Below are 55,966 nucleotides of genomic sequence, written 5' to 3' on the forward strand. Positions count from 1 at the left end.
CGGTGACGCCCCCGCAAGCGACGTGCTCGCCCGCACCGACCCCGCCCGCACCGACCCCGCCCGCGACGACCTCGCCCACGACCTCGCCCGCGGCGACGAGCCTGCTCGCGACGACGCCACGCGGGACGCTGCCGACGATGACCCTGCCCGCGACCGGACCCCTGCCCGCGACCGGAACCCGGCCCACGACGAGGTCCCGGCGACCCGCTCCCCGCGGTTCCCGACCGGGGACGCCCTCGGGGATCGGACCGGCACCGAGATGCCCGCGGCGGGTTCCTCGCCCGGTGCCACCTCCGCGCCGAACCGGCCCGACGTCGTCCGCCCGAACCTCGCCGCCGCCGTCGCGGATGCGCTGCGGGAGTCGTTGGCCAACGGCACCTTCCACGCCGGGGAACGGATCCCCGAAGCACCGCTTGCCGCCCGGCTCGGTGTCTCGCGCGGCCCGATCCGCGACGCCCTGCACGTCCTGGCGGAGGACGGACTGATCGAATTGCGTCCCCACCGCGGTGCCTGCGTCCCGATCCCGACGCGCCGCGACGTCTTCGATACGTACTCCGGGCGCGGCCCGCTCGGCGCGCTGCTGCTGCGCCGACTGGCCGCCCGGCGCGATCGGGATCTGACCGAGGTCCGCGCGGGGCATGCGATCGTGCTGCACCTGGCCGCGGCCGGCGACGTCGGCCGCACATCGGAGGCCGATATCCGTTGGCAGGACACCATGGCGCGGGCGGCCGGGATGCCCCGGGTCGAGAAGATGTTCACCCGACTGTCGTTGCAGCTGCGCATGTTCATCTCGATCATGGGCCTCGACTACGGCTACTCGGTGGACGACATCGTCACCGACAACGAGGCGATCCTGCGGGCGCTCGACGCGCGTGACGCCGATCTGGTCACCGAGCTCTGGCGCCGCAAGATCGAGGCCGCGGTGCGCTATATGTCCTCCCAGCTGGGTGGCGACGGCCCCGGTGCAGCACCCGCCTCGTGAGGTTAAGGCAGTCGTAGCCAATCCTGCGTCGAGTCATAAATACGTGATGCTTCCTCGTTCGTCCCTGTGACCGTGCCGAGCGGGGAAGGATGCCACTGAGACTCAATCGTGTACGTGGCGATCGTGTAATCGGGTCGGATCGCGCCGGTCGTCGACGCATCGACGAGGAGTGCTTTGCAGGTTCTTTCCACTCGACAGTGGGTTCGAGGCGGCAAAACCCGATAAGCATTGTCGACCCTCCGGCGCCGGTCGCACACTGGGCGGGACGTCACTGACCGACGTGCGGTCGCAGCCCTCGGCGGTGAACACGGCCCGTTCACCCGCCGACACCGATCGCAGGTCGCTGTCGCGAAGGGAAACAGGATGTCCACCGACGCCGCGCATGCCGGTACCCACCACGATTCCGGGCGCACCGACCCGCTGATGAGCCCGTTCACCCTCAAAGGGGTGACGTTGCGCAACCGCATCGTCAGCACCTCCCACGAGCCCGCCTACGGCGAGAACGGTCTGCCCGGCGATCGATACCGCGAGTATCACGTCGAAAAGGCCAAGGGCGGAGTCGGTTTGACGATGATCGGCGGCAGCGCCCTGGTCAGTCCCGACAGCACGCCCGCCTTCGGCAACCTCCAGCTGTGGAAGGACGAGGCGGTCCCGTTGCTGCGGCGACTGTCCGACGAGGTGCACGAACACGGCGCCGCGGTCATGTCGCAGATCACCCATCTCGGTCACCGGACCAGCAACTACACCCACGATTGGGTGCCGGCGCTGTCGGTCAGCGCCGTCCGCGAGTCCGCCCACCGCGCCTTCACCCGCGCGGCGGAACGGCACGACATCGACCGCATCGTGCGCGATTACGCCGACACCGCCGAGCGCTGCAAGGAAGGAGGCCTCGACGGCGTCGAACTCATGGCCTACGGGCATCTGCTCGACGCGTTCTGGACCCCGACCCGCAATCGTCGGGAGGACGACTACAACGGGTCCTTCGAGAATCGGATGCGCTTCCCGCTGCGGGTGATTCGCGCGATCCGCGAGAAGGTGGGCGACGACTTCATCCTCGGTATCCGGATGACCTTCGACGAGCAGCGCCCCGACGGGCTGACCCCCGAGGAGGCGGTGCGCATCGCTCGTGCGGTCACCGCCGCCGGAGTCGATGTCATCTGTGTCATCAAGGGCTATATGGATACCGACGCCGAACTGGCCCGGCAGATCCCGCCGATGGGTACCCCGTCGGCGCCGCATCTCGAGATGGCCGGCTGGGTCAAGCAGAACGTCGACGTGCCGGTGATGCACGCCGGGAAGATCGCCGACGTCGCGACCGCCCGGCACGCGATCTCCGAGGGTCTGCTCGACCTGGTCGGCATGACTCGGGCGCAGATCGCCGATCCGCACCTGGCCAACAAGGTGGCTTCGGGTCGGGCCGATCGGATCCGCCCTTGCGTCGGCGCCGGTATGTGTATCGACGGCATCTACGCCTCCGGTAGTTCGATCTGCGTACACAACGCGTCGACCGGTCGCGAACTGACACTGCCGCACCAGGTCTCGCCCGCGCCGACGGCCCAGCGCGCCGCGGTGATCGGTGGCGGCCCCGCGGGCCTCGAGGCGGCCCGGACGCTGGCCGAACGCGGCCACTCCGTCGTGCTCTTCGAGGCGAGTCCGTCGCTCGGTGGGCAGGTCGCTCTCGCGGCTCGCAGCCCCCGGCGCCGCGATCTGATCGGCATCATCGATTGGCGGGTCGAGGAGTGCAAGCGCCTCGGCGTCGACCTGGAGTTGAACCACTACGTCGAGGCGGACGAGCTCGTTGCCGCCGGATTCGACACGATCGTCGTCGCCACCGGCGGTATGCCGGACAGCGATATCGTCCCCGGCGCCGCCGCGGCCGTCGACACCTGGGACATCATCTCCGGCGCGGTCACCCCGCGCGGAGCGGTCCTGGTCTACGACGACCACGGCGGCCACCAGGCGCTCGACGCGGTCGAGGCGGTCATTCCGACCGCGACGTCGATCGAGCTGGTCACCCCCGAGCGGACGCTGTCCCCGGACGTCGGCGCGCTCGCGGTGGCGGGTTACCTGCAGACGATGTCCGAGAACGGGGTCACCACGACCGCCGCTCATCGGCTCGAACGCATCGACCGGGTGAACGGCCGGCTCGAGGTCACCCTGCGGGTCGACTGCGCCCGCACGACGGTCAGTCGCACCGTCAACACCGTGGTGATCGAGCACGGCACCGTCGCGGTGACCGACCTCTACGACGACCTGGTGGCCGGATCGATCAACCACGGCGAGGTCGACCTGCGCGATCTGCTGGCCCTGCGCCCGCAGACCGCAGTCCATAACCCCGACGGCCGCTACCGGCTCTTCCGAATCGGTGACGCGATGAGCAGCAGGAATATCCACGCCGCGATCCTGGACGCCTTCCGGCTCTGCTCCGCGCTCTGAGACGGTTCGACGATCCGGCCCGGGCACCCCGGAGTCGGGTGTCGGGGACCAGTGGTTGACTGCTCCGGTGGTTGCTCGTGACACCGACCCGTTGGACAACCCGGCGTACGCCGCCCTGACCGGACCGCATCGGCGGTTCGCGGAGGCGATCGGAGCCGGCGTACTGCGCTATCCCGCCGAGGTCTGTCCCTTCTTCGGGGTGCCCTACCCGATTCCGGATTGGCGCGATCCGGAGTTGGCGTCGGCGATCCGGGGCCGCGCGGTCACGATGATCGGCCGGACCGCGGAATCGGATATGCCGTCCGACTGGACACCGGTCTTCGAGGGCGCGGGCGTGCAGATGGTGCTCGACGACGCCGCGTCGACCACCGTCGTCCCGCCCGCCGCCGCTCGCTTCGCCGAGGATCACCCTGCCGCCGAGGTCGTCCGCCTCGGTCACGACGATGTGCCCGACATGCTCGACCTCGTCGCGCGCACCCAGCCCGGGCCGTTCGAATCGCGCACCATCGACATGGGGTTCTATCTGGGCGTGCGCGACGAGGGGAAGCTGGTCGCGATGGCAGGGGAGCGGCTGCGGCCGCCGGGGTGGACCGAGATCAGCGCGGTATGCACCGACCCCGCCTACCGCGGGCGAGGGCTGGCCGCGATGCTCGTCCTGCAGGTGGCGCAGCAGATCCGGGAGCGCGGCGACGGTCCCTTCCTGCACTCCGCGGCGGCCAACGCCAACGCGATCGGCCTCTACGAGCACCTCGGCTTCCGGCTGCGCCGCCACTTCTGGTTCCGCAGCGCCCGAGTCCCGGACTCCTTCGGGGCCTGACCGTCGACGGTGCGGACCGCATGATCGGTGCCGGCGGCAAAGTGGAGCCGAATACGGGGTGCGTAACGCTACGGTGCGACTCGCGGATACACCTGCTGCACGGAGGTTCTTGCGGGACAGCGCCATTGCATGGTCGCTGCGAATCGTGATGCGTCCGTGCGTCCGATCGGCGCCAGGGACATCGGGGGTCCGGGCGTGCGGTCGGAGGCCGCCGGGATCCCTTTCGGTGGACCGCACCAGCCGAGAGGACACGCCGTCGTGCACGACGCACCCACACCCCCGAATCCGTCTCCGCCCGTACCCGGACGCCTCCTCGGGAAGATCCGCACCGTCGCCGGCTGGGCGGTCTTCATCTTCGGTGGTCTCGGCCTGCTGACCGCCCTCTTCGGGCCCAGCGGACTCGGCGGTGTTCTGATCGCGGCGGCATTTCTGGCCATCGGCACGGCGCTGATCTGGCGAATCGGCAGCTGGAAATCGATGACGCCCATTGCCCTCGGCCTCTTCGTCCTCGGCGGCATCACCACCCCTGATCAACCCGTCGATACCGCCGAGACCGCAGTGGTTGCGGAAGCGGTCGCGACCTCCTCGGCCACCGCGACCACGACCCCGGCATCGACGACGACTGCGGCGTCATCGACGACAACTCCGCCGGTGATCAGCTCCGAGTCTGCCGTCGTCACCACGGTGCCCGCCGTCACCGAGACGGTTGTTGTCGCTGCGGAGCCGGTGATTGAAACCGAGGTCATTTACAGCACGGTGTACGTGCCGGAGCCGGTCCCGACCCAGACTCCGCAGTACCTGCCGCCCGCCCAATTGGCGGCCCCGCCCGCCGAGTCCGCCCCCGCGGCGGCGGCGTACTACAAGAACTGTGCAGCCGCCCGTGCCGCCGGCGCGGCACCGGTCCACGTCGGCGAACCCGGCTACGGAACCCACCTCGACCGGGACGGAGACGGGATCGGCTGCGAGCGGTGATCCGCGCGACCCGCGCCGACCGCCTCGACCTGGACCGGGATACGGCGGCGGTGGTCGGTTTCGCGACGGGCTGGTACAACGGCTGCAAGGGCGGAAGCCGTCGTTTCGATCGGCGGAATCCACCCGAATCTCATGAACGACATGCACGTCGGGGCACATGCACGTTCGACACCAGCCGAGCCGGCGACAGGCGGCGGAGCGCCATGCCGAGAGGTAGCCACGTGCATCGACCGCCGACCCCCGAGCGATCGCCGAACCGGGCACGCACTGTCGCGGGCTGGGCAGCCCTCGTCTTCGGGTGCCTCGTATTGGTGACCGGACTCTTCCGGACCGGGTGGCTCAGCGCCACCCTCCTGGGGGTGGCGTGCATCGCGATCGGACTGCTGCTGGTGTGGCGGATAGGTTCGTGGCGAACGGTCACCCCCGCGGCGCTGGTCCTGCTCGCGCTGTCCGGCGTCACCGCACCGCAGTCGCCGGTCGAGGAGACCGCCGAAGCCGCCGCGGCGTCGACCACCACATCCGTCGTCACCACATCGCTCGCTACGACGACCGCAACAACAACGACGACCACCACGCCTGCCGCGACCTCGACGACCACCTCGATGCTCACGACGACCCCGACGACGATCGCGCCCGTGGTGATGCAGACCGCCGACCCGATCCCGACGGTGTCGACCACCCGAGTGGTCATCCCGGCGACCACCGTCGCATCGACGACGGTGTACACCCCCGCCTTCACGCCGCCGCCGGTGTCGATCGAGACGACGCCGCCGTCGGCGACGCCAACCGGGCCGTCGTACGTTCCGGCTCCGGAGCCGACCCCGCCGCCCGGCGATCCGGTCTACTACGAGGACTGCGCGGCGGCCACCGCGGCCGGAGCCGCTCCGGTGCGGATCGGCGAGCCCGGCTACGGTCCGCACCTCGACGCCAACAACGACGGTGTCGGCTGCGAGAACTGATCGCCGGCGCGTCCGCCCGAGGGCCCCGGGACGCCTGCTGTTAACCGTGGATTAACGCTCGTAAACCCCTCGCTTCCGGACTGCGGTGGCGCACGTCATCCCACATGATCGACATGTCCCGCCATATCGGCGCCGGGTCGGATTGCCCGGCGTCGCCGTCAGGGTCGACGGGCAGGGATCGGATCGCCGGGTCATCGTGACCCCGGGCACTGTGGAAAGAGTGGTAATCCGATGGCCGACAGCGAAACCGTGCGCGTCGTGAGCCCCAAAGTCCATCCGGTCGACCAGGTGCCCCCGGTACCGAAGATGTTGACCTACGGCTTCCAGCACGTCGCCGCGTTCTACGCCGGCGCGGTGATCGTCCCGCTGATCATCGGCGGAGCGCTCGGGCTGGGCACCGAGGACATGATCAAACTGATCCAGGCGGACCTGCTGACCTGCGGTATCGCCTCGATCATCCAGGCGGTGGGATTCCGCATCGGACCCCTGCAGATCGGTGTGCGACTACCGCTGCTGCAGGGTGTCGCGTTCGCGGGCGTCGCCCCGATCATCGCGATCGGCATGGGGGTCGGTGGGGGTGTCGAAGCGCTACCCCTGATCTTCGGCACCGTGATCGTCGGTGGCCTGATCTTCTTCTTCATCGCCCCGCTGATCGCCAAAGCGGTCCGCTTCTTCCCACCGGTGGTCACCGGCTCGGTGCTGACGATCATCGGTGTCACCCTGCTACCGGTTGCCGCCGCGGATGCGATCGGCGGCCAGCTCGGCCTCCCCGGCTTCGACTGGTCCTACTCGGTCGCCGGCGCATCGCCCGGTGGCGAGGGTGAGCCGACCAGCGCGGTCAACTTCGGATTCGCGATGGGCACCATCATCTTCGTGCTGCTGCTGCAGCGTTTCTTCCGTGGCTTCATGTCAACGATCGCGGTGCTGTTGGGCCTGATCGGCGGCTCGATCGTCTGGTTCATCGCCTTCCCCACCGATTTCTCCTCGGTCAGCGACGCGTCCTGGTTCTGGTTCGCCACCCCGTTCCACTTCGGCGCCCCGCAGTTCGCGATCATGCCGATCATCACGATCCTGCTGGTCATGATGATCACCGCGGTCGAGACCGTCGGCAGCCTCTACGCGACCGGTGAGATCGTCGGCAAGCGCATCAAGAAGACCGACATCAGCTCCGCCCTGCGCGCCGACGGCGTCTCGACGGTGCTCGGCGGTTCGATGGGCTCGTTCCCGTACACCTGCTTCGCCGAGAACATCGGCCTCGTCCGCGTCACCGGCGTCAAGAGCCGCTGGATCGTCGCGATGGCCGGTGTCTTCATGATTATCCTGGGCCTGTTCCCGAAGGCGGCCGCGGTGGTCGGCCTCATCCCGCACCCGGTCCTCGGCGGTGTGGCGATGCTGCTGTTCGCGGCGGTGGCGGTCGTCGGTATCCAGACCCTCTCGACGGTCGACTTCAACGATCACCGCAACCTGGCGGTCGCCGGAACCTCGCTGGCGATCGGCCTGTACGTGATGGCCTTCCCGGCGGTCAAGGAAGCGGCGCCGAACTGGTTGGAGTGGTACTTCTCCGGCGGCATCTCCGCCGGCGCCTTCACCGCGCTGCTGCTCAACATCGTGTTCTTCCACATCAACCCGCGCGGGCTGGCGGTCACCACCGACAGCAAGGGGCATCTGATCGGCCTCGACGAGATCAACAAGATGAGCTACGAGGACTTCGCCGCGACGTTCTCGCATGTGGTGCAGGGCAACGATTGGGCCCTCGAGGCGACGTACGCGCTGCGGCCGTTCGACTCCGCCTCCGCGCTCGGGGAGGCCTTCCAGGATGCGCTGCTGACCGCGACTCGGCCGCAGCAGGACGAACTGCTCGCCTCGTTCCCCGACCTCGGTTCGGAGGACACCGCGGGCAACGCTCTGGCCGTCGACCATGCGCTCAGCGCGCTGGGCAACCTCGGCGAGGACGAGCACAACAACATCGTCGAGCTGGCCACCGATTACCACAGCAAGTTCGGCTTCCCGCTGATCGTCTGTGCCCGTGATTACGAGCGCTACGACCAGTTGCTCCACCACGGGTGGACCCGGATGGACAACTCGGCGCGCACCGAGCGGGCCGCCGCGCTGATCGAGGTCTCCAAGATCGTCAACACCCGGTTCGAGGAGTTGGTGGCCGACGCGAACCCGATCTCGAGCGCACGCTTCGGGCGGTTCGCCGACCTGGGCGCCTAGGGCACGTAGGTAACGATCCAATCGGGGCGGTGGGTGCGGGCATTGCGCACCCACCGCCTCGTCGGTTAGGCCACCAGTGCCGGCTGGTCGACCACCCATCGCCAGGTTCCGTCGGCTCGGCGGCGCGCGATCCCGACCGTGAGGTCACCGTTGGTCTGGGTGGCGACGGTGAGCGCGAGGTCGCCGCAGATCAGCGGCGGATGCAGGGTGCCGCGCGTCAGCGGTGGGGCGAAGGACACGAACTGCTCGTAGACGGCGCGGATCTGTGCGTGTCCCGTCGACGCCGCGCCCGGTGGGAACGCCAGGACCGCGTCCGGTTCGTACAACGCCACCAGGGCGTCGACGTCGCCCGCGTTGGCGTGCTCGATGAAGTGGATGGCCAGGTCGTTCGGCTCGATCGCCGCTGTGATGGTCACGGGGACAAGGTTCGCGAAGTATCACGACATCTCCTGTCGTGTATTCCGCTAGGGTTTTTTCGTGCGTGCGGACCGGCTCGTGGCGCTGGTGCTGCTGTTGCGCCGGCGCGGGAAGCTGTCCGCTGCGACGCTCGCTCGTGAGCTCGAGGTCTCCACCCGCACGGTGCTGCGCGATATCGACGCACTCTCGGCCGCCGGGGTTCCGGTCTACGCCGAACGTGGTCGACACGGTGGTTTCGCCCTGCTGCCCGGCTTCCGCACCGAGCTCACCGGACTGGGGCACGACGAGGCCCTCGCCCTACTGGTCGCCGGATCACGTCGTGGTGCACAGGCATTCGGCCTGGGTTCGGCGCTGGCATCCGCGATGCTCAAGGTCGTCGACGCGCTGCCCGACGGCCCTCGCGACACCGCGAACGACGCGATCGGGCGACTGTTGATCGACCCTGAGATCGACCTGTTGGCGCGGCGTCCGGAGGTCGAGGAGGTGCCCGACGCCGTCTGCGCCGCGGTGCGGCGCGCGGTCCTCGACGGGCGCAGGCTGCGCATCGACTACGCCGCCGCGGACGGGCCCGCCGCATGGCGCACGATCGACCCGATCGGCCTGGTCACCGCCGGCGCGCAGGGCTATCTGCTCGCCACCCGCGAGGGTTCGGATCGCACCTACCGGCTGTCGCGCATCCGGGGTGCCGAGGTCCTCTGGGAGCCTGCGGAGCGGCCGAGCGACGTCGACCTGCCACGGCTCTGGCAGGAGCGCAGCACCCGATTCCGCGCGGGCGGCGACGGCGTGACGGTCCTGCTTCTGCTCGATCCCGCCGGTCGGGACGAGCTGCTGAGCACGGTGCTGGTGGTGGCCTCCGAGAAGCCGACGCCGGATGGTCGGCTGCGCATGGAGGTGGCCTTCCAGGACGCGAGGCACGCCGAATGGGCGCTCTGGCAGTTGGGCGCTCGCGTGGAAACCCTCGAGCCGCAGGGGTTGCGGACCGCCCTGCGCGACCGAGCCGCCGCCATCACGCGCATCTACGACTAACCCCCTCCCACCCCCACCCCCAACCCCGCCAATCCGCCGCGAGAGTGACGGTTTCTACGGCAGAACCGTAGAAACCGTCACTTCGGCGGCTGCTTCGGGCGGGCGGCTGCTTCGGGCGGGCGGTTGCGCCGGGCGGGCGGGGCGTGGGATTTCCGCCGATCAGGATCCGATGAGCGCGATGTCGGCGATCAGGCCGTGGTGGTCGGCGTTCGGAATCGTCACCCGCTCGAGCGAGGTGGCCGTCGCTCCCCGCGTCAGGATGTGGTCGATGCCGATCAGTGCGGGGATTCGCTTGTCGGTGGGATAAGTCGGCACCAGTCCGGCCCCGGTCGAGTCGGCGGCCTCGGCGTACCCGGCGTCGAGCAGGTCGCGGAAACGTCGGTGTGATCGCGTGGCGTTGAAGTCTCCGGACACCACGACGGCGCCGGAGTTCTCCGGGGACTCGAGGACGCGGCGCAGGGTGACCAGGTCCGCGGCCCACAACCGCGCCGGGGCAAGGAATCCGGGCAGCGGATGCACCGCGTAGAGCGTCAACGGTGTCCCGGTTCCGGTGTCGACATCGGCGCGCAGGTTCGACAGGGTCATCCCTTCGATCGGGCCGCCCGAGGTCAACGGGAGCCGACTGTAGATGCCGGAGCCGCCACCGCCGGTGGGGTACGGGTCGAGCAGTCGATGCTCGAATTGTTCCTCGAACCCGGCCTCCCGCAACGCGATCACCGCGTCGTCGGTCAACTCCTGCACGGTGGCGATGTCGATATTCCGGTCGCGGGCCAGCGCGGTCAGGGCCACCGGATCGGCGCCGCCGACCGTGATGTTCGTCTGCAGCAGCCGGATGGTCGGGGCATCGGCCCGATCGGCGGGCAGGGGACTCGCGCGGAAGAGCGGAAGGTAGGTCCACGTCCCGGCCGCGACGACCAGCACGCACAGCAACGCGAGCACCCGTCGACGGGTCAGGAGGGCCAGCGCCGCGGCCACCGCGCCGGCGGCGAGCAGGAACGGCGCCGCGGCCGCCGCGATCACGACGACGTCGTGGTCGAACCGGCTGTGGATCGCCACCAGCCCGCATGCGGCCGCCACCAGCCCGAGAACGGCGAGCGCTGTTGCGCCATTCCGCAGAAGTCGACCGATATGCCCGGTACGGTTCGGCGTCATGGGCCCCCGTTCGGATGATGGACGCGCCTCGAACCTACCGTTGCGCAGCCGAGTCGTTCCCGGGCCCCGGCAGGGCGCCGACGTCGGTGACACCCAGCGCGGCGAGCGCCATCGCGCGCAGGGTCTGCCGGGTGCTCGTCGCCCCCCGACGGTTGCTGTGCGGGGTCGAGTTGAGCAGACCGAAGACCGCGTGCGCGCGGGTGTGGGGGTCCGAGCCGCCGATCCGGTCGGCCCACAGGTCGATGTACTCGAGCTGGGTGCGGGCCACCCGGGCGCGATCCTGATCCGGCAGGTGGGCCATATCCCGGTCCTGGATGCGGATCAGTTCCGGTTCGCCCATCGAGAAGTCGAGGTGGCGGTCGATCAGTTCGGCGAGGGTGCGGTCGCGCGGCAGATCGGCGTCGATCACCTCCTGGCCGCGGGCGAGGAGCTGGTCGCTGATGCCGACCAACAGCTCGACCAGCACGCCCTCCTTGTTGGGGAAGTAGCGGTAGACCGCCGGACCGCTGATTCCCGCGGCCGCGCCGAGATCGTCGAGCCGCATGCCGGTATAGCCGTCGCGCGCCATGATCACGGCCGCCGCCCGCAACAGCTCGGCGCGGCGGGCGGCCTTGCGTCCGCTGCGGCTGCTGCGATCGGGGCCGGAATCGGCTCTGGTGTTTTCGGTCATCGACCGATAGTGTATTCAGTTAGTGGCGGTTAACTGAAATCGGAGGCCTGATGGATAACCGCGGGCGGCATACCAAGCTCGTTGCGGAGTTGCGGGACAAGCTCGACGCGGTCGCGCTCGGCGGCGGCGAGCGAGCCCGGCAACGTCATATCGACCGGGGCAAATTGCTCCCTCGCGACCGGGTCGACCGGTTGCTTGACCCCGGTTCCCCCTTCCTCGAATTCTCGGCCCTGGCGGCCGGCGACATGTACGACGACGCCAGCCCCGGCGCCGGCATGATCGCCGGTATCGGCCGGGTCTCCGGACGGCTGTGCGTGATCGTCGCCAACGATGCGACGGTCAAGGGCGGCACCTACTACCCGATGACGGTCAAGAAGCATCTGCGGGCCCAGGAGATCGCGCTGGAGAACCGGCTGCCCTGCCTCTATCTTGTCGACTCCGGCGGCGCCTTTCTTCCGGAGCAGGACAACGTCTTTCCCGACCGCGATCACTTCGGCCGCATCTTCTACAACCAGGCGCAGCTCAGCGCCCGCGGGATTCCGCAGATCGCCGCGGTGCTCGGCTCCTGTACCGCGGGCGGCGCCTACGTCCCGGCGATGAGCGACGAGACGGTGATCGTGCGCAACCAGGGCACGATCTTCCTCGGTGGTCCGCCGCTGGTGAAGGCGGCCACCGGTGAGGTCGTCAGCGCCGAGGACCTCGGCGGCGGTGACGTGCACGCCCGCAAGTCCGGCGTGGTCGACCATCTCGCCGAGGACGACGTCGACGCGCTGCGGATCGTGCGCGATATCGTCGCGACCTTCCCACCGCCGGAACGCTCACCGTGGGAGATCATCCCGGCGGTCGACACCCCGCGCCCGGTCGACGGCATCTACGACGTCGTCCCGGTCGACGCCAAGGTGCCGTACGACGTGCACGACATCCTCGACTACCTCGTCGACGGTGGGAAGTACCACGAGTTCAAGGCCAACTACGGCACCACGCTGGTCACCGCGTTTGCGCATATCCACGGCCACCCGGTGGGCATCATCGCCAACAACGGCGTGCTCTTCGGTGAATCCGCGGTCAAGGGAGCACATTTCATCGAACTGTGTGACAAGCGGAAGATCCCGCTGCTGTTCCTGCAGAACATCACCGGCTTCATGGTCGGCCGCGAGTACGAGTCCGGCGGCATCGCCAAGCACGGCGCCAAGATGGTCACCGCCGTCGCCTGCGCCCGGGTGCCGAAGCTGACGGTGGTGATCGGCGGCTCGCACGGCGCGGGCAACTACTCGATGTGTGGTCGTGCGTATTCGCCGCGCTTCCTGTGGATGTGGCCGAACGCGAAGATCTCCGTCATGGGCGGCGAGCAGGCGGCTTCGGTGCTCGCCACCGTCAACGCCCGCGCCGGCGAGTGGTCGCCGGCCGAGGAGGAGGCGTTCAAGGAACCGATCCGCCAACAGTTCGACCACCAGGGCAGCGCCTACTACTCGTCGGCGCGCCTGTGGGACGACGGCGTGATCGATCCGGCCGACACCCGCCGGGTGGTCGGCATGGCTCTGGAGGCCTGCTCGCAGGCACCGCTCGAGCCGGTTTCCTACGGCGTCTTCAGGATGTGACCGAAATGCACACCGTGCTGATCGCCAACCGTGGCGAAATCACCGTCCGCATCGCCCGTTCGGTGCGCGCCCTGGGCCTGCAGTCGGTCGCGGTCTACACCGACGCCGACGCCTCCGCGTTGCACCGCCGGGTCACCGACAAGGCCGTCCGGGTGGACAGCTACCTCGACATCGAGGCGATCCTCGAGGCCGCCCGGCGTACCGGCGCCGACGCGATCCATCCCGGCTACGGCTTCCTGGCCGAGAACGCCGCTTTCGCCCGGGCCTGCGCCGAGGCCGGCGTCACCTTCATCGGCCCACCGGTCGAGGCGATCGAGGTGATGGGCGACAAGATCACCGCCAAGACCGCCGTCGGCGAACGCGGGGTGCCGTTGGTGCCCGGCCTCGCCCGGCCCGGCCTGACCGACGACGAGATCGTCGCCGCCGCCGATGATGTCGGCTTCCCGGTGCTGATCAAACCGTCCGCCGGCGGTGGCGGCAAGGGGATGCACGTCGTCGAGAAGGCCGCCGATATGGCGGCCGCGGTGGCCGCCGCCCGGCGCGAGGCCGCGTCCTCCTTCGGCGACGACACCCTCTTCCTCGAGCGGTATGTCACCTCGCCGCGGCATATCGAGGTGCAAGTGCTCGCCGACACCCACGGCAATGTCATCCACCTCGGTGAGCGCGAATGCTCGCTGCAGCGCCGCCACCAGAAGGTGATCGAGGAAGCTCCGTCGCCGCTGCTCGACGCCGCCGCCCGCGAACGCATCGGCGAGGCGGCCTGCGAGACGGCCCGCTCGGTCGGGTACGTCGGCGCCGGCACCGTCGAATTCCTCGTCGCCGGGGACACCGGCCCGGACGAGTTCTTCTTCATGGAGATGAATACCCGTCTGCAGGTGGAACATCCGGTCACCGAACTGGTCACCGGCGTCGACCTGGTCGAATGGCAACTGCGCATCGCGCGCGGCGAGGTACTCGACATCGGCGAGATCGCGTTGACCGGTCACGCGATCGAGGCCCGCGTCTACGCGGAGGATCCGGGACGCGGCTTCCTACCCACCGGCGGCACCGTGCTGGCGCTGCGCGATTCCGCGCAGGCCCGCGTCGACTCCGGTATCGCGGTCGGCAGCGTCATCGGCTCCGACTACGACCCGATGCTCGCCAAGGTGATCGTGCACGGCGCGGATCGGGCCGAGGCACTCGAACGGCTCGACGCCGCCCTCGCCGATACCGCCATCCTGGGCGTCGGCACCAATATCGCCTTCCTGCGCACCCTGCTGGCGGACGATGATGTGCGCGCCGGCGACCTCGACACCGGCCTGGTCGACCGCTTCATCGCCGATTACGCCTCGCCGACGCTGCCCGCTTCGGTCCCGGCGATCGCCGCGGTCACCCGACGCGCGGAGGCGGTGGTCGGCAGCGGTCCCTGGGAGGCCTCGGACGGCTGGCGCATCGGCCGCACCGCTCCCTTCCTCGCCCGCTTCGCCGGCCATGAGGTGTCGCTGGCCGGCCGCCTGGCCGCGGTGACGCGGACCGACTCCGAGGAGCGCCCCTCGGTGGTCGAGATCGTCGCGGAGAACGGTGCCGTGGTGATCGACGGCACCCGCCGCGAGGTGCTGACCGCCGAAGCCCCCGGCGGCGGCATCTGGGTGGCGGTCGACGGGGCCACCTGGTTCCTCGGCCCCGCCCCCGCGACCCACCTGCGCGGCGACGACGCCGGCGACCGGTCGGCGACGATCGTCTCGCCGATGCCCGGCACGGTGATCGCGGTGCTCGTCGAGGAGGGCGCCACCGTCGAGGAGGGCACTCGCGTGGTGGTCGTCGAGGCGATGAAGATGGAGCACTCGTTGACCGCCCCGCTGACCGGCACCGTGCACCTGCAGGCGCGGGTGGGTGACCGGGTCGCCGTCGACGCCCCGCTCGCCTCGGTTGTCCCCGACGCGGTGGAGGACGAGTCCACCGAAACCGACCAGACCCCAACAGATGCGGCCACGGCCGAGGAGGCTAGCGAAGCATGACCGAGTACCTGTCGACGACGACGCTGCCCGAGGACTACCGCGATCTGCGCGATACCGTCCGCGACTTCGCCCAGTCGGTGGTGGCACCCGTTGCCGCCCAACATGATCGCGACCACACGTTCCCCTACGAGGTCGTCGCCAAGATGGGTGAGATGGGCCTGTTCGGGCTGCCCTTCCCCGAGGAGTACGGCGGCATGGGCGGCGATTACTTCGCGCTCTGTCTCGCCCTCGAGGAGCTCGGCAAGGTCGACCAGTCGGTGGCGATCACCCTCGAGGCGGGAGTCTCGCTGGGCGCCATGCCGATCTACCACTTCGGCACCGAGGAGCAGAAGAAGGCGCTGCTGCCGGACCTGACCGCCGGCCGCGCTCTCGCCGGTTTCGGCCTGACCGAACCGGAGGCGGGCAGCGACGCCGGCGGCACCCGCACCGTCGCCAAGCAGGACGGCGACGATTGGGTGATCAGCGGGTCGAAGCAGTTCATCACCAACTCCGGTACCGACATCACCAAGTTCGTCACGGTGACCGCGCGCACCGGCGAGAACGAGATCTCGACGATCATCGTGCCGTCGGGCACCGAGGGGTTCATCGTCGAACCGGGTTACAACAAGGTCGGCTGGAACGCCTCGGACACCCACGCGCTGACCTTCGACGGCGCCCGGGTGCCGCTGGACAACCTGCTCGGTGAGCGCGGCCGCGGCTACGCGAACTTCCTGCGCATCCTCGACGAGGGCCGCATCGCGATCGCCGCGCTGGCCACCGGCGCCGCTCAGGGTTGCGTCGACGAGTCGGTCGCCTACGCCAAGGGGCGGCACGCCTTCGGCAAGCCGATCGGCAAGTACCAGGCGATCGCCTTCAAGATCGCCCGCATGCAGGCCCGCGCGCAGATGGCCCGCGCCGCCTACTACGACGCGGCGATGGCGATGCTGCAGGGCAAGCCGTTCAAGGAGCAGGCGTCGATCGCCAAGCTGGTCGCCTCCGAGGCGGCCATGGACAACGCCCGCGACGCCACTCAGGTCTTCGGCGGTTCGGGCTTCATGAACGAGTACCCGGTCGCCCGGCACTACCGGGACAGCAAGATCCTCGAGATCGGTGAGGGCACCACCGAGGTGCAGCTGATGCTGATCTCGCGGGGGCTGGGGCTGTGACGACGGGGGAGCAGACGGCTTCGGCGACCACCGGCAAACGGATCGAGCAACGCGGCCTGTGGTTCGAGGAGTACGAGATCGGGGCGACCTATCTGCACCGCCCCGGCCGCACCCTGACCGAGGCCGACAATGTGCTGTTCACGACGTTGACGATGAACACCCAGCCGTTGCACCTGGATGCCGCCTACGCCGAGGGCACGGCTTTCGGTGAGCGCCTGGTCAATTCGATGCTCACCCTGTCGACGGTGGTCGGGCTGTCGGTCGCCCAGCTGACCCTGGGGACCATCGTGGCGAACCTCGGCTTCTCCGAGGTGAGTTTCCCGGCGCCGGTGCGGCACGGCGACACGCTGTACGCCGAGACCGAGATCGTCGACAAGCGGCTGTCGAAGTCGCGTCCCGGTGAAGGGGTCGTGACGTTGCGGCATATCGGCCGCAATCAGCGCGACGAGGTGGTAGCGGTGGTGGTGCGCAAGACCCTGGTTCGCACCCGACCGGAGGAGCAGCAGTGACGTTCGTGAATCCGGGGCCCGCCTGGCTGTTCTGCCCGGCGGACCGCCCCGACCGCTACGAGAAGGCGGCGAAGGCCGCCGACGTGGCGATCATCGACCTCGAGGACGCCGTCGCTCCGGACGACCGTCCCGGCGCGCGCAAGGCGCTCGCGAACAGCGACCTCGATCCGGCCACGACGGTGGTGCGGATCAACCCGTTCGGCACCGACGATCACGAACGCGATCTCGGCGCCCTGGCCGCCACCGCCTATACGACGGTGATGGTGCCGAAGGCCGAACACCCGGATCGGCTGCTCGCCGGCGGCGATTACGACGTGATCGCCCTGCTGGAGACGCCGGCGGGCGTCATGCGCGCACTCGACATCGCCTCCGCCGATCCGGTGGTCGGGGTGATGTGGGGAGCCGAGGATCTGGTCGCCGCGATCGGCGGTGCGTCCTCGCGGCGCGACGACGGCAGCTACCGGGACGTCGCCCGGCACGCGCGTTCGGTGTCGTTGCTGGCCGCCGCGGCGGCGGGCCGGTTCGCGCTCGACACCGTGCACCTCGACATCCCGGACGTCGACGGCCTGCGCGACGAGGCCGTCGACGCCGCCGCGGTCGGCTTTGCCGCCACGGTGGCGATCCATCCGAGCCAGATCGCGGTGATCCGGGCGGCCTACCGCCCGGACGGGGACGAACTGGAATGGGCCCGCGCGGTGGTCGACGAGGCGTCCCGACAGCCCGGTGTGTTCTCCTTTCGCGGCACCATGGTGGATGCGCCGGTGCTCACCCGGGCGCGGAACCTACTCACGAGGGCGGGAGCATGACCGACACACAGTCGACGACCGAAACCGAGCCGGTGGCCCAGTGGACTCCGGGTGATGTCTCCGGAACGCGGCTGGCCGACTTCGCCCGTTCGGTCGGCCACGGCGACGATTCGTGGTCCGACCTTTTACGCTGGTCGATCGAGGATATCGACGGATTCTGGACGGCGATCTGGGAGTACTTCGGCTTCCCGGCCGGCACTCGCGCGCTGCCCGGCGAGCCGCCGACCGAAGCGATGGTCGACTCCGCCCGCTGGTTCCCCGGCGCGACGGTCAACTATGCGGCCTCCGCGCTGAACGCCGGCGGCAGCATCGTCGCCCTCGACGAGGACGGCTCGCGCCGGGTCCTCTCGGCCGACGACATCCGGGAGTCGGTGGCCGCGTTGGCCGCTCGCCTGCTCGACCTCGGCGTCGGCCCCGGTGATCGGGTGGTCGGCTATCTGCCGAATATCCCCGAGGCGGCGATCGCGCTGCTGGCGACCGCGAGCATCGGCGCGATCTGGGCCGGCTGCGGACAGGACTACGCCCCCGCCGCGGCGATCGACCGGCTCGGTCAACTCGAACCGGTGGTGTTGATCGCCGCCGACGGATACCGCTACGGCGGCAAGCAGCACGACAAGCGGTCCGACCTCGGGGTATTGCGGGCCGGCATCCCGTCCTTGCGCGCCACGATCGTCGCCTCCCGCCTCGGCCTCGAGGTCGACGGAGCCGAGTCCTGGCCGGCGCCGGGCGCGCAGCCCGCCGGCGAGTGGCCGGTACCGGTGCCATTCGACTATCCGCTGTGGGTGGTCTTCTCGTCCGGGACCACCGGCAAGCCGAAGGGCATCGTGCACGGCCACGGCGGCGTGATCCTCGAACACCTCAAATCGCTTGCCCTGCAGTCCGACCTGAGCGCCGACGACGTCTTCTTCTGGTACACCTCGCCCAGTTGGATGATGTGGAACTACCAGGTGTCCGGTCTGCTGGTCGGCGCGCGGATCATCACCTTCGACGGCAGTCCCGCTCATCCCGGACTGTTCGACCTGGCCGAGTCCGAGGGTGTCACCTTCCTGGGCACCAGCCCCGGCTACGTGCTGTCGGTCCGCAAGGCGGGGGCAACGCCGAATCCCGGTGCGCTGCGGTCGATCGGCGTCACCGGCGCGACCCTGCCGCCGGACTCCTGCGCCTGGCTCGGCGAACAACTCGGCGTGCCGGTGGCCTCGCTGTCGGGCGGTACCGATGTCGTCTCCGGCTTCGTCGGATGGACCCCGTGGGTGCCGGTCTGGGCCGGCGAGATCTCCACCGCCCTGCTCGGGGTCGACCTGCGCGCGCTCGGACCGAACGGCACACCGGTGATCGGTGAGGTGGGCGAGTTGGTGATCGCCAAGCCGATGCCGTCGATGCCGGTGCACTTCTGGAACGACCCGGACGGCGCCCGGTATCGGGCGGCCTATTTCGACGACTACCCCGGCTACTGGCGGCACGGCGACTGGGTGACCATCACCGACCGCGGCTCGGTCATCATGCACGGCCGATCGGATTCGACGTTGAACCGCAACGGCATTCGTATGGGCAGCGCGGACATCTACCAGGTGGTCGAGGCGTTCGAGGAGATCGCCGAGGCCTTGGTGCTCGGCATCGAGGACGACGCCGGCGGCTACTGGATGCCGTTGTTCGTGGTGCCCGCCGAGGGGCAGGAGATCACCGAGGATCTGATCGACCGCCTCGCCGCCGCGATCCGGGTACAGGCCTCGCCGCGGCACGTGCCGGACGAGGTGATCGTCGTATCCGCGATCCCGCATACCCGCACCGGCAAGAAACTCGAGGTGCCCCTCAAGCGCCTCTTCCAGGGCGGCGACCAGGCGACGGTCGTCGACCGCACCGCCATCGACTCCACCGAAGCCTTCGACGAGTTCGTCGCCATCGGAGAACGCCGCCGCCGCGGCTGACTTTCCGACGATCCGGTCCCCGAAGCCGCGCTCACCGCGGGTTCGGGGACCGGATCGCGTCGGTGGACGGGGCGAGGGTCCAGCCGAGGCGCACGGATTCGCGGCAGCGGGCGGGGTCGTCGCCGGCGCCGATGTACAGGGCGGTCAGCAGCGGGACGGCGTGATCGAGGGCGGCGTCCGGTAGGGGTCCGGTCGCGACCAGGGACGCCAGGCCGTGGCCGATCACCCAGGCGCGGGTGGCGAACTCGACCGGATCGGTGTCGGTCGAGAAGCGCCCCGCCGCCACCGCCCGCTGCGCGCCGATCACCAGACTGCGCAGGGTGTCGTTGGCCGACTCCGGGTCGGGCAGAGCGAAGCCCTCGTCGAACATCACCCGGTAGAGATCCGGGTTGGCCAGGGCGTTCGACACATAGGCGACGCCCAGCGCGGTCAGATCCCGCACCGGGTCGTCGGTTGTGCGGACGGCGGACAGGGCCGACGACAGTTCGGTGAATCCCTCCTGGCGCAGCGCCGACCAGAGGCCGGGCAGGCTGCCGAAATGGGTGTAGACCGCCATGGTCGATACGCCGGTGCCGGAGACGAGCGAGCGGATGGTGATCGGCTCGCGGACCCGTAGCATCTGCGCCGCGCGATCGAGCAACTGTGCTCGTACGGCGGGGTCCTTGAGTCGTGCCACTCGCGAATCATACATAGCGGCGTTATGTTACGGGTAGCGGCGACTCATTCTCGGCCGATCAGCCCGTGAGGCCGCGACCGGGGCATACTCTCGCAAACGGGATCGGTCGACCGAAGGGGACACGATGACGGCAGTTACCGAACAGCCACGGCAGCGGCCGCGCTGGCGAGCCACCGACCAGGCCTCCGCCACCGCGGAGGATGGCCGCGCGGCGCGGAAGGTGGCGCCGCGCAAGAAGAGTGCGCAGTGGGATCCCTCGGCCCGCACCGCCCCGGCGCTCGACCGGCTGCGCGCCCAGGAAGCGGTCCGCGATCACACCCTGTTGCCGATCCGCTACGCGCGCATGGCCTCCTCGCCGTGGGCCTATCTGCGCGGCGCCGCCGCGGTGATGGCGGCCGACCTGGCGAGCGCCCCGCATTCGGGTCTGACCGTCCAGATGTGCGGTGACGCGCATGTCCTCAACTTCGGCCTGTGGGCGTCGCCCGAACGTCAATTGCTCTTCGACGCACGCGATTTCGACGAGACCTTGCCCGGTCCCTTCGAGTGGGACGTCAAGCGGTTGGTGACCAGCATCCACGTGCTCGCCGCGACCGAGGGGATCGCCGGATCGGTCGCGGAGGACGCGGTCGCCTCGGCGTTGAACGCGTACTGCACCAATATGCGCCGCTACGCGACGTGTGGGGAGCTCGAGGTGTGGTACGACCGGATCACCGCGGAGATGAACATCTCCCAGCTCGACTCCTCGGACGCCGACCGCATGGAGCGCTCGATCCGCAAGCAGAGCAAGAAACGCTCCTCCGCCGGAGCTACCGCCGCGGTGACCGAGGTGGTCGACGGCCGTCGTCGTATCACCGAGGCGCCGCCGAAGCGGATGCACTACAGCCTCAATGCCGAGGAGGAGGTCAGCGTCTTCGAGCAGATCTGGGTCACCTACCTCGCGTCGATCCCGCCGCACCTGACCCGGTTGGTCTCCCGCTTCCATCGCGAGGACACCGTGCAACAGGTCGTCGGTGTCGGCAGCGTCGGCATGCGGGTCTACCTGCACCTGATGGAGGGGGACAGCGGCAACGAGCCGGTGCTCTTCCAGGTCAAGCAGGCCACCGCATCGGTCTACGAACCGTTTCTGCAGCCGAGCCCCTTCGACAACCACGGTCAGCGGGTGACGGTGGGGCAGCGGCTGATGCAGACCGCCAGCGACGTCTTCCTCGGGCACGTGCGGGTCGATGAGCACGACTACTACGTGCGGCAGTTCCGCGACATGAAGATCATCCCGGACGGCCGGCAGATTTCCGGGATCCTGCCTCAGTTCGCCGGCTTCTGTGGTCACGCCCTGGCGAAATCCCATGCGCGCAGCGGGGATCCGGCCGCGATCGATGGATACATCGGCGGCGGCCCCACTTTCCGCAGCGCGATGGCCGACTATGCGCGCGCGTACGCCCAGCAGACGGTCGATGATCACGCCGAGCTGGTGGCCGCGATCGACGCCGGCACGGTGCCCACCACCGACACCCCTTGGTGAACTGCGATCCGGGCCGCGCGATGTCGCGGCCCGGATCGGTTCAGTCGGAGTGTCCCGGCCGCAGCAGCTTCCCGGCCGCGCCACCGACCGTCGACCCGAACGTCGCGATCATCCTGATCAACGGGTCTGCGGTCTCCGAGGCGGAGTCACGGTAGGAGCGGGCGGCCGACTTCAGGTCATCGGCAAAGGTGGCGCCGTTCGCGTCGTCCCCGCGGCGCGGGTAGATGCCGGCCAGGATCGTGCGGTAGTCCTCCGAGGCCGCCCACTTCTGCAGCTGTGCAGCGCGCACCACCGCCAGCGGATGGGTGGTGGTCTCGACGGTGCGCAGCTTGTGGATGCTGTCGCGCACGTCGGTGGTGCCCATGTACTCCTCGGCCTGGCGCAGGAACGACGGCAGATCGATGTCCGACATCTTCGTCGCCCCGGCCAGATAGGCGTGCAGCCGCAGCGCCGCCGGTGGGTCCTGTCCGCAGAGCAGGCCGGCGCGGTCCGCGCTGAGTTCGGCCTTGCGGAACCACTCCATCAGCGCCGCGATCACCGCGCGGATGCCCAGGGCGCCGCCGGGGATCGCCGCGGCGACCGACTGCATGTTCAGCAGGCGGATCAGCAGGGTCCGGAAGACCGCGTGGCCGCTGAGGATGTGGCCGAGTTCGTGCCCGATCGTGAACCGCAGGCTCTCGGCGTCGGTCGCCTCGAGCAGGGCCGTAGTGATCACCACAAACGGCTGGTCGATGCCGATCGCCATCGCGTTCACATCGGGGCTGCGCTGCACGAAGAGCGTCGGCGGCTCGATGTCGAGGATGCGGGCGCAGTCCTCGCGCAGCTCATGGACCTGCGGGTACTGCTTCGGGCCGACACGCACGCTGGACGCCAACGCCATCAGCCGCTCGCCGCGTTCGGGGAAGGCGCCGGAGATGCCCCGCAGGATCTCGCTGACCCCGGGGGCGGCCCGCAACGCCGCGACCGCGCCGCGATCGGCGGGGTGCTCGTAGGCGCGCGGACTGATCCCGGGGAATCGCACCCGTCCCGACATCGTCGGCACGATCTCGACGGTGTCCCTGTCCTGTCCGCCATCGGCCATCGGCCACCCCTTCCCTCGCACGCCATTGTGCCCCGTTCCCCGACCGCGTCGAGGAGACCGTTTCCGGACGCGGGAAAGGGCCGCCCTCACCGATCGCCGCCCGGAGCGGTCCGAAGGGGGGAGGGCCCCGGCCTATCCTTTCGGCGGGTTCTCCCGCGGCGGTCGGACGGTTACTCGGAAGACCTATGGTCCACCATCACATGGGCGCTGCACAGTGGGGGCGGTCACACCACCCGGCCACCGAACGCTCGTGAGGAGAACCATGGCCATCGAACTGAATCAGATTTGGGAATTCCCCATCAAGGAGTTCCACCCCTTCCCGCGCGCCCTCATCGGCGTGGGAGCGCACGACATCCTCGGTGTCGAGGCCAAGAAGCTCGGTTTCAAGCGCTCGCTGCTGGTGACCACCGGCCTGCGCGGTTCGGGCATCATCGAGGAACTCAAGGGCAAGATCGAGTACCAGGGTGTCGACGTGGTGCTGTTCGACGAGGTCGAGTCGAACCCCAAGGACTACAACGTCATGGATGCCGCCGCGCGGTACCAGGCGGAGAAGTGTGACTCGATCATCTCGATCGGTGGCGGCTCGGCGCACGACGCAGCCAAGGGCGCGCGCATGGTGATCGCGCACGACGGCCGCAACATCAACGAGTTCGAGGGCTTCGCCAAGTCCACCAACAAGGAAGCTCCGCCGCATATCGCCGTGTCCACCACGGCGGGCACCGGCTCGGAGACCTCGTGGGCCTACGTCATCACCGACACCTCGGATATGGACAAGCCGCACAAGTGGGTCGCCTTCGACGAACTGTCGATCTGCACCCTGGCTATCGACGACCCGCTGCTGTACTACAGCTGCCCGCAGCACTTCACCGCGTTCTGCGGCTTCGACGTGCTCGCGCACGGCAGTGAGCCGTTCGTGTCGCGTCTGGACTTCGCTCCGTCGCTGGGCAACGCGCTCTACGCGATCGAGCTGGTCGCCAAGAACCTGCGCGAGGCCACCTTCGAGCGCAACAACCTCGCCGCTCGTACCGGGATGATGAACGCGCAGTACATCGCGGCGCAGGCCTTCAACTCCGGCGGCCTCGGCATCATCCACTCGATCTCGCACGCAGTCAGCGCGTTCTTCGACAGCCACCACGGCCTGAACAACGCGATCGCCCTGCCGCGCGTCTGGGAGTACAACCTGCCCAGCCGCTACGAGCACTACGCCCGTATCGCCACCGCGCTCGGTGTCGACACCACCGGCATGACGACCGTCCAGGCCGCCGACGCCGCCGTGGAAGAGGCGATCCGCCTGTCCAAGGACGTGGGCATCCCGGACAACTTCTCGCAGGTCAAGGTCAGCTCCTACGAGAAGAACCAGATGAACACCGGCAAGTACGAGGGCCGTGGCGACACGATCCCCGGCGACGAGAAGACCGTTCGGGCGATCTCCGAGCACATTCAGGACGACTGGTGCACCCCGGGCAACCCCCGCGAGGTCACCGTCGAGTCGATGATCCCGGTCGTCGATCACTGCATCAACGGCTCCTACTGATCGACCCACTTCGCCCGGTCTGTCGGATCGCGCTTCGCATCCGACGGACCGGGCGTCGTTGTACCACCCCACGTTTCACAGAGAGGGCCATCGTTTCCGATGACTAGCTTCGACACTCCCGCCGACCTGACCTCCGCGCTGCGGGAGACCGGTTACATCGCGGATGCGGACTTGGCGACCGTGGTGCATCTGGCGGTGGCCCTCGACCGTCCCCTGCTGCTGGAGGGCCCGGCCGGCGTCGGCAAGACCGAACTGGCGAAGGCGCTGGCCGAGGCCTCCGGTCGTCGCCTGGTACGCCTGCAGTGCTACGAGGGCCTCGACGACAACCGCGCCCTCTACGAATGGGACTACGCCAAGCAACTGCTGCACGTGCAGATGCTGCGCGAACGGATCGGCGGCGCGCTCGAGGCCGAGGCGACCCTCGAGGACGCCTCGCGGGCGCTCGCCAAGATCGACTTCGGCCTCTACTCGGAGAGCTTCCTCGCGCCGCGCCCGCTGCTCGACGCGATCATGTCGACCGAGCCGGTGGTCCTGCTGGTCGACGAGGTCGACCGCACCGAGGAGGCGATGGAGGCCCTGCTGCTCGAGGTGCTGGCCGAAAAGCAGGTCACCGTACCGGAAGTCGGCACCTTCACCGCCCGCACGGCGCCCTGGGTCATCCTGACCTCCAACGACACCCGCGAACTCTCCGCCGCGCTCAAGCGGCGCTGCCTGCACTACACCGTCGGCTACCCGACCGCGGAACGCGAACGCGAGATCGTGTCCTCCCGGGCCCCCGAGACCGAGGAGGGCGTGGTCGCCGAGGTCGTCGAATTGGCCCGTGAATTGCGCGACCTTCCGTTGCGCAAGGCGCCCTCGGTCTCCGAGGTCATCGACGCCGCACGCGCCGCGATGGTTCTGGACGCGCAGACCGACGGCGCCGAGCCGTCCGACGAGGACACCGCGCGCCGCCGTCGCATCCTGCTGTCGACCCTGGTCAAGTACGACACCGACCGCGAACTGATCGACCGGACCGGAACCTCCGAGCCGGTCGCGGCCGCCGCCAGGGGCTCGGCGGTGGCGGCCGGCGCCTCGGCGACCCGACCGATGAACACCACGACCGCGGCGTTCCGCGGACACGGTGGTGGCACCCGCGACAGCGGGAATCGGGGGAGCGGTTCGCGCGGCACGGGATTGCGCGGACGATGATCGAGTCCCGGCCCCGGCCGGCGGTGATCCTCGACGCCGTCGCGGCCGGGTTCGCCCGGCTGCTGCGCCTGCACGGTGTGGCGGTCTCCCCGGCCGAGACGATCGAGATCCGCCGGGTCCTCGCCCTCGTCGGCGCCCGGGATCTCGACATGCTGCGGGCCGCGCTGCGCGCGACGTGTGCGAAGTACCAGCACGAGCAGGCGCCCTTCGACCTCGTCTTCGACGCGATGTTCGTCGGCGCCGCCACAGCCGAATCGGATGAGGTGCGCAATCATCCACGCGCGCAGGTCTCCTCGGGTGCCCTTCCCGACGAATTCGAGATCTCCGACGACGCCGACCTCGGCAAGTACGCCGACTACAACGAGCGGGCGGCCGAGGTGGGCGATCATTTCGACACCCCGGAGAAGGAGAAGGGGTTCAACCCGCACAAGGACGACGACGATCTGTCGATCACCGGTGGCGACTCGGAACTGTCGGTCGACTCGCAGGCCGAGTCGGGCAAGCGCGGTGTCGAGTTCACCGTCGAGGTCGACCGGGCGGCGACCGCCAACGCCGGTGCGCTGTCGGAGGGTTCGACGATCGCCTCGGAATCGGCGATGTCCTGGGACGACCCGCGTGGCATCCTCGACTGGCTCGATTCCTACGATGCCCGTTCGATCTACAGCACCGCCGACGACGGCGAGATCCCCACACAGGAACAGATCGAACGGCTGCTCGCGGCGGTGGAGAACTTCATCGCCGCCCTCGCCGAGCGCACCGCGGCGTCGGGGGTCTCCGGGCCGCCGTCCGGACGGCTGCGCACCGATACCGGTCCGAGCCGCTGGGAGATCGAGGAGGGGTGCCGGGAGGTCCTGCGCCGGATGCGCGGCGCCCATCGCCCCAAGCCGCGGCGGACCGGCCACGGGCGGCTCGACATGCGCCGCACCTCGCGGGCCGGAATGCGCACCGACGGTGTGCCTTTCGAGCTGCGGGTGATGCAGCCGCATCCGGAGCCGGTGCGCCTGCTGATCTTGGCCGACGTCTCGCTGTCGGTGCGGCCGATCACCGCGTTCACCCTGCGGCTCGCCCAGACCATGCGGCGGCGGTCCCGGCGGGCGACCGTGCTCGCCTTCGTCGACCGGCCCGTCGAGGTGACCGACATCCTCAGTGCGAGCACCGGCGACGACGCTCTCGCCGAGGTGCTGTCCTCCCCGGAACTCGACCTGGAGGGGTCGAGCGACTACGGGAAGATGTTCACCGAGGTACTCGGGCGCTACGGCGACTACGTCACGCGGCGGACCTCGGTGCTGATCGTCGGCGACGGCCGGTCCAATGGCCTCGACCCGAAGGTCGACGCGATGGAGGAGTTGGCCCGCAAGGTCCACCGCGTCGCTTGGGTGACCCCCGAGCAGGAGCGGTACTGGTCGCAGGCGATGTGCGCCATGGGCGACTACGCCGAGCACTGCGATGCGGTGGTCGTCGCCCGCGACGCACACGAACTGATCGCCCGCGCCCCCCTGCTGGGCTCCGCCCTGCGCTGATCGGACCGGTCGACCGCTCGGGTGGGATCCGGGGATGGATCGGTGCCGACTCCCGCTCGGCAGGTTAGGCTCTCCGTCGGCCGTAGGGGCGGCCGGATTGGGGGGATGCGGTGCTCGGGGTGGATACGACCACATTGCGTGGGCGTCTGGTTCTGGTGATCGTGCGGATGGTCGGTTCGTTGGTGGCCATCGCGGTCGTGCTCGGCGGCTTCGTCTGGCTGACCAACCGGGGCAGCGCAGCCGCCGGTGATGACATCGCGGCCTCGGGCGCGGGCTTCACCGAGGAGCTCTTTCCGACGCTCGAGCCGAGGCCGCAGCTCGTGCCGGATTACACCCCGCCGCTCGGGTTCCCTACGAGCCAGCTTCGTGACCTGCCGCCCGATCCGGAGCCCAGCGGCGGCTTGCGGACGATCAATACGATCTACGGGATCTCGTACAGCGTTCCGGCCGATTGGTATGCCGGGTCGGGCGCGGTCACCAGTTGGCCCGACGGGACCGACTCGCGGTACAACGGAATTGCGACCGGTGGTGACGGGTACTGTCCGTTGAACGACAACTCGACCGTGCGGACGGCCATGCGGAGGGCCAACGCTCTACCTCTCGATGAGGCCGCGTTGACATATGCGCGGACTGCGGAAGCGATTTGGGCACATGCGGGGTCGGTTCGGATCGAGGGGCCCGTCTCGTTGACCACAGCGTCGGGCGAACCTGCCGTACGGTACACCGCGCTTATCGACGATATTCCTGTCGATGACGAGTGCACACCGACGTCGGAGACTTTCGACGTCGTCGCCCTGCGTGGATACGCGGGCGCCGAAACGGTTGTATTCGTGGCGGAGCGGAAGATCGGTGTCGACCGTGAGTTTCCGGAAAGCGTTGTGGACGAGATTGTTTCCTCTTTGCGGGAGACCAGCTGATGCTCCAGGAGTTTCGCGGCAGTCCGAGGGAGGTTGCTGGTCTGAGCAAGTTGGCCACCGAGATCGGCGGCGATATTCGTGCGGTCGCGACGTACGTGCGCGAGTACGGGTACTACGAATCGGAAGGCCAGATTCTCCGGTCTGCCTCATCGGTCCTGTCGGCGTACTGCACCCTTGCGTCCGATCGATTGGCGGACCGCGTCCTTGAATGCGAGGACATCGGTATCGAACTCAACCGCGCCGCGTGGCTCTATGACACCTCGGAGGCAGAGAACTACGAGTTGCTGAACCTCAACATCGTCCATCCCGACGGGCAGTGGTCCTCCACCGTGCCGGAACCGGGGCGCGCCAGAAACTATCCGTCGGCGGCCGCGTACTCGCGGGCCGAGGAGCCCACGCTCCCCGCGCCGGACCCGCCGGCCGACGATCTGGCCCAGGTGATTCGCGACGCCACCGATTGGCTCGGCGATGTGGACGGTGCCATTGCGGACACCATCGGGCGCAGCCCGGTCCAGACGATCATGCTGCCGATCAGCGGCAACTGGAATGTCCTGCGGTCGGTCGGCGCGGCCTACGCCACCGCGGGGGAGGCGATGCGGGTCGGCGCCGACAACCTGGCGGCGGGTGTTCGGCAGGTCGATCCGCATTGGGACGGGCGGGCCGCGGTGGCGTTCACCGAGCACGCCGGGCTGGTCGAAAAGGCGATTCGAGCGGAGCAACCGGTCGGCGAGATGATCGACATGATGCTCAACCTCGCGGCCGACAAGATCCGCGACGGCATCGGTCACATCATCTCGACATTCGAGGACGAACTGGCGCGCCTGGTCGAGGTCGACAACGGCTACGAGGCCGTCCGCCTGGTGCTCAAGAGACTGTCCGGGTGGGTCGGTGCGACGATCACCGTGTACGAGATCGCCCAGATCCTCCACAACGCCTACAACCGGGCGATGGAGCTCAAGGAGTCCATCGAGCGGGTGGTCGACTCGATTCGGACCGCTTTGGACTTCCTGTCCGATCCCGCCGAGCGCACCGAGCAGTTCGTCCGCGACAAGCTGTCACCGGTCCTGGAGCCCATCGGCGAGGCGGCGGAAAAGGCCCGGATCGTGCAGACGGTGATGGCGGGCGGCGAAGGGGCCATCGACATCGCCGAAGCGCCCGACGAGCCGTACACGACCGGTTTCGGCACGCAGCCCTGGCAGGACGCGACGTGACCGGCCGCTTCGACCCGGCGGATCTGCCGCCGGAGATGGCCCGCGCCTATCGGATCGTCGAGCGCGCCGCTGACGACCTCGCGACCCTGACCGCCCGCGCCGAGCGCGAGCGCGGAAAGCCGATCGTCGTCGACGCCGACTATCTGCGCCGGCTCGCGGAACTGCCCGACGCCGGACCGCAGTTGCGTGCGTTCGCCGAGCGCGTCGAGCGCGGCGAGTCCGAGTGGGACGACATCGAACACGACTGCCGGCCGCTGCCACCGGAGGTCGACGCGATCCGGCGGTCCGCGAACTTCGAGTGGGCGCTGCGGCCATCCCTGCGGGAGCGGGACCCGGACCCCGACGTCGGGCGACCATACCGGTTGACGTGGGTCGATCCCGTCGAACGGCGGGGTTCGTGACCCCCGATCGGGCGCCTGACCGATCGGGCAGGACTCCAGTCCGAATAGCGCAGTAAGCTGGGTCACATGTCCGTGGAGAGTGTCGTCGGTGATGCTGCCGCGGCGCGTGCGTCGACCCTGAATCGGGTCGTGAAATTCCACGCCCCGGAGATCGTCTTCGGGCCCGGTGCGACGCCCGAGGCGGCGCATGCCGTTCTGCGTCTGGGTGGAGTGCGGCCGCTGTTGGTTACCGACCCCGGGATCGCGGCGGCCGGTTGGGTCGACGTGGTCGCGGCCGAGTTGGCCGATTGCGGCCTCGAACCGATCATCTGGGACGGTTTGACGCCCAATCCGAAGGATCACGAGGTCGCCGCCGGATTCGAGGTCTATCGCGACCGCGAATGTGATGTCGTGGTCGGTCTCGGCGGCGGTTCGGTGATGGATGCCGCCAAGGCGATCGGCACTCTGGCGGGCAATGGCGGCGAGATTCTCGACTTCGAGGGGGTCGATCAGGCGTCGCGCCCGATCCCACCGCTGGTGATGATGCCGACGACGGCCGGTACCGGTGCGGACGTGTCCCAGTTCTGCATCATCACCGACTCGCAACGCGGCATCAAGATGACGATCCTCGGCCGCTCCCTGGTCCCGGATATCACCGTCATCGACCCGAAGCTGCTGGTCACCATGCCGGATTGGCTCAGCGCCGCCACCGGCCTCGACGCGTTGACCCACGGCGTCGAGGCGGTCGTCTCGCTGGCCCACAACCCGCTGACCGACCATCACGCGTTGCGGGCGGTGCGCGCGGTCGTCGACACGCTCGAGCGCACCCTGGACGATCCGAACGACATGGCCGCCCGCACGGTGATGGCTCAGGCGGCGCTCGACGCCGGCCTGGCGTTCACCAACGCGATCCTCGGCGCCGCCCACGCGATGAGCCATCAGGTCGGCGGCATGCTCGACCTTCCGCACGGGCAGATCAACGGCGTTCTGCTCCCGCACGTCATCCGCTACAACGCCGAGTACGACCCCCATCCCTATCTGCCGATCGCCCGCAGCCTCGGCCTGGCCGAGCCGTCGATGCCGGCCTCGGAAGCCGCGGTGCTGGTGGCCGACCGGATCGCCCAACTGGCCGCGAGTGTGGGGGTGCCGACCGGTCTGGCCGAGATGGGTGTGCGGGTGGACGACATCGATCGACTGGCCAAACAATCACTCGAGGATGCCTGCATGGCGACCAACCCACGCCCGAGCACCGTGTCCGAGATCGCCGATGTCTTCCGGGCGGCGCTGTGAGGACGACCGATCTCGCCCAGCTGACCGGTCTGCGCTCCGGTAAGCCCACGTTCTATCCCCAATATCGCGGCGCATCGGCCCGGCTCGAACGGGTGGTCGCCGCCTTGGAGCTGATCTCGCGGGCGCTGGTGCGCACCGTCGAGGGTCCGGAGACGTTGATCTGCGCGGTGGCCGAGGCCGCCCGCGCGCATCTGAGCGCCCGCTGGGTGATCTTCGCGCTCGCCGACGGGGCACTGCCCGATACGGGTCTGCGCCGGCTCGTTCTCGGGCCGGATGCCACGCCGTTCCTGGTCGGCGATATGGAGGGGCCACCCCTGCCCGGCGAGGTGGTCGAACTGCTCGACGACCTGCGCACCGGGGCGGTCGCCGATGAACTCATCGAGCCGAACCACGTCGTCGTACCGATCAACCTGGACGGCGGCACGGTCGGCGCCTTCGCGGCGTGGACGCCCGCATCGCGCACCGTCGATGCGACCGACCACACCGTGCTGACTATTCTCGCCTCGCAAACTGCTGTGGCCCTGCAGAACTCGTCGCTCTTCCAGCACGCGGAGCGGACCGCCGCCGATCTGGCGTCCCGCAACCTCGAGCTCGAATCGACCCAGCGGGAACTCGACGCGGCCGGCCGTCGCCACGTCCTCGACCGGGAACGGCATCGCATCGCCCGCGAACTGCACGACAGCGTCACCCAAACGGTGTTGTCCGCCGGCATGCAGGTCGAGGTCCTGCGTCGGCAGATCACCGAGGAGGAGTGGCACGACCGCCTCGACCTGGCCAAGGATCTGACGCGCACGGCGGTCGAGCAGCTGCGGGCCGCGATCTACGCGCTGGAGCATTCCGCGGACGACAATCGCTCGTCCCTGCCGGAGATGTTGCGGCAGTTGGCCGTCGCCCACAAGCCGGACGACCTGTCGGTGTCCTTCGAGGTCAACGGCACGCCCGTCGATCTCCCGGCCGGCGCCGATCACGGGCTGCTGCGCATCGCCGGCGAGGCGCTGTTCAACACCGCCGCACACTCGGGTGGGTCCTCGGCGGTGCTGCGGCTGACGTACCGCTCCGACCACGTCGTGCTGGCGGTGGACGACGACGGTGACGGTGACCCCGCCCGGCTGCGCAAACTGTTGCGCATGGGAGATCGGGTGGACTCCGGTGGGCACCACCGCGGTCTGTGCAATATGGCCACCCGCAGCCGGGAGTTGGGGGGCGGCCTGGAGATTCGCCGATCCCGCCTCGGTGGCGTGCGGATCCGCGTGCGCATCCCCCTGGTCGCCGAGGCCGTGGAGGGTGCCGGCGGCGAGCAACCGCAGTCGACGTCGACGCCCCCCGCGCCCCCATCGGCCACGGTGCCCGCTACCGTCGCCGGCGCCGGGACCGCGTCGCCCGCCCCCGGATTCGAGGGGCAGGCCGGCGAGGGATCGGTCCCAAGAGAACATGTTTCGTCCGGCAGGAGACAACGATGACCGTCCGTGAGGATGCCGCCAAGACCGACACCGTGCGGTTGCTGTTGGTCGACGACCACGCGATCCTGCGACAGGGCTTGCGCACGGTACTCGACGCAGAGAGCGACCTCGAGGTGGTCGGCGAGGCCGCCCACGCCGACGAGGCATTGGCCGCGGCAGCACATCTGCGGCCCGACGTCGCCCTGCTCGACCTCAAGCTGTCCGCCAGCTCGGAACACGAGGGCCTCGAGGTCTGCCGCCGGCTCGCCCGGGCCTACCCGACCATGGGCCTGCTGGTGCTGACGACCTTCCTCGACGACCACCTGGTGGTCGACGCGGTGCACGCGGGCGCCCGCGGATACGTCATCAAGGACGTCGACACCACCGAGCTGGTGCGGGCGATCCGGGCGGTCGCGCGCGGCGAGAGCGCCTTCGACTCGCGCAGCGCCGCGGCGGTGGTGCGCTCGCTCAACGGCCCCTCCGACGACCGCGGCCGGCTGACCGAGCGGGAGCTCGAAGTGCTGCGCCTGCTGGCGAACGGCTTGTCCAACAACAAGATCGGCGCCCAGCTGTTCATCTCTGCGACGACGGTCAAGTTCCACGTCAGCAACATCATGCGCAAGCTGGGCGTCAGCCGGCGCGCCGAGGCGGTCTACGCCGCGAGCAAGGGCGGATTGATCTGACCGCGGATCGACTCGGGGCGGTCCCGGCGACCGCCACCGGCCGGCACGCCCTGGTGGTCGTACCGGTCGGGTCGCTCGAACAGCACGGCCCGCATCTGCCGCTCGATACCGACACGCGGATCGCGGTCGCCGTCGCCCGGCAGGTGCCGAACGCGTGGTTGGCCCCGGCGATCGCCTACGGCAACAGCGGTGAGCACGAGGACTTTCCGGGCACGGTGTCGATCGGCGCGGCCGCCCTGGAGATGGTGCTGGTCGAGTACGGGCGGTCGGTCTGCCGGTGGGCCGACCGCGTCCTGTTCGTCAACGGCCACGGCGGGAACATCCCCGCGGTCCGGGCGGCCACCGAACTGCTGCGCTACGAGGCCCGCGACGTCGCCTGGTCCCCGTGTGCCCACGCCGGCGCCGACCCGCACGCGGGCCGAACCGAGACCTCGATCCTGCTGCACCTCGACGCGGACGTCGTCGGCGACTATCGGGCGGTCGAACCGGTGTCGACCCCGCTGGCGCAACTGTTGCCGCGGCTGCGGACCGAGGGGGTGCGCGCGGTCTCGCCCTCCGGTGTCCTCGGCGATCCCGCCGCGGCGACCGCGGACGAGGGACGGATGATCCTCGACGCGATGCGCGACGATCTGATCGCCCGGGTCGATCGGTGGCTCCCGGATACCTCGGGCCGGCTCGGCTGATCGGTGCGGGCGCCGGTGCAGCCGAGCGCGATGCCGGCCGCGACCACGGCGATGCCGACCCACACCCCCGGCCCCGGCATCGCTCGACCGAGCAGCACCCCCGACAGGGCCGCCGCCGCGGGCACCAGCCCGGCCAGCAGGCCGGCGCGGGCGGCGCCGAGGCGGGCGACGCAGGCGTACCAGAGCACGAACGCCACCGCGGTCACCGCGATCGACAGGTAGCCGATCGCCACCCACTCGGCCGGTCGGATCCGCGTGATCGCCCCCGGACCGTCGAGGATCACCCCGCCGATACCGAAGGTCAGCGCCGCCATCCAGGTGGTGTGCACCGACACCCCGAACGGGCCGTGCCGCCCGAGCAGCGGAATCGCCAACAGGGTGAAGCCCGCCTCGGTCGCGAAGACCGTTGCTGCGCACAGTAGCCCGATCGTATCGGAATCGCCGACGCCCTGGACCAGCGCCGAGCCGGCCGTGACGACGCCGGCGGCCGCGAGCAGTCGACCACTGACCGGCAGCCCCTGCAGGAGCGGTCCGCCGACCGCCAGGATCACCGGTACGGCCGCCACCGCGACCCCGAGCACCGCGGGCTCCGCATGTCGGGAGCCGATCACCAGGGCGATGTTGAACAGCACCAGCCCGCATCCGCAGACGCCCAGCAGCCATCCCCACTCCGCCTCGCGCGGCCGATGGATCGGCACCCGCGCGATGCGGGTAACCCCCACCAGGAGCGCGGCGGCCAGGCCGTAGCGCACCGCTTGGGTGGTGGCGACCGGGCCGTCCGCCACCATCGCCGAGACCGCGGCGCTGCCCCCGACACATGCCATGGCCACGGCGCCGCCGAGCCCGGCAAGCATGGGGGAGGGCGACGGGACGGCGGTGACTGCGGATGTCATGCCCACCACCATCGGTCCGTCGTATGGTCCTACGGAAGGGCCAATTCCGAGAGGAAGTCATGGACCAAATGACCACCCGCGGCGGAGTCGACTTCCTCCAGCTGGATGCGCGCGCCGCGCCGCAGCGGGACCTGACCGGCTGGCTCACCGGCGCACTGCGCACCGCGATCGTCGACGGCAGGCTCGGTCGCGGCGACCGCCTCCCACCGACGCGAACGCTCGCCGGGGAGCTCGGAATCTCCCGCGGAGTGGTCGTGGAGGCCTACCGCCGGCTGGCCGAGGAAGGGGTGATCGCCGCACGCACCCGCGCGGGGACGGTCGTGATCGGAGGGCCCGCGGGGTCGGATGCGATCGGTGCGCCCGGCGACGCGGATACCGGCATTCCGGCGATCGACAACGCCCCGCACGACCGTGCCCGCGGCTTCACGGGCGGGACCACCGCGGTGCACCGATCCCTGCTGCCCCACGCGGAGGCGGGCGTCGAGATCGACCTGTCGCCGGGGCTGCCGGATCTGTCCTCCTTCCCGCGCGCGGCCTGGCTGCGGCACGAACGTCGCGTCCTGACCGAGGCCGGGGCGCGCGAACTCGGCTACGTCGATCCGCAGGGGACGGCGGCGCTGCGCGAACAGCTGGCCCACCGGCTGACCCGGGTGCGCGGCGTGCGCGCGAGCCCGGCGGACATCGTGGTGGTCAACGGTGTGGCACAAGCGTTGTCGATCATCGCGATCCTGCTCGGCCGCGACGGTCGGACGCGGATGGCCGTCGAGGATCTCGGCTCGGTCGGCGCCCGCGAGCACCTGCGGGCGTGGGGGATCGCGCCGGTCCCGGTCGCCGTCGATCGGTCGGGAATGCGCACCGACCGCCTGGGCGCCGCCGATGTCGACTCCGTTCTGCTCACTCCCGCGCACCAATTCCCGATGGGCGCCGTATTGGCGGCCGATCGCCGTGAGGATGTGCTGCGCTGGGCGCGATCCGGCGGCCTGGTGATCGAGGACGACTACGACGCCGAAATGCGCTACGACCGAGCGCCGGTCGGTGCCCTGCAGGGGTTGGCACACGAGGCGGTGATCCACGTCGGCAGCGTCTCGAAGGCGCTCGCGCCCGCGCTGCGGCTGGGGTGGATCGTCGCCCCGAAGGCCCTGCGGGATCGTCTGGTCGACCTGAAATTCTCGCTCGACATCGGCAGCCCCAGGCTCGCTCAGCTGGTACTGGCATCCATGCTGGCCTCCGGTGACTACGACGGGCATCTGCGCCGTCTGCGGTCGCGTCACCTCCGGCGTCGCGACGTGATGGTCCGGGCGCTGCGGGCGGCGCTGCCGGACGCGGATGTCTTCGGTATTCAAGCGGGATTGCATGTGGTGGTGACGTTTCCGAATCTCGACCCCGGCGCGGACGACGAGATCGCGCGCCGCTGCGCGGCGGCCGGGGTGCGGGTACATCCGCTGTCGATGCACCGCTGCACCCCCGGTGCGGCGGGTTTGGTGATCGGCTATGCGGCCAACGGTCCGACCCGGCTCGAGGCGGGTGTCGCGGCGATCGGGTGTGCGATGGCAGCAGGTGGTATCGCGTCCCGACCCGGACCGGCCGACCGACCCGGACCGGCCGACCGACCCGGACCGGCCGACCGGCGCGGAGCCGAACCGATCGGCGCACCGGAATCTGCCGGACTGTGATCATTCCCGTAGGCGTGATCCGGCTCTCGCGGTATCTGTGACCGCCCGGTGAACCGGCGGTCCCGAAACGAGCGCCGGAGACGACCGAACGGCCGATCGGCGGCCCGGATGCGACCGTTCACCGGAAGGCGGCGGGAATGCCCTTTCGATCCGTCCGTGAAACGCCGAAGCGGAGAATGTACCGATTGATCGCGGACTTTTCCGGTAAGTCCGCCCGGAGTCGCTACGATTCACCAATGCACAACGCTCGGTTGCCCGACGGGTTTGGGGTGAGGGTCGAGCCGACAGCGGTCACGCTGTCCGGCGGCACGGTTCTCGTCGGTGGCGTTCCCAAGCGGATGTTGCGATTGGCGCCGGCCGCCGCGGAGATGATCGGCGAAGGCTATCTGCGGGTCACCGATGCGCGGACCGCCGGTGTCGCCCGGACCCTGCTGGATTCCGGTCTGGCTCATCCCCGGCCGATGAGCACCCCCTCGGTCACCGATATCTCCGTCGTCATCCCCGTGCGCAATAACGCCGCCGGGGTCGACCGCCTCCTGCGGCACCTGCGCGGCCTGCGCGTCGTCGTCGTCGACGACGGCTCCGATGTCCCGCTGACCCTCGACGAATCGGCCTACTGCCTCGCCGGCCTGACCGTGGTGCGGCACGAGCGTTCCCGCGGCCCCGCGGCCGCACGCAATACCGGATTCGCCCGGGTGGAACAGGACTTCGTCGCCTTCCTGGACTCCGATGTCGTCCCCCGCCGCGGCTGGCTCGAGGTGGTGTCCAGCCACTTCAGCGATCCGACCGTCGCGATGGTCGCCCCGCGCATCGTCGGCTACGGCCCTGCGCATTCCCAGCTGGCCCGATACGAGCAGATGTGCTCCTCGCTCGATCTCGGACGGCACGAGTCGATGGTGCGCCCCGGCGGCCGCGTGCCCTACGTGCCGTCGGCCGCCGTGGTCGTGCGCGCCGCCGCGCTGCGCGAGCAGGGCGGCTTCGACGAGTCGATGCACGTCGGCGAGGACGTCGACCTGTGCTGGCGGATGCAGGACGCCGGCTGGCGACTGCGCTACGAACCGGTGGCGACCGTCGAGCACGAGCACCGCATCCGCATCGGCGCCTGGTTCTCCCGACGGGTGTTCTACGGCACCAGCACCGCGACCCTCGCGGCCCGCCATCCCGGCAAGGTCCCCCCGATCGCGATGTCCCGCTCGCTGCTGGCGACCGCGATCCTGGTGTTGACCCTGTCCAAGGTCGGACTGGTCGCGGCCGCCGCGTCGATGGTGTTCGTCTTCACCCGGCTGCGGTCGACCTTCGCCGACGTCGAGGGTCGCGATCGACTCGCCGCGCAGTTGGCGGTCACCGGCGTGGCCAGTGCGATCCGGCGGGTCGCGATCGCGCTGGTACGCGAGTATTGGCCGGCGACGCTGCTGGCGATGCTGCTCTCGACGCGGGTGCGCAATACCGTGGTCACCATCGCGATCGTCGAGGGGCTGGTCGACTGGTTCGAACGCAACGACCCGATGGGCCCCGGCCCGATCTCGCATCTGCTCTATCGGCGGCTCGCCGACCTCGCCTACGGCGCGGGCCTGTGGCAGGGCGTGATCGCCGAGCGCGATACCCGGGCGCTCCGCCCCATTCTGCAGGGCTGACGCTTGCGCGTCGTTGTCGTCGGGGCGGGCAGTTGCGGCTGTGTGGTCGCCGCCCGCTGCGCGGCGACCCCGGGCGTCGAGGTGGTCCTGATCGAAGCCGGACCCGACCGAGCCCGGGCTCTGCCGGCGAACACCCTGCCGATCGGCCCCGACAGCACACTGATCGATCCGATCGGGATTCACATCCACGCCGGGGCCGACGGCTCCGCGAGCGCGGACGGCGTCGTCACCCGCGGCCGGGTGCTCGGGGGCAGCGGCGCGGTCAACGGCGGCTACTTCATACGGGGTCGGCTCACGGATTACACCCGCTGGCCCGGCCCCGAGTGGTCGGCGGAGGTGGTCGGGGCCGCCTTCCGGCGAATCGAACACGACCTGGACTTCCCCGGCGATCCGCGACACGGCGACGCCGGTCCGATCCCGGTACGGCGGGCTCGGGCGGACCGGTACGCGCCGCCGACCCGCGCCGCGGTCACCGCTTTCGCGGGGGCCGGGCTGGCGGCTCTCGCCGATCTGAACGACATGCACGTCGAGGTCGGCTTCGGTCCGGTGCCGGGCAATATCCGTGCCGAATACCGGATCGATACCGCGACAGGATATTTCGGTAACGGCACCGAGGACATTCGGGTGCCCGAGGCGATCCGACTGCGCACCGGCACCACCGTGCTGAGTATTCGGATCGACCACGGTCGCGCCCGGGGTGTGCGGTTGCGGACCGCCGCCGGGGCGATCGAGGAGGTGGCGGCGGATCTTGTCGTATTGGCCGCGGGGGCGGTGCGCACGCCGCAGCTGTTGCTGCTCTCCGGGGTCGGACCGGCGGCCGAGGTGGCCCGGATCGGCGCCGACCCGGTCGTCGATCTACCGGGGGTCGGGCGCGGGATTCGCGACCACCCGGAACTGATGCTGCCGACCGATGAGCTCGCCGTCGACCACGCGGACCGCCTGCTCGAGGTGGTCGCTCACCTCGACGGGGTCGAGGTGCGGCCCTATGCCGCCGGCTTCGGCGCCTTCATTCCCGGTGTCGACGATCGGCGCCGACATGTCGGCATCGCCCTGATGCGCTCCGACACCGTCGGGACGCTGCACCTCGATGCTGCCGATCCGAGCGCCGCTCCCCGGGTCGACTACGACCTGCGCGGCGATAGGGACCGACTGGCCGCGATCGGTCGGCGCGAGACCGCGATCGGGGACCTGGCGGCGCGGCTGGGAGCGTCCGAGGGAGCCGGCGGGCGCATCGGAATGTCGCTGCACGCATCCTGCGGTGCCCGGATGGGCGACGACGACGATCCCGGCGCCGTGGTCGACTCGCGCTGCCGTGTTCGAGGCGTCGACGGGCTGCGGGTGATCGATACGTCGGCCTTCCCGGAGATCCCGACGCGCGGTCCGCACGCGACGGCGATCATGTTCGCCGATCGGGCCTGTGACCTGCTTCTCGAGGATGTACACGGAGAATCCGCTACCGTTGATTAATTCACTACCGTCGGGTGAGGGTAACCGAACACCGGAGTGTGATCTCGGTTACAGTGGTAACAACGGTGGCCGCCGCAATGACCAGCGGCGTGGAAGGGGTCCGTATGGCTGACGTCTCGCCGGCTGTCAACCCGTGGGCAGCTGCCCGACCGGGTACCGATCTCATCGCGCTCGCTCGCGACGTCGCCCGGGCGCGCGCACGCTTCGCCGAGAGGGCGGTCGACCGGCACCGGGTGCGCCCGGTGGTTCTCGACTCGTGGCATCGCAGCGTCGACGGGGGAGTCGACCCGGACGCCGAGGGCAGCACCTCGATGACCCACGTCGATCTGCGTCGCTACCGCGCCGAACATCCGATGCGTCTGATCCGGCCGGTCGTGCGCAATCTGCTGCTCGACGACGGGATCGACGACGGAATGGTCGTCGCCCTGACCGACGCGAAGGGCCTGCTGCTGTGGGTGGAGGGGCAGAACTCCGCCCTCGACCGCGCCGCGTCGATGAACTTCTCCGAGGGCACCGATTGGAGCGAGGCCGCCGTCGGCACCAACGCCCCGGGTACCGCGCTGGCCCTCGACCACGGCCTGCAGATCCTCGGCGCGGAACACTTCTCGCACTCCGTGCAGGAGTGGAGCTGTACCGCGGCTCCGGTCCACCATCCGACCACCGGCCAGATCCTCGGCGTCATCGATGTCACCGGTGGGCCGCGGATGGCGGCGCCGGAGATGCTGTCGCTGGTTCGGGCCACCGTCGTCGCCGCCGAGGCGGAACTGCGGGTGCAGGCGATGGAGAACCCCGGTCTGTTGAGCGGCTTGGAGGGCAATCGGCTCGAATTGCTCGGCGCGCGACCGGTTCTCACTCGTGATGTGGGGCGCGCCGAGTTGTCCGGCCGCCACGCGGAGATCCTACTGCTGCTCGCCGAACACCCCGAGGGCCTCGCCAGCGACCGGCTCGCGGTCCTGCTCGACGAGTCCGATCTGGACTCGGTGACCATCCGTGCGGAGATCTCGCGGCTGCGTCGCGTGGTCGGCCCCGGCGTGGTGGGATCGCGCCCCTATCGGCTGCTCGCGCCGATGAGTACCGACCTCGACGACGTGCGATTCGCACTCGAACGCGGGGATGTCGACCGCGCCCTGCGCCTCTACGGTGCCCCGGTTCTGCCGCGGTCGACCGCGCCCGGTATCCACGACATCCGCGAGGGCCTGCGGTTCGGGTTGCAGCGAGGGGTGCTCGCCGCCGGCGACCCGGCCCTGCTGGGCCGGTGGATCACCTCGTCCCACGGTCGCGACGACATCGAGGCGTGGATGGCCTATCGCGCTACGCTCGACCCCCGCTCGTCGATGCATGCCAAGGTGCAGGCCCGCATCGATCGATGGGCCTGACCACCGTTATTTCGGATTTCTCGGATATGTCGGCCGCTCGCAACGTTTATGCAACGCAACGCCTCGTAGCGTGTGTTTCGAGTCACAAAGGGGACAGCGTGTGTTCCCGCCGATATGCACCCTCGAGGAGATGCGATGACCGTCTACGCCCGCCCCGGAGCACCGGACGCCAAGATGAGCTTCCAGTCCCGGTACGACAACTGGATCGGCGGCGAATGGGTTGCCCCGGTCAAGGGTGAGTACTTCGAGAACGTCACTCCGGTCACCGGCCAGGTCTTCACCGAAATCGCTCGTTCCACCGCCGAGGACATCGAGCTCGCCCTCGACGCCGCTCATGCCGCCGCCCCCGCCTGGGGCCGCACCTCCGCCGCCGAGCGCGCGCTGATCCTCAACAAGATCGCCGATCGCATCGAGGAGAACCTCGAGGGCATCGCGCTCGCCGAGAGCTGGGACAACGGCAAGCCGATCCGCGAGACCCTGAACGCGGATATCCCGCTCGCGATCGATCACTTCCGCTACTTCGCCGGCGCGATCCGCGCCCAGGAGGGGTCGCTGTCGGAGATCAACCACGACACCGTCGCCTACCACTTCCACGAGCCGCTCGGCGTCGTCGGCCAGATCATCCCGTGGAACTTCCCGATCCTGATGGCGGTCTGGAAGCTCGCCCCGGCCCTCGCCGCCGGCAACGCGGTCGTCCTCAAGCCGGCCGAGCAGACCCCCGCGTCGATCCTGCACCTGATCTCGGTCATCGGCGATCTGCTGCCCCCCGGCGTGATCAACATCGTCAACGGCTTCGGTGTCGAGGCGGGCAAGCCGCTCGCGTCGAGCCCGCGCATCTCGAAGATCGCCTTCACCGGTGAGACCACCACCGGCCGGCTGATCATGCAGTACGCCTCGCAGAACCTGATCCCGGTCACCCTGGAGCTCGGTGGCAAGAGCCCGAACATCTTCTTCTCCGATGTTCTGGCCCGCAACGACGACTACCAGGACAAGGCGCTCGAGGGCTTCACGATGTTCGCCCTCAACCAGGGCGAGGTCTGCACCTGCCCGTCGCGTTCGCTCATCCAGGCGGATATCTACGACGAGTTCCTCGCGCAGGCGGCCATCCGCACCAAGGCCGTGCGCCAGGGCGATCCGCTGGACACCGAGACCATGATCGGTGCCCAGGCCTCGAACGATCAGCTCGAGAAGATCCTGTCCTACATCGAGATCGGCAAGGGCGAGGGCGCCCAGCTGGTCACCGGTGGCGAGCGCGCCGAGCTCGGTGGCGACCTCAACGGCGGCTTCTACGTGCAGCCGACCATCTTCACCGGCCACAACAAGATGCGGATCTTCCAGGAGGAGATCTTCGGACCGGTTGTCTCGGTGACCTCGTTCACCGACTACGACAACGCGATCGAGATCGCCAACGACACCCTCTACGGCCTCGGCGCCGGCGTGTGGTCGCGTGACGGTGGCGTCGCCTACCGCGCGGGCCGTGACATCAAGGCCGGTCGCGTGTGGACCAACACGTACCACCAGTACCCGGCGCACGCCGCCTTCGGTGGCTACAAGCAGTCCGGTATCGGTCGCGAGAACCACCTGATGATGCTCGAGCACTACCAGCAGACCAAGAACCTGCTGGTGAGCTACGCCGAGAAGGCTCAGGGCTTCTTCTGATGTCCACGGACCCGGCCGTAGCGGGGCCGTCGGCCACACCGGCCCGGGTTCTGGCTTCCACGCAGGCGGCGCAACTGCTGCGCCGCCTGCGTGACCGGAACGGCGCGTTGATGATTCACCAGTCGGGTGGGTGCTGCGACGGCTCCTCGCCGATGCTCTACCCGCTGGGCGATTTCATCGTCGGTGACCTGGATGTCCTGCTGGGCCTGCTCGATCTGCGACTCGAGGCGGGCGAGGTCCGGGACGACATCCCCGAGGGAGCCGAGGCGGTACCGGTGTGGATCTCCGGTCCGCAGTTCGAGGTCTGGCAGCACACCCAGCTGGTCCTCGATGTCGTTGTCGGTCGCGGGGCGGGATTCAGCCTCGAGACCCCGGAGGGGGTGCGCCTGCTCACCCGCGGGCGTTCCTTCGACGAGAACGAGCTTCTGGCACTGAAGGCCGACCCGGCTCTGCTGGGACGGCAGTACGAAGCGGGGCAACGCCCCGCACCGGCCGGGGTGCCGACGGTGGTCGACGATGTCGTCGCCGCCTGCGCCCTGCCGAACTGAGAGCCCGCTCGCGGGAGCTCCCCCAACGTCGCGCCCACCGGTGCTGCTTCGCGCCGCCGGTGGGCGCGATTTTCATGTCTGCGGTTGGGTCGGATTCCCGCCGCGTTCGGGTTCGCCGGCGAGGTGGTCACCGCCCGCGACCGCCGGGGTCGCGGTGCGCGGCTGCGGGCTCCAACCGGGCGGGCCGAAAACGTATCCCAGGCGCGCCCGCCAGCCGTCGGCATGCCGGACGTCGCGGGCTATCGCCGCGTACTCGTGGGTCTGCAGCGTCCAGATGTTGTGGCTGCCGACGGGTGTCGTCAACCCGTAGGTCGGTCGATGGGTTTCCGGTGCGAAGGAACCGAACATCCGATCCCACAGGATGAAGACCCCGGCGTAGTTGCGGTCGAGATAGTCCGCATCGCTGCCGTGGTGCACCCGATGATGCGAAGGGGTGTTGAACAGGTATTCGACGGGGCCCCACAATCGGCCGATGCGTTCGGTGTGAATCCAGAACTGGTACACCAGGTTCAGCCCGTAGCACGCGAAGATCACCGCAGGCGGTATGCCCAGGAAGGGCAGCGGCAGCCACATGAACAGGGCCGCACTGATATTCCACTTCTGGCGCAGCGCGGTGGCGAAGTTGAAGTACTCGCTCGAATGGTGCGCCTGGTGGGTGGCCCACACCAACCGCACCCGGTGGGAGATGCGGTGATTCCAGTAGTACAGGAAGTCCACCGCGATGAACCCGATCACCCAGGTGTACCAGGCGGTGATCGAGAGCTGCCACGGCGCCAGGTACGCGAAGATCGCGGTGTAGACCAGCAGTCCGAGGATCTTCCAGCCGGTACTGGTGGCGATCGAGACCAGGCCCATCGAGATGCTTGCCCGTGCGTCGCGTGCCTCGTAGCCGCCGACGGGTGGGCGACCGTGCTCGTCGCGAGCGTCGAGTTTCCAGGCGGCCAACCATTCGAGGGTCAGCAGGATCAGGAAGAAGGGAATGGCCAGCACCGTCGGCTCGTGCATGGGGTCGGGCAACAGGTCGACCATCGTGGACTCCTTCCCCGCTATTTGACACACCAGCGTGTCAGATGGGTTGTGACACGATAGCGTGTCCGATGGATGGCTGTCCACGACATCACCCGCCGCCGATCGCGGCGGTGCCACCAGGTGCAGGGAGGGGAGTGCCGGTGCCGCCCACCGCCGATCCCGGGGCCGACGCTGCCGCCCTGTCGGCCGCCGACGCCGCGGCCGGCACCGACGGGCGGCGCTACGGCGGCGCCGACGCCGACGAGCGGCGAGCCCGCAGACGCCTGGCCCTGGTCGCCGCGGGGCTGGAGTTGTTCGGCGAGCTGGGCTACCACAACGTCTCGGTCAAGAAGGTCTGCGAGCGGGCCGGCTTGACCCAGCGCTACTTCTACGAGTCCTTCGCCGACCGCAAGGCGCTGCTGATCGCCGTCTACGACCACTGCGTCGCGGTGACCCGCCATGCCGCGGTCGCCGCCGCGGGGGGCTTTCTCGCTCACCCCACCGGAGTGGCTCCCGCCGATGTGCGGGCCGCCGCCCGCGCCTCCCTCGGCGCATATCTGCGGGAGCTGTCGGCCGATCCCCGTCGGGCCAGGGTGGTCCTGGTGGAGGTGGTGGGCATCGATCCGGCGGTCGAATCGGTCCGCCTGCGCGCGATCCACGAGTGGGCGGACCTCATTCTGACCCTGGCATTGGGTGGTCGGGAGCCCTCCGCATCGCAGCGGCTGGCCGCCGTCGGTCTGGTCGGCGCCTTCACCCAACTCTTGGTGGACTGGTACTTCTCGAGCGTCAGCCCGGAACCGGTCGACATCGGCACCACCGAACCGGTCGAGCTGTCGATGGTTCTCGACGTCTGCGTGGAGATGATCGCGGCCACCCACGAGCGCCTCCTGAGCTGACCCGACCGCGAACGAGCCGCCGCCCGCCCCTGCGGTTCAGATCCGGCCCACCGAATCGAGCCGGCCCTCCTCGCGGTCGAGGATCACCGTCACCCGGTCGTAGGTGCGCGAGTTGTAGGAACCGATCGACTGCTCCTCGTAGAGCGCATCGCGCAGGGCCGACAGGTAGCGCCGCTGGATGCGGATCGCCTGCTCCCGCACATCCGGCGCCTGACTCGACCGTTGGTGGGTATCGCGGGCGGCGGCGATCTGGTCGAGATAGAAGCGGACCCGCTCGATGACCACCGGGTCGATCCGCTCGCCGTCGATCGTCTGGTCCTCGAGGTGGCCGACATTGTCGACGGCGGTGTCCAGGATCGTCTCCAGCAGGTTGCCGACCTCGCGCCTGCGCACGCTCACCGGGATTTCCTCGAAGGCCAGCCGGTCGATCAGCCACGGCAGGGTGCCGCCGAAGACCAGCAGGGTGAAGGCCGCCACGGTGAAGGCGACCAGGACGATCACCGCGTAGTGCGGCGCGTCGTGCGGAATCGTCATCGCCGCGGCCAGGGTCACCACACCGCGCATCCCGGACCAGGACAGCACCACCAGGTCGCGACCGGTGATCGGTTGTGCGCGTTCGAATTCGATGTCCGCGTGGCCGCGGGCGATGCGTTTGCGCAGCCGTTCGAGACGGTGGCGTTCGAGCGGGCGATCCGGCTCGTATTCGTCGAGGCGCGCGTCGAGGTCGACCAGTCGCTCCCGGATCGACTCCGCCCGTTTCGGGCTCGGCGCCCACATATAGCGGGCGAGCAACCCGACGACCCGCACCACCAGCATGATCGCGAGCGTCACCCCGCTGATGCCCACGACGAGCAGCAGATCCGCGCCGTCGGTGCCCACCTGCTGGATCAGGTTCGGCAGCTGCATACCCATCAGCAGGAAGACCGCGCTCTGCAGGAGGAACTCGATCGTCGTCCAGTTCGTCGAGTCGACCTGCCGGGCCCGGGCAGGCAGGCGGTGGCGCCCGCGCGCCCCCGCGACCAGACCGGCGACCACGACGGCCAGCACCCCCGAGGAACCGATCTCCTCGGCGGGGAAGTAGGCGACGAAGGGCACTGCGAACGAGATGCAGGAGATCAGGATCGGATCGTGCAGCCGGGTGCGCACGGCGACCGCGGCCCAGCCGATCGCGGCGCCGACGATGCTGGCTCCGATGATCGCCCATACGAAGGCGGCGCCCGCGCTCATCAGACTGAAGCCGCCGGCGAGGGCGGCGATCGCCGCTTTGAGGATCACCAGCGCCGAGGCGTCGTTGAGCAGACTCTCGCCCTCGAGAATGGTCGTCGTTCGACCCGGCAGACCCATGCGGTGGCCGATCGCGGTCGCCGCGATCGCATCGGTCGGGCTGACCACCGCTCCCAGAGCGATCGCCAGGGCGATCGGAATGTCCGGAAAAATCAGGTGAATTGTCACACCGATCGCCAGGGCGGTCACGATGACCAGCACCACCGACAGCCAGGTGATCATGCGGATATTGCGGCGCAGATCGGTCAACGGCAGCCGCACGGCATCCGCGTAGAGCAGCGGTGGCAGGACCCCGGACAGGATCCACTCCGGCTCCAGGCGTACCACCGGCACACCGGGGATATAGGAGGCGGCAACACCGAAGACCAGCAGCAGCAACGGGGTGGCGACCCCCGTGCGGCGGGAGAACACCGACGCGATCACCACGACCACGAGCGCTCCGAGTCCGATCACTACCAGGCGAGGGTCCACCTCATGCAGTTCACCAGAATTCCGGGCCCGCGGCCGGCGAAGCGTGCGCGGACCCCCGTCCTTCGATCCGCGGCCGGCGCCGGCATTTCCGGGGGGACCCGCCGGCCGAGTAATCTGTCAGCCCAAGCTGTCGCACCACGGCCGTCCCACCGGCGGAAGGCGATCCCGGGGCCGAGTAGTACGGTCGACCCTTCGGGTGACGACACCTCATACGGAAGGAAGCAACACCGATGACCCGGTCCGCCACGGTCGGCGGACCACCCGCATACCGGTTCGATCGGCCCGTGTAACGGTTCGATCGCGCAGACCGGATATACGGGACGGTGCGGCGCAGTCGGCGTCGCGATCGCCGTGGGTGGCACCCACCACACGTTCCGAACGGACGGGGTGGGTAGCGCCCGACGAGCCGACGGGTACGTCGTTCGGGCGACATCGTGTCAGGGCAGTTCTGCGGTCGTACGAGGACGTACGGCCCGATCGGAGAGCGCACGTCAGCCTCTTCGGTACGTTCTTCGCGTGCGCGCGAGGAGAGGGGTTCGAGATTGGGCTCGCGCGGAGTCGACGGCCGGAACAGTGACCATGCAGTCACCGACGGCAGCCTTGGCGCCCCCGCCACGGATGGCGGCAGCATCGACCCCGCGGGGGAGATCGGTCGGCCCTTCCGGCTCTCGCCGGCGCAACGAGGCATCTGGCTCGCTCAGCACCTGAACCCCTCGGTTCCGATCACGATCGCGCAGTACGTCGACGTGACCGGGAACGTCGACCGGGCCGTCCTGCACGCCGCGGTTCGCCGCGGCGCCGGGGAGATCGAGTCCGGCTACGTGCGGCTGCTCGAGATCGACGGTGAGCCCTTTCAGGTGGTCGACCCGACCCTGGGCGACGACGTCGGCTACGTCGACCTGCGCGACGATCCCGACCCGGTCGCGGCCGCCCAGCGGTGGATGCGCGACGACTACTCGGCGCCGGTCGATCTGACCGCCGATCGGCTGATCCGATCGAGCCTGCTGCGGGTCGGCGAGGACCGCTGGTTCTGGTACGCCTGCGTCCACCACATCGTGCTCGACGGCTTCGGCGCCCGCACGTTCATGAACCGTGTCGCCGAGCTCTACACCGAGATGATCGGCACCCCCGACCCGGTCCTGCCCACCGCAACCGCGGTCGACGACGATCTGCGCCGTCTGGTCGACGACGAGTGGGCCTACCGCGATACCTCCCGATTCGCCGCCGACCGCGAGCACTGGCTCGAGCGGGTCGCCGACGTCGAAAGCGGTATCTCGCTCAGCGGTGAGACCGCCGAACCGGGCGCCGTCGCGCGGGTCGATCGCGGCGAGGTGAGCCCCGAGGTCACCGCCTCGATGAAGGATCTGATCGCCGAGATCGGCTCCTCGACCGCCGGCGTCGTGATCGCGGCGGTCGCCGCCTACGTCTCCCGGATGGTCGACAGCCCCGACGTCATCATCAGCCTCCCGGTGACCGCTCGGGTCAACGCGCGGATGCGGCGCGCCGGCGGCATGGTGTCCAACGTCGTGCCGATGCGTTTGCGGGTCGACCGCGACACCACCGTGGCCGATCTGGTCGCCCGGGTCGGTCTCGAGGTCGTCGGCGCGCTGCGCCATCAGCGCTATCGGTACGAGGACATCCGTCGCGATGTCGTCGGTGGCACCGCCGGACGCTCGTTCTTCGGCCCACTGGTCAACGTGATGCTCTTCCACTCGCGCATCCACCTCGGTTCCGACGTGGGGGAGCTGAACGTGCTGACCACCGGTGCGGTCGAGGACGCCTCGATCAACCTGTATCAGGGCGTGGGCGAGGCGAGGTCCGAGGCGGAACTGCTCGAGGGTGGCACCCGAATCCACCTCGATCTGGAGACCAACCCGAACCTCTACGGCGACGCGGTCGCCGCGGGTCACCATGCCCGGCTGATGCGCTTCCTGGCCGCCTTCGTCGCGGCCGGGGCCGGCACCTCGGTCCATCGCATCCCGATCCTCGACGACGCGGAACTCGCCGACCTCGACCGCTGGAATGCGACCACCCGGGAGCTGCCGAACGGCGCCGCGGACGACACCCTCGCCGATCATCTCGCGCGCACCGCCGCCCGCGACGGGTCGGCGCTCGCCCTCGGCTTCGAGGGGACGACGCTCACCTACGCCGAGTTCGACCGGCAGGTCGCCCGGCTGGCGCGCGCGCTGATCGACGCGGGGGTGGGCCCCGAATCGGTGGTCGCCGTCGCGATCGACCGATCGAACGAGATGCTGGTGGCGATCCACGCGGTCATCCGCGCCGGCGGCGCCTATCTGCCGATCGACCGGAGCCAGCCCTACGAGCGGATCCGGCATATCCTCGACACCGCCCGTCCGACCCTGGTGCTGGTCGCGCAGGAGGCACACCGCCCGACCGACCCGGACGCCGCGAACGGCGAGGCGGTCGTACCGGTGGTCGCGCTCGACACCCTCGACACCTCGGGCTACTCCGACGGTCCGATCACCGACGCCGACCGGCTCGGGACGCTGCTGCCGGACCACCCGGCCTACGTGATCTTCACGTCCGGTTCGACCGGCCGGCCCAAGGGCGTCATGGTCTCGCACCGGGCGATCGTCAACCGCATCGAATGGATGCAGGCCGAATACGGGCTCGGGCCGACCGACGTCGTGCTGCACAAGACCCCGACGACCTTCGACGTCTCGGTCTGGGAGCTGTTCTGGCCGTTCCTGGTCGGGGCACGCCTCGAGATCGCCCGCCCGGACGGGCACCGCGACCCGCGCTATCTGCACCGGGTGATCCGCGAACGCGGCGTCACCACCCTGCACTTCGTGCCGTCGATGATGGCGGTCTTCGTCGCCGAGTCGGTCCCCGGCTCCTATGTCACCGAGGCCATCTCCGATGCGCACAGCGTGCGGCTGGTCTTCGCCTCCGGCGAGGCGCTGCCGCGCGCCCTGGCCGATCGACTGCTCGAACAGTTGCCCGGCGCGGCGCTGCACAACCTCTACGGCCCCACCGAGGCCGCGGTCGACGTCACCTACCACCACGTCCAGCGCGGCGGCGGTGCGGTCCCGATCGGCGCCCCGGTGTGGAACACCACGCTGCCGGTGCTCAGCTCGCAGCTCGAGCCGGTCCCGATCGGTGTTCCGGCGGAGCTCTACATCGCCGGCGTCCAGCTGGCCCGCGGCTACGTCGGGCGGCCGGGATTGACTGCCGAACGCTTCGTCGCCGCCCCCGGTGGCGGGCGGCAGTACCGCACCGGCGACATCGTCTTCCACAACGCCGACGGCGAACTCGAGTACATCGGTCGTCGCGACTTCCAGGTCAAGCTGCGCGGCCAGCGCATCGAACTCGGCGAGATCGAGCGGGTTCTGCTCGAGAGCCCCGGTGTGGACCACGCGGCCGCCCTGGTGGTCACCGTTCCCACCGACCGGCTGATCGGCTACGTCGTCGGGTCCGCGGTCCTCGATCCCGAGCAGGTGCGCCGCGCCGCCGCGGAGATGCTGCCGGACTTCATGGTGCCCTCGATGATCGTCGTGCTCGACGAGTTCCCGCTGGGCTCCTCGGGCAAGCTCGACCGCAAGGCGCTGCCGATCCCGGACGTCGTCAGCCGGCCCTTCCGGGCGCCGCAGACGCCGACGGAGATCTCGGTCGCGGCGGTGCTCTCCGACGTCCTACACCGTGACGAGGTCGGCCTGGACGACTCGTTCTTCGACCTCGGTGGCGATTCGCTGATCGCCGCGCGCCTGGTCGCCCGCCTGGCGGCGCAGTGGCAGGTACAGCTCGGTGTCCGGGCGATCTTCGAGGCTCCGGTCGTCGAGGACTTCGCCCGCCTGATCGACGAACAGATCGGCTCGCGGCGCAGCGATGCCCCCGCGTTGACCCGCGCCGAACACGCCGGACCGATCCCCCTCTCGCTCGCCCAGCAGCGGATGTGGCTGATCAACAAGTTCGATCCCGAGGCGGCCGCCTACAACCTGCCGTTTGTGATCCGTATGCGCGGCAAGGTCGCCCAGCAGGCCCTCGCCCGCGCCCTCGACGACGTCGTGGAGCGGCACGAGACGCTGCGCACGATCTTCCCCGAGGGTCGCGACGGCATCCCGTACCAGCTGATCCTCGACCCGTCGGCGGTCACGCTCGACGTGCGTGTCGAGTCGGCGACCGAGCAGACGCTGCCCGCCCTGCTGCGCCGGTTCGCGATGGACGGCTTCGACGTCTCGCGCGAGATCCCGTTCCGGATACGGGTTTTCGAGCTGTCGCCGGACGATGTCGCGGTCGCGATGGTCGTCCACCACATCAGCGCCGACGGCGTCTCCTTCGGCCCGCTGTCGCGGGATCTGATGGCCGCCTATACCTCCCGCGCCGACGGTCGGGCCCCGGATTGGCAGCCGCTGCCGATCCGGTACGCCGACTACAGCGTCTGGCAGCGCGAGGTGCTCGGATCCGAGGAGGATCCGGAGTCGCTGGCGTCCGAGCAGATCGGCTACTGGAAGCGCCGGCTGGTCGAGCTGCCCGATCAGATCGACCTGCCCTTCGACCACCCGCGACCACCGGTGCAGTCGCTGCGCGGCGGCCGGGTCGCCTTCGAGATCCCCAGCGCGACCTACCAGGGTCTGACCGCGCTGGCCCGCACCCACGGCACCACGGCGTTCATGGCGATGCACGCCGCCTTCGCGGTGCTGCTCGCCCGGCTGTCGGGGACCTCCGATATCGCGGTGGGTTCCGCGGTCGCCGGCCGCGGTGAACGCGAACTCGACGACGTGATCGGCATGTTCGTCAACACCCTGGTGCTGCGGTCGACCGTCGAACCGCGGATGTCCTTCGGCGCGGTGCTCGACCAGGTGCGCGATACCGACCTCGAGGCCTTCGGCAACGCCGACGTGCCCTTCGAGCGGTTGGTCGAGGTGCTCAACCCGGTCCGCTCGCAGGCCCGCCAGCCGCTGTTCCAGGTGATCCTGAGTTACCAGACCGCCGGTCGCGTGCAGATCGAACTGCCCGATCTGACCGTCTCCGCCGACGAGGTCGACATCGGCGTCGCGAAGTTCGATCTGCAGCTCACCGTGACCGAGGAGCTGCACGACACCTATACCGGCACCCCGATGACGGCGGCCGGCGTCGGTGGCGCGCGCGCCGAATTCGTGTACGCGGTGGACCTTCTCGACGAGGCGACCGTCGCCGGCTTCGCCGATCGCCTGCTGCGGATCCTCGACGCCGTCGTCGGCGATCCGACGTCGCCGGTCGGCGATATCGACATCATGGATGCCGCCGAACACCGGCTGCTGAACACCACCGCGGATCCCGCGCCGAGCCCGATCACCCTGCTGGGTCTGATCGAGCGGGCGGTCGCGTCCCGGCCCGACGAACCGGCGGTGATCGCCGGTACCCGCACCCTGACCTATCGACAGCTCGACGAGGCCTCGAACCGCCTGGCGCGGCGCCTCATCCGCTCCGGCGCTGGTCCGGAAAAGGTTGTCGCCGTTGCCGTTCCGCGGTCGGTGGAATCCATCACCGCGATGTGGGCGGTCGCGAAGACCGGTGCGGCGTTCGTGCCGATCGACCCGGCCTATCCCGCCAACCGCATCGAGCACATGGTCGACAACTCCGGCGCGATCGCCGGTGTCACCGTCGTCGCCGCCCGCGGCGACCTGCCCGACGTGATGGACTGGATCTTCCTCGACGGACCGAGCGCCGATCAGCTGCTCGCCGAGGACCCGACGCCGATCGGCGACGCCGATCGCCTCGCCGCGATCGAGGTCGACTCGCCCGCGTACCTGATCTACACCTCCGGTTCGACCGGTCTGCCGAAGGGTGTCATGGTGCCGCACCGCGGCCTGGCGACCCAGGTGCGGGCGGCGGTCGAGCGGCTGGGGGTCGAGCCGGGCAGCCGGGTGCTGCACTTCGCGTCGCCCAGCTTCGACGCGTCGGTCCTCGAACTGCTGCTCGCCCTGTCGGGGCCGGGCACGATGGTCATCGCCCCGCCCGGCATGTACGGCGGCCGGGAGCTCGCCGAGCTGTTGGCCGAAAAGGTGGTCACCAACGCGTTCATCACGCCGGCCGCGCTCGCCTCGATCTCGCCGGTCGGGCTCGAGAACGTGCGGGTGGTCATGGTGGGCGGCGAGGCCTCCACCCCGGAGCTGGTCGCCCGGTGGGCGCCCGGCCGCTCCTTCTTCAACCTCTACGGACCGACCGAGACGACGATCGTCGCGGCCGGTACCGATGCGCTGCCCGCCTCGTTGACCGGCACCGTTCCGATCGGCTCGGCGATGCCCGGGGCACCGGTCTATGTGCTGGACTCCCGCCTGCGCCCCACCCCGCCCGGGGTGACCGGCGAGCTCTACGTCGGCGGCGTCACCGTCACGCGCGGCTATATCGGCCGTACCGGGGCGACGTCGGAACGCTTTGTCGCCGATCCCTTCTCGGCGGGAGGGCGGCTCTACCGCACCGGCGACGTCGTGCGCTGGTCCGGTGCGAGCGCGCGCAGCGACTCGCGGTTGGTGCTCGAATACGTCGGCCGCGCCGACTTCCAGGTCAAGGTCCGCGGCCACCGCATCGAACTCGGTGAGGTCGACTCCGCCTTCGGCACGCACGCCGATGTCGAGTTTTCCGCCACCTTCGGCACGACCGGTGTCGGCGGGTCGACGTCGCTGGTCACCTACGTCAAGTTGGTGGAATCGGCGACGATCGACGTCGCCCAGCTGCGCGAATGGGTCTCCGAGACCCTGCCCGCCTATATGGTGCCCGCCTCGATCATGGTGATCGACGCGATCCCGCTCGGGCCGACCGGCAAGCTCGACCGCCGGGCCCTGCCGGAACCGACCTTCGAGGCGCGGGTCTTCCGCGCGCCGACCACCCCGATCGAGGAGATCGTGGCGGACGCCTTCGCCGACGTGCTCGGCCTCGACCGGGTCGGTGTCGACGACGACTTCTTCGACCTCGGCGGCAACTCGCTCAGCGCGACCCAGGTGGTCTCGCGCGTCGGCGAGGCGCTCGACACCAAGGTCGCCGTGCGCATGCTCTTCGAGGCCTCGACCGTCGGCGCCCTCGCCGGCCGGGTCGAGTCCTTCGCGGGCAGTGGTGCCCGCACGCCGCTCGTGGCGCACCCGCGCCCCGAAGCGGTGCCGTTGTCGCTTGCGCAGCAACGCATGTGGTTCCTCAACCGGTTCGACACCGCGTCCGCGGTCAACAACATCCCGATCGCGATCCGGATGACCGGGATGCTCGACATCCCGGCGCTGCAGGTGGCGGTCATGGACGTGATCGACCGGCACGAGTCGCTGCGCACGGTCTTCCCGGAGACCGCGAACGGACCGGTCCAGGAGATCATGGACGCCGCGCGGATCGTGCCCGATCTGCGCCCGATCCGGGTGACCTCCGAGCAGCTGCTGCCCGAGTTGGTCGGACTGGCGTCGACCGGCTTCGACGTCACCAACGAGGTGCCGCTGCACGCCGCGCTGTACCAGGTCAGCGAGACCTCGTTCGTGCTCGGCATCGTCGTGCACCACATCAGCGCCGACGGCTGGTCGATCGGACCGCTGGCCCGCGACGTCATGGTCGCCTACGCCGCGCGCTCGACGTGGGAGGCGCCGCAGTGGGTGCCGTTGCCGGTGCAGTATGCGGATTTTGCGTTGTGGCAGCGGGAGGTGTTGGGGTCGGAGTTGGATGCGTCTTCTGTGATTTCGCAGCAGTTGGCGTATTGGGAGTCGGTGTTGGGTGGTGTGCCGGATGAGGTGGAGTTGCCGTGGGATCGGCCGCGTCCGGTGGTGGCGTCGTATCGGGGTGGGCGTGTTGATGATGTGGTGATTGATGCGGGGTTGCATGCGGGGATTTCGGAGTTGGCGCGGCGGTACAACGCGACTCCGTTCATGGTGGTGCATGCGGCGTTGGCGGTGGTGTTGGCGCGGTTGTCGGGTTCGGATGATGTGGTGGTGGGGACGCCTGTGGCGGGGCGTGGTGAGGCTGCGTTGGATCATTTGGTGGGGATGTTTGTCAATACGTTGGTGTTGCGGACGTCGGTGACGGGTTCGATGTCGTTTGCGGATTTGTTGCGTGAGGTGTCGGATTCGGATTTGGGTGCGTTCGGTCATTCGGATGTGCCGTTCGAGCGGTTGGTGGAGGTGTTGAATCCGCCGCGTTCGCAGGGGCGGCATCCGCTCTTCCAGGTCTCCCTGTCGTTCCAGAATCTCGGCGAAACCACTTTCGAGCTACCGGATTTGAAGATCGCGCAGGTTGAGTTCGACCTCGCGCAGTCCAAGTTCGATCTCTCCTTCACCCTCACCGAGCGCTTCGACGATGCCGGTGGTTTCGGTGGGATTGGTGTGGAGATTACGTATGCGGTGGATTTGTTCGATGAGGTGACGGTTCGTGGTTTTGGTGAGTTTTTTGTGCGGGTGTTGTCGGTGGTGGTGGCCGAGCCGTCGGTTGCGGTGGGTGATGTGGAGTTGATGGATGCGGGTGTGCGGGATGTGGTGGTGGGTTCGTGGTCGGGTGTGCCGGCTCTTCCGGCTGCGGGTGGTGTGGTTGTGGATGGTGTTGTGGGTGAGGGTGTTTCGGGTGGGTTGATGGGGTGGTTCTGGCGGGTGGTGGAGGTGGATCCGTCGGCGACGGCGGTGGTGTTCGGTGGTGAGCGGGTGTCGTTCGGTGAGTTGGGTGTGCGGGTGTCGCGGTTGGCGCGGGTGTTGGTGGGGTTGGGTGTGGGGCCGGAGGTGTTTGTGGCGGTGGCGTTGCCGCGGTCGGTGGATGTGGTGGTGGGGTTGTTGGCTGTGGTGGAGGCGGGGGGTGCGTATGTGCCGGTGGATCCGTCGTATCCGGTGGAGCGGTTGCGGTATGTGATGGAGGATGCGGCCCCGCGGGTGTTGCTGACCTCCTCCGCCGTGGTCGATGGGTTGCCGGAGCCGGTGGACGCGGTGCGGGTGCTGATCGATCGGGTCGATCCGTCGGCCGATGCGAGCCGTCTGGCCGCCGACGAGCGCTTGGGTGTGGTGTCGGGTTCGACTGCGGCGTACGTGATTTACACGTCGGGATCGACCGGCAAGCCCAAGGGTGTTGTGGTGCCGCACGAGAACGTGATGCGCCTGCTCGAGCGGACCCGGTCGGTCTACGACTTCGGGTCCGACGATGTGTGGACGATGTTCCACTCGTACGCGTTCGACTTCTCGGTGTGGGAGCTGTGGGGCGCGCTGCTGTTCGGTGGGCGCCTGGTGGTGGTCGATCAGGTCACGACGCGTTCCCCCGAGACGTTTGCGCAGTTGGTGGCCGATGAGGGTGTCACGGTCCTGAACCAGACGCCGTCGGCGTTCTATCAGTTCGACGAGTCGGTGCGCAGCACCGGG

General features: G+C 69.4%; 39 protein-coding genes and 1 pseudogene. 32 read left to right on the forward strand and 8 right to left on the reverse strand.

Annotation, left to right across the window (positions count from 1 at the left end; genetic code table 11):
* The 6 genes from MB1_RS23135 to MB1_RS23160 form a co-directional block, all read left to right on the forward strand.
* A partial coding sequence (locus MB1_RS23135) for a GntR family transcriptional regulator (protein ID WP_157084312.1) occupies window positions 1-982 on the forward strand: 982 nt, incomplete at its 5' end.
* 363 nt (window positions 983-1,345) lie between these two features.
* Window positions 1,346-3,418 (forward strand): NADH:flavin oxidoreductase, encoded by a 2,073-nt coding sequence (locus MB1_RS23140; RefSeq protein ID WP_066913181.1) that lies wholly within the window; start codon window positions 1,346-1,348, stop codon window positions 3,416-3,418.
* 67 nt (window positions 3,419-3,485) lie between these two features.
* Window positions 3,486-4,235, forward strand: coding sequence for a GNAT family N-acetyltransferase (locus tag MB1_RS23145; RefSeq protein WP_218000305.1), 750 nt, complete (start codon window positions 3,486-3,488; stop codon window positions 4,233-4,235).
* A gap of 258 nt (window positions 4,236-4,493) precedes the next feature.
* Window positions 4,494-5,207, forward strand: a complete 714-nt coding sequence (locus MB1_RS27060; protein WP_066913184.1) for an excalibur calcium-binding domain-containing protein — start codon at window positions 4,494-4,496, stop codon at window positions 5,205-5,207.
* 311 nt (window positions 5,208-5,518) lie between these two features.
* The gene (locus tag MB1_RS26370) at window positions 5,519-6,166 is read left to right on the forward strand and encodes an excalibur calcium-binding domain-containing protein (RefSeq protein WP_066913186.1); all 648 of its coding nucleotides are present in this window, start codon (window positions 5,519-5,521) and stop codon (window positions 6,164-6,166) included.
* Window positions 6,167-6,397: 231 nt separating this feature from the next.
* The gene (locus MB1_RS23160; protein WP_066913187.1) at window positions 6,398-8,383 is read left to right on the forward strand and encodes a solute carrier family 23 protein; all 1,986 of its coding nucleotides are present in this window, start codon (window positions 6,398-6,400) and stop codon (window positions 8,381-8,383) included.
* 65 nt (window positions 8,384-8,448) lie between these two features.
* Here the strand turns inward: MB1_RS23160 and MB1_RS23165 are convergent, their stop codons facing one another.
* Window positions 8,449-8,799, reverse strand: a complete 351-nt coding sequence (locus tag MB1_RS23165; protein ID WP_218000306.1) for a YybH family protein — start codon at window positions 8,797-8,799, stop codon at window positions 8,449-8,451.
* 61 nt (window positions 8,800-8,860) lie between these two features.
* On the opposite strand from MB1_RS23165, the gene MB1_RS23170 reads away from it, so the two are divergent.
* Window positions 8,861-9,826 (forward strand): helix-turn-helix transcriptional regulator, encoded by a 966-nt coding sequence (locus MB1_RS23170; RefSeq protein WP_066913189.1) that lies wholly within the window; start codon window positions 8,861-8,863, stop codon window positions 9,824-9,826.
* A 159-nt stretch (window positions 9,827-9,985) separates the two neighbouring features.
* On the opposite strand, the gene MB1_RS23175 is transcribed toward MB1_RS23170, so the two are convergent.
* Together MB1_RS23175 and MB1_RS23180 are read right to left on the reverse strand one after the other, a co-directional pair.
* Complete coding sequence (locus tag MB1_RS23175; protein WP_066913190.1) at window positions 9,986-10,978, reverse strand: endonuclease/exonuclease/phosphatase family protein; 993 nt, start codon at window positions 10,976-10,978, stop codon at window positions 9,986-9,988.
* 34 nt (window positions 10,979-11,012) lie between these two features.
* A complete protein-coding gene (locus MB1_RS23180) occupies window positions 11,013-11,648 on the reverse strand; it encodes a TetR/AcrR family transcriptional regulator (protein WP_066913192.1) in 636 nt (211 codons plus the stop codon).
* 50 nt (window positions 11,649-11,698) lie between these two features.
* On the opposite strand from MB1_RS23180, the gene MB1_RS23185 reads away from it, so the two are divergent.
* The 6 genes from MB1_RS23185 to MB1_RS23210 are packed head-to-tail and all read left to right on the forward strand — an operon-like array spanning window position 11,699 to window position 19,628.
* On the forward strand, window positions 11,699-13,246 hold the full coding sequence (locus tag MB1_RS23185) for a carboxyl transferase domain-containing protein (RefSeq protein ID WP_066913194.1): 1,548 nt from the start codon (window positions 11,699-11,701) through the stop codon (window positions 13,244-13,246).
* Between the two features lie 5 nt (window positions 13,247-13,251).
* Window positions 13,252-15,243, forward strand: coding sequence for an ATP-binding protein (locus MB1_RS23190; RefSeq protein ID WP_066913196.1), 1,992 nt, complete (start codon window positions 13,252-13,254; stop codon window positions 15,241-15,243).
* Window positions 15,240-16,388, forward strand: coding sequence for an acyl-CoA dehydrogenase family protein (locus MB1_RS23195; protein ID WP_066913198.1), 1,149 nt, complete (start codon window positions 15,240-15,242; stop codon window positions 16,386-16,388). Before MB1_RS23190 ends, MB1_RS23195 begins: the two co-directional genes overlap by 4 nt.
* Window positions 16,385-16,897: a MaoC family dehydratase gene (locus MB1_RS23200; protein WP_066913200.1), complete on the forward strand. Its 513-nt coding sequence runs from the start codon at window positions 16,385-16,387 to the stop codon at window positions 16,895-16,897. Before MB1_RS23195 ends, MB1_RS23200 begins: the two co-directional genes overlap by 4 nt.
* 5 nt (window positions 16,898-16,902) lie before the next feature.
* On the forward strand, window positions 16,903-17,703 hold the full coding sequence (locus MB1_RS23205) for an HpcH/HpaI aldolase/citrate lyase family protein (RefSeq protein ID WP_066913238.1): 801 nt from the start codon (window positions 16,903-16,905) through the stop codon (window positions 17,701-17,703).
* Window positions 17,700-19,628: an acetoacetate--CoA ligase gene (locus MB1_RS23210; protein WP_066913202.1), complete on the forward strand. Its 1,929-nt coding sequence runs from the start codon at window positions 17,700-17,702 to the stop codon at window positions 19,626-19,628. The genes MB1_RS23205 and MB1_RS23210 overlap by 4 nt, the downstream gene beginning before the upstream one ends.
* 31 nt (window positions 19,629-19,659) lie before the next feature.
* On the opposite strand, the gene MB1_RS23215 is transcribed toward MB1_RS23210, so the two are convergent.
* Entirely contained in the window at window positions 19,660-20,304 is a 645-nt protein-coding gene (locus MB1_RS23215; protein WP_174531997.1) for a TetR/AcrR family transcriptional regulator, read from the reverse strand.
* 124 nt (window positions 20,305-20,428) lie between these two features.
* Here MB1_RS23215 and MB1_RS23220 point away from each other — a divergent pair, with 124 nt between their 5' ends.
* Window positions 20,429-21,823 (forward strand): DUF2252 domain-containing protein, encoded by a 1,395-nt coding sequence (locus tag MB1_RS23220; protein ID WP_084352532.1) that lies wholly within the window; start codon window positions 20,429-20,431, stop codon window positions 21,821-21,823.
* Between the two features lie 40 nt (window positions 21,824-21,863).
* On the opposite strand, the gene MB1_RS23225 is transcribed toward MB1_RS23220, so the two are convergent.
* Window positions 21,864-22,904: a M48 family metallopeptidase gene (locus tag MB1_RS23225; RefSeq protein ID WP_218000307.1), complete on the reverse strand. Its 1,041-nt coding sequence runs from the start codon at window positions 22,902-22,904 to the stop codon at window positions 21,864-21,866.
* Window positions 22,905-23,166: 262 nt separating this feature from the next.
* Between MB1_RS23225 and mdo the strand changes: the two genes are divergently transcribed.
* The 10 genes from mdo to mftE all read left to right on the forward strand — a co-directional run bounded on the left by mdo (window position 23,167) and on the right by mftE (window position 33,749).
* The gene (mdo, locus tag MB1_RS23230) at window positions 23,167-24,438 is read left to right on the forward strand and encodes an NDMA-dependent methanol dehydrogenase (protein ID WP_066913206.1); all 1,272 of its coding nucleotides are present in this window, start codon (window positions 23,167-23,169) and stop codon (window positions 24,436-24,438) included.
* Between the two features lie 99 nt (window positions 24,439-24,537).
* Complete coding sequence (locus MB1_RS23235) at window positions 24,538-25,626, forward strand: MadB family AAA-type ATPase (RefSeq protein ID WP_066913207.1); 1,089 nt, start codon at window positions 24,538-24,540, stop codon at window positions 25,624-25,626.
* A complete protein-coding gene (madC, locus tag MB1_RS23240) occupies window positions 25,623-27,146 on the forward strand; it encodes a MadC family VWA domain-containing protein (RefSeq protein WP_066913209.1) in 1,524 nt (507 codons plus the stop codon). The genes MB1_RS23235 and madC overlap by 4 nt, the downstream gene beginning before the upstream one ends.
* A gap of 119 nt (window positions 27,147-27,265) precedes the next feature.
* Complete coding sequence (locus MB1_RS23245; RefSeq protein ID WP_157084314.1) at window positions 27,266-28,063, forward strand: DUF8017 domain-containing protein; 798 nt, start codon at window positions 27,266-27,268, stop codon at window positions 28,061-28,063.
* Complete coding sequence (locus MB1_RS23250; protein WP_157084316.1) at window positions 28,063-29,274, forward strand: hypothetical protein; 1,212 nt, start codon at window positions 28,063-28,065, stop codon at window positions 29,272-29,274. Before MB1_RS23245 ends, MB1_RS23250 begins: the two co-directional genes overlap by 1 nt.
* Window positions 29,271-29,675: a hypothetical protein gene (locus MB1_RS25845; protein ID WP_066913215.1), complete on the forward strand. Its 405-nt coding sequence runs from the start codon at window positions 29,271-29,273 to the stop codon at window positions 29,673-29,675. Before MB1_RS23250 ends, MB1_RS25845 begins: the two co-directional genes overlap by 4 nt.
* 66 nt (window positions 29,676-29,741) lie before the next feature.
* The gene (locus MB1_RS23260; protein ID WP_066913217.1) at window positions 29,742-30,944 is read left to right on the forward strand and encodes an iron-containing alcohol dehydrogenase; all 1,203 of its coding nucleotides are present in this window, start codon (window positions 29,742-29,744) and stop codon (window positions 30,942-30,944) included.
* Window positions 30,941-32,404, forward strand: coding sequence for a MadS family sensor histidine kinase (locus MB1_RS23265; RefSeq protein ID WP_084352534.1), 1,464 nt, complete (start codon window positions 30,941-30,943; stop codon window positions 32,402-32,404). Before MB1_RS23260 ends, MB1_RS23265 begins: the two co-directional genes overlap by 4 nt.
* Window positions 32,401-33,066, forward strand: a complete 666-nt coding sequence (locus MB1_RS23270) for a MadR family response regulator transcription factor (RefSeq protein WP_066913220.1) — start codon at window positions 32,401-32,403, stop codon at window positions 33,064-33,066. The genes MB1_RS23265 and MB1_RS23270 overlap by 4 nt, the downstream gene beginning before the upstream one ends.
* Complete coding sequence (gene mftE, locus MB1_RS23275) at window positions 33,063-33,749, forward strand: mycofactocin biosynthesis peptidyl-dipeptidase MftE (protein ID WP_084352536.1); 687 nt, start codon at window positions 33,063-33,065, stop codon at window positions 33,747-33,749. Before MB1_RS23270 ends, mftE begins: the two co-directional genes overlap by 4 nt.
* A gap of 35 nt (window positions 33,750-33,784) precedes the next feature.
* On the opposite strand, the pseudogene MB1_RS23280 reads toward mftE, so the two are convergent.
* Window positions 33,785-34,654: pseudogene (locus MB1_RS23280) on the reverse strand (DMT family transporter); the annotation flags it as partial.
* A 56-nt stretch (window positions 34,655-34,710) separates the two neighbouring features.
* Here MB1_RS23280 and pdxR point away from each other — a divergent pair.
* The 6 genes from pdxR to MB1_RS23310 all read left to right on the forward strand — a co-directional run bounded on the left by pdxR (window position 34,711) and on the right by MB1_RS23310 (window position 42,999).
* The gene (pdxR, locus tag MB1_RS23285) at window positions 34,711-36,315 is read left to right on the forward strand and encodes a MocR-like pyridoxine biosynthesis transcription factor PdxR (RefSeq protein ID WP_245650325.1); all 1,605 of its coding nucleotides are present in this window, start codon (window positions 34,711-34,713) and stop codon (window positions 36,313-36,315) included.
* Between the two features lie 236 nt (window positions 36,316-36,551).
* Window positions 36,552-37,949, forward strand: coding sequence for a mycofactocin biosynthesis glycosyltransferase MftF (gene mftF, locus MB1_RS23290; protein ID WP_066913225.1), 1,398 nt, complete (start codon window positions 36,552-36,554; stop codon window positions 37,947-37,949).
* A gap of 3 nt (window positions 37,950-37,952) precedes the next feature.
* Window positions 37,953-39,416 (forward strand): mycofactocin dehydrogenase MftG, encoded by a 1,464-nt coding sequence (mftG, locus tag MB1_RS23295; protein WP_084352540.1) that lies wholly within the window; start codon window positions 37,953-37,955, stop codon window positions 39,414-39,416.
* A 104-nt stretch (window positions 39,417-39,520) separates the two neighbouring features.
* On the forward strand, window positions 39,521-40,792 hold the full coding sequence (locus MB1_RS23300) for a helix-turn-helix domain-containing protein (protein WP_066913244.1): 1,272 nt from the start codon (window positions 39,521-39,523) through the stop codon (window positions 40,790-40,792).
* Window positions 40,793-40,927: 135 nt separating this feature from the next.
* Window positions 40,928-42,451 (forward strand): aldehyde dehydrogenase, encoded by a 1,524-nt coding sequence (gene adh, locus MB1_RS23305; RefSeq protein WP_066913228.1) that lies wholly within the window; start codon window positions 40,928-40,930, stop codon window positions 42,449-42,451.
* On the forward strand, window positions 42,451-42,999 hold the full coding sequence (locus tag MB1_RS23310) for a DUF779 domain-containing protein (protein ID WP_066913231.1): 549 nt from the start codon (window positions 42,451-42,453) through the stop codon (window positions 42,997-42,999). Before adh ends, MB1_RS23310 begins: the two co-directional genes overlap by 1 nt.
* Window positions 43,000-43,071: 72 nt before the next feature.
* Here the strand turns inward: MB1_RS23310 and MB1_RS23315 are convergent, their stop codons facing one another.
* Window positions 43,072-44,028: a sterol desaturase family protein gene (locus MB1_RS23315; RefSeq protein WP_066913233.1), complete on the reverse strand. Its 957-nt coding sequence runs from the start codon at window positions 44,026-44,028 to the stop codon at window positions 43,072-43,074.
* Window positions 44,029-44,168: 140 nt separating this feature from the next.
* Here MB1_RS23315 and MB1_RS23320 point away from each other — a divergent pair, with 140 nt between their 5' ends.
* Window positions 44,169-44,903: a TetR/AcrR family transcriptional regulator gene (locus MB1_RS23320; RefSeq protein ID WP_245650326.1), complete on the forward strand. Its 735-nt coding sequence runs from the start codon at window positions 44,169-44,171 to the stop codon at window positions 44,901-44,903.
* 36 nt (window positions 44,904-44,939) lie between these two features.
* Here the strand turns inward: MB1_RS23320 and MB1_RS23325 are convergent, their stop codons facing one another.
* The gene (locus tag MB1_RS23325) at window positions 44,940-46,658 is read right to left on the reverse strand and encodes a cation:proton antiporter (RefSeq protein ID WP_066913234.1); all 1,719 of its coding nucleotides are present in this window, start codon (window positions 46,656-46,658) and stop codon (window positions 44,940-44,942) included.
* Window positions 46,659-47,200: 542 nt separating this feature from the next.
* On the opposite strand from MB1_RS23325, the gene MB1_RS23330 reads away from it, so the two are divergent.
* A partial coding sequence (locus MB1_RS23330) for a non-ribosomal peptide synthetase (protein WP_157084318.1) occupies window positions 47,201-55,966 on the forward strand: 8,766 nt, incomplete at its 3' end.

Source organism: Millisia brevis NBRC 105863 (genome assembly GCF_001552615.1).
Lineage (GTDB): Bacteria > Actinomycetota > Actinomycetes > Mycobacteriales > Mycobacteriaceae > Millisia > Millisia brevis.

What these genes read in the sequence shown, in the direction of transcription:
- MB1_RS23140 (WP_066913181.1), top strand. Translation starts at nt 1,346, where the DNA reads ATGTCCACCGACGCCGCGCATGCCGGTACCCACCACGATTCCGGGCGC.
- MB1_RS23160 (WP_066913187.1), top strand. Translation starts at nt 6,398, where the DNA reads ATGGCCGACAGCGAAACCGTGCGCGTCGTGAGCCCCAAAGTCCATCCG.
- MB1_RS23190 (WP_066913196.1), top strand. Translation starts at nt 13,252, where the DNA reads ATGCACACCGTGCTGATCGCCAACCGTGGCGAAATCACCGTCCGCATC.
- MB1_RS23310 (WP_066913231.1), top strand. Translation starts at nt 42,451, where the DNA reads ATGTCCACGGACCCGGCCGTAGCGGGGCCGTCGGCCACACCGGCCCGG.
- mftF (WP_066913225.1), top strand. Translation starts at nt 36,552, where the DNA reads ATGCACAACGCTCGGTTGCCCGACGGGTTTGGGGTGAGGGTCGAGCCG.
- adh (WP_066913228.1), top strand. Translation starts at nt 40,928, where the DNA reads ATGACCGTCTACGCCCGCCCCGGAGCACCGGACGCCAAGATGAGCTTC.
- MB1_RS23225 (WP_218000307.1), bottom strand. Translation starts at nt 22,904, where the DNA reads ATGGCCGATGGCGGACAGGACAGGGACACCGTCGAGATCGTGCCGACG.
- MB1_RS23250 (WP_157084316.1), top strand. Translation starts at nt 28,063, where the DNA reads ATGCTCCAGGAGTTTCGCGGCAGTCCGAGGGAGGTTGCTGGTCTGAGC.
- MB1_RS23220 (WP_084352532.1), top strand. Translation starts at nt 20,429, where the DNA reads ATGACGGCAGTTACCGAACAGCCACGGCAGCGGCCGCGCTGGCGAGCC.
- MB1_RS23315 (WP_066913233.1), bottom strand. Translation starts at nt 44,028, where the DNA reads ATGGTCGACCTGTTGCCCGACCCCATGCACGAGCCGACGGTGCTGGCC.
- MB1_RS23185 (WP_066913194.1), top strand. Translation starts at nt 11,699, where the DNA reads ATGGATAACCGCGGGCGGCATACCAAGCTCGTTGCGGAGTTGCGGGAC.
- MB1_RS23195 (WP_066913198.1), top strand. Translation starts at nt 15,240, where the DNA reads ATGACCGAGTACCTGTCGACGACGACGCTGCCCGAGGACTACCGCGAT.
- MB1_RS23270 (WP_066913220.1), top strand. Translation starts at nt 32,401, where the DNA reads ATGACCGTCCGTGAGGATGCCGCCAAGACCGACACCGTGCGGTTGCTG.
- MB1_RS23300 (WP_066913244.1), top strand. Translation starts at nt 39,521, where the DNA reads ATGGCTGACGTCTCGCCGGCTGTCAACCCGTGGGCAGCTGCCCGACCG.
- madC (WP_066913209.1), top strand. Translation starts at nt 25,623, where the DNA reads ATGATCGAGTCCCGGCCCCGGCCGGCGGTGATCCTCGACGCCGTCGCG.
- MB1_RS23235 (WP_066913207.1), top strand. Translation starts at nt 24,538, where the DNA reads ATGACTAGCTTCGACACTCCCGCCGACCTGACCTCCGCGCTGCGGGAG.
- pdxR (WP_245650325.1), top strand. Translation starts at nt 34,711, where the DNA reads ATGACCACCCGCGGCGGAGTCGACTTCCTCCAGCTGGATGCGCGCGCC.
- MB1_RS23175 (WP_066913190.1), bottom strand. Translation starts at nt 10,978, where the DNA reads ATGACGCCGAACCGTACCGGGCATATCGGTCGACTTCTGCGGAATGGC.
- MB1_RS23180 (WP_066913192.1), bottom strand. Translation starts at nt 11,648, where the DNA reads ATGACCGAAAACACCAGAGCCGATTCCGGCCCCGATCGCAGCAGCCGC.
- MB1_RS23260 (WP_066913217.1), top strand. Translation starts at nt 29,742, where the DNA reads ATGTCCGTGGAGAGTGTCGTCGGTGATGCTGCCGCGGCGCGTGCGTCG.
- MB1_RS23210 (WP_066913202.1), top strand. Translation starts at nt 17,700, where the DNA reads ATGACCGACACACAGTCGACGACCGAAACCGAGCCGGTGGCCCAGTGG.
- mdo (WP_066913206.1), top strand. Translation starts at nt 23,167, where the DNA reads ATGGCCATCGAACTGAATCAGATTTGGGAATTCCCCATCAAGGAGTTC.